Origin of the sequence: Pseudomonas wayambapalatensis (assembly GCF_049942315.1) — a bacterium.
Taxonomy (GTDB): domain Bacteria; phylum Pseudomonadota; class Gammaproteobacteria; order Pseudomonadales; family Pseudomonadaceae; genus Aquipseudomonas; species Aquipseudomonas wayambapalatensis.
In genome coordinates this window covers 1-56,310 of sequence record NZ_JBNFMU010000233.1, presented here as the reverse complement: position 1 = coordinate 56,310, position 56,310 = coordinate 1, and the positions used below count along the sequence as shown (strand labels likewise).

Here is a 56,310-nt window from a genome sequence, read left to right as displayed (position 1 = left end):
CGGTAAACGGCGAGGAAGCGGTCCACGCTGGCCAGCAACTGCTCGGCATCCCTGCGCACATACCAGCGCATGGCCTGAGGCTGGCTCAGGCGCAACTGGGTGTCCAGGCGCAGCTTGGGCATCACCCGCGCCCAGCGTTGGGCGATGGGGCGCTCCACCACGGTCAGGTGATAGATGCCGGCCTGGACCATCTCCAGTACATCCTCGACGGCCAGGGTGGGGTCGACCCACTCGATCTTCACCAGCGGGCGCTTGCGCAGGGCCAGCTGCTGGTTGATCTGCTCGATCACCGCACCGGCAGCGCTGGCGGTAGTCAGCGCGATGGTGCGCCCGGACAGTTGCTCGACCCGGCTGAAGGCCCGTTCGCCCTTGCGCCCGACCAGCAGCAACGGCACCTGGTCAAGCACCGGTGCACTGACACCGACACCCTGCACCAGCCCCGCATCAAGCAATTCGCCGGGCGCGGCAAGGTCGCCTTCACCGCGCTGCAGGGCACCTATCAGTTGTTCCTTGGCGCGCGGGATGATCTGCAGCGTGATTTCCTGACCATCCGCGACCCGCGCATTGAGAAAATGCTCCAGCGCGCGCAGGCGATAGTATTCGATACCTACCGGTTCGCCCTTGACCTCGCCTGAGCTGTTGCGACTCTGGTTGACCAGCACCCGCAACACCTTGCTCGCACGAATCTGCGCAAGGTCACGACTCTGGCTGGTCGGCACATGCTGCAATGGGCCGGCTTCGCGGGCGATGGCTGGCTCAGCGGCGATCAGCCCGAGCAACAGCAAGGTCGTCAGCAGGGTTCGCAGCATGAAAAGGGTCCAGGAGCGGTTGGCGGAAACCATGCGCCGAGCGCTGCGCATGACAAATGACGGCAAGAGACCATGGCAAACGTTTGAAGTTCTTGGATTTTTTGCGAACTTGCAGATTTTGCTATGCTGGCCGCCCCGCGGCACGAGGTAGCACCATGCAACTGATCGATATCGGCGTCAACCTGACCAACAGCAGCTTTCACGACCAGCAGGCGGCGATCGTCGAACGCGCCCTGGCCGCCGGCGTGGCGCAGATGGTGGTGACCGGCACCAGCCTAGCCGTCAGCGAAGAGGCCCTGGCGCTGTGCCAGCGCCTGGATGAGGCCGGCAAACACCTGTTCAGCACAGCCGGTGTCCACCCTCACGATGCCAGCCATTGGGAAAGTGCCAGCGAACGCACACTGCGCGATCTGCTGGCCCAGCCGCGGGTGCTCGCCGTAGGTGAATGCGGGCTGGACTTCAACCGAGACTTCTCCCCGCGCCCACAGCAGGAACAAGCCCTGGAGGCGCAACTGGCCCTGGCTGTCGAACTGCAGTTGCCGGTCTTCCTGCATGAGCGCGATGCCAGCGAGCGGTTATTGGCAATCCTCAAGCACTACCGCGACCAGTTGCCAGCGGCCGTGGTGCACTGCTTCACCGGCGAGCGCCAGGCGCTGTTCGCCTACCTCGACCTGGACCTGCACATCGGCATCACCGGCTGGATCTGCGACGAGCGACGTGGGACGCACCTGCATCCGCTGGTAGGCAATATTCCCGAAGGCCGGCTGATGCTCGAAAGCGATGCGCCCTACCTGCTGCCGCGCAGCCTGCGGCCAAAACCGAAGAGCGGACGCAACGAACCGGCGTTCCTGCCTGAAGTACTGCGTGAAGTCGCCTTGCATCGGGGCGAAAGCCTCGAACACTGTGCCCGGCACACCACGGCGACAGCCAAGGATTTCTTCAAGCTCCCTTGACGCATGTCATGAAGGCTTCGCGCGCGAGCGGACACAATGATGGCACCTTGCCAATAATGTTTCCGCTCAACTCAGAGAAGACCTACCATGGGTGCCTGGCTTAGCAATATTTCCCTGAAGTACAAGTTCTGGGCTGTCAATGCAGTGGCCTTCGTAACCACCTTGCTGCTGGTGCTCTACGCGGTGTACCTGGAGCAGCAGGCTCGCGCCGAGTCGGCCCAGGCGCAAGCCGTCGCCCAGGCCGAACTGCTGGCCGCCTGGCCAGCTGCACAACCCCTTCCCCAACTGCCACAAATGATCCGTTGGCAGGATGGCCAGACCCCGAGCTTTGCCGGCGAGCCCCTCGAGGCCCTGCGTGACGGCCAAGGCTGGGTCGCGTTGCCCGCCGCGTGGCTGCTTGGCGACAATCCGTTGCGCGGTGCCCAGGTGCTGCGCCAGAGCAGTCAGCACATTGCCGTGCTGGCAGCATCGCCAAGCCTGCGTCAGGTATTCATCGACCGCTTCAGCAACTACGCGGTGTGCGTGCTGATTCTCATGCTGGCGATGCTTTGCGCTTCGCAGTTGCTGATCCGTTTCCTGCTCAGCCAGCTCAACACCCTCAAGGATGTGATGTTGCACGTGGAAAGAACCGGCGACCTGTCGGCTCGCGTGCCGCTGGCCTGCGGCGACGAAGTGGGCCAGATGGCCGGGGCCTTCAACGCCATGCAGACGACCTACCACCGCGTGGTCAGCACCGTGGCCGACACTGCTGCCCAACTGGACTCGGGCGCGGCGCGCCTGGCGGCGAGCATGGATGATGTGCGCCACGGCATGATCGGCCAGCAGAGCGAAACCGACCAGGCGGCGACGGCGATCAACGAAATGTCCGCCACCGTGCACCATATCGCCCAGCATGCCGGCGCTACCCGCGACCTGTCGCAAAGCGCCGACAGCCTCGCCGGCAGCGGCCAGGAGGTGGTCAGCCGGGTACAGGACTCGATCGCCGGGCTGTCCAGCGGCGTGCAGCAGACGGCCGAAATGATTCGCCAACTGGCGGACGACAGCCAGAAGATCAACAGCGTGGTCAGCGTGATCCACAGCATCGCCGAACAGACCAACCTGCTGGCCCTCAATGCCGCCATCGAGGCGGCACGCGCCGGCGACCTGGGCCGCGGCTTCGCGGTGGTGGCCGACGAAGTACGCAACCTGGCCAAGCGCGTGCAGAACTCCACCAACGAAATCACCACCATGGTGTCCGCACTTCAGGCAGGCACCCGTGATGCCGTAGAGTACATGCAGGAGAGCTCCTATAAAGCCGACGATTGCGTCAAACAGGCCCGCGAAGCCGGGGACGCACTGGCCGAGATCACCCGCGCGGTGGCGCAGATGCGCGAGAGCAATACACAGATCGCCGTGGCCGCCGAGCAGCAGAGCCAGGTCGCCGAGGAGATGAATCGGGCAGTGGTGAGCATCCGCGACGTCACCGAAGAAACCGTACAGCAGACCGTCGGATCGGCCACTACCAGCAACGCGCTGGCGACCCTCGCCGGCGAGCTGAACAAAGCCATTGGCCAGCTCAAGCTATAGTCCCAATAAACAGCCTCGATTGGCCCCCTGCGGGGGGCCGCACTAAGCTTTGGACATGACCAAGGGGAATCGTCCATGAGCAAACGTCTGCCGAATCTGCCCGCCTGGCAATGGCGCGGCTACCACCATAATCACCGGCACCCGACCAACCTGGTGCTGCACCTGATTGCCGTACCGCTGTTCATCCTTGGTGCCTTGCTGGTGCTTTCAGGCCTGTTCTCGCTCGACATCACCCAGCTTGCCGTAGGCGTGATCGCCCTGATCGCAGGGCTTGGCATGCAGCGCCAGGGCCATCGCCTGGAGGCCGAGCAACCCGAGCCGTTCAGCGATCGGCAGGACGCCTTGAAACGTCTGCTAACCGAACAGTTCATCACCTTCCCACGTTTCGTCCTGAGCGGTGGCTGGTGGCGTGCCTGGCGCGAGCGCCACAAGCATCGGCCCTGAACACGCGACAGGGCTCAGGCGAACACCGTCACCGTCTGCCGGCTCAAGGCCAACAAGCGGCCGTCCGCCGACCACAAGCGGGCTGCGGCATGCCCATAACCATCACGGGCGTGCTCGGTCTCTACACAGTACTGGTACCAGTCCTGTGTGGTCAGCTCAGGCAATGGCTGGACGAACTCGATGGTCCAGGTCAGGGTGCTGCCTGCGGCAGGCTGCTTTAGATAAGGCATCAGGCTCGGCGGCCAGGCATCGACCAGCGCCAGCAGGTGCGACACTTCGAGCGGCGCCTTCGGCAGGTCGCGCAGGCGCACCCAGCCACCCATCTGGCGCGATGCGTTGCCGGAGAACGGTAGCCCCCCGATCGCCCAGCGCAGTGCTACCTTGCGCATGAACTCAGGCATGACGCCCTTGATGTAGGGCAGCTCCGGCGCCGAGTCCTCCAGAGCCTTGAACGCTGGCGCTGGCTCAGCCGGCACCTCAACCACCGACGAGCGCCCAGCACCGAAGTTGCCCTGCACCAGCGTCACCACCTGCCCATCCTGAATCGCGCGCCCCAGCAGCGTGCTCACTGCCTTGCCCTCACGCAGCACCTCGGCTTCGAAACGAATCGGCACGTCCGGTGCCGCCGGGCCTACGAAACTGATGGCCAACGAACGCACCGGACGTCCGTCGCTGATCTTCTGGCACATCGCCTCATAGACCAGCGCCGCCATCAACCCGCCAAACGAAGCGCGGCCCTGGGCCCAGTCTGCAGGGATACTGACCGCCGCAGGATTGCGGCGCACAGCCTTTAGCAGTTCATCGAAATTCATGGAAGTCCTTGGCCTCTATCGACAACGGGGGTCAAGGCGCATGGTAACCAGCGGGCTGGCGCAGGGCAGCCCGCATATCGGTCATTTACTGGGGTTATCGACGCGACAGAGCCTTGCGCAACGACTCCAAGGTGGCATCGCAGGTGCGCTCGACCTCCTGCAACTCGGTTTCCCAGGCCGCCTTGCACGGCGCCAGGTCGGGATGCTCGCGCAACTGCAGCAACCATTGAACACGATCATGCCAATCGCCCAGGTCCCCTTGCGCCTGCTTGAGCAGCTTCTGAAGCTTCTTCGCCGCGTGGCGCAACTGCGGGTAGGCTTCATCGCCGTAGCGCACCCGCTTGATCAACAGACGCAAGCGATGCCGGTCGTGGGCCGGATCGTCGATGGCCGCTTCCAGCTTGCGCCATTGCTTGCGCAGGCGTTTGTCGATGCGCGTGCCCAAGTCATTCGCAAGGCCTTCGCGTTGCGAAGCACGCAGGAACAGCGGGAACGAATCCAGTATCGCCAGCAGCCGGGTCAACTGCGGGCTGGCAGCCACACTGGCGAACGTCGCCGCCCTGCCCTGCAGGCGCCGCTGCCCGGCCTGCACATACCCCGCAGAGATCAACTGCGCGGCCAGCACCTCGCGGTCGCGCAAGGGCGTGGTGAGCGTGCCCAGCGATTTCGCGGCATCCTCCAACTGCTCGACACCCGGCAGCTCGCGCAAGGGTCGCAGCAGGCTGCGCAGGCGCCTGACGGTAGTGCGCAGGTCGTGCAAGGCTTCGCTGTCGGTATCGGCGGCCAGGCGTTCCCGGCAGGCCAACAGACGCACCTGCAGGGCCAAGATCTGAACGACTACATGGTCGAGCATGGCGGGCATGTCAGCCTCCTCCGTCAACGGCCTGCACGGGACTCACGGATATAGAACCGCGCTCGCTCGGCTTTGCTGCTGCACCCCTCGAACGCCTCGAACTGCTGCTGGGTCTTGGCGCCGGTCAGCAGCGACAACGCCTTGGAGTAGCTCACGGTACCCGCAAACCCTTCGGCCTTGGCGAGGTCGAGCTCCTTCCAGGCGGCATCCAACTGGGTCGCGCAACTGTCGCGATAGGCCGTCTTGCCCGCACAGCCAGCAAGGGCCAGGGCAATCAGGGGAAGGCAGATCCAGGCTTTCATCAAGTATTACCTCAGGAAGGACAAAACAGTCGCTGTTCGACGGCCGGCAACGTGAAAAGTGCCATGCTCAGCGTAGCCCAGCGCGCAACGACATTGAAGCACGGGCAGCAATGGGTGCATTGTGGGAACACGCGCGAAATGCCTTGGGGGAAAAAGTATGAGCAAGCGTGTCGCACTGGTGCTCGGTTCGGGCGGTGCCCGGGGATATGCGCACATCGGCGTGATCGAGGAGATCGAGCGTCGCGGCTACGAAATCGCCTGCATCGCTGGCTGCTCGATGGGTGCTGTGATTGGTGGCATCTATGCCGCCGGCAAGCTCGACGAGTATCGCCGCTGGATCGAAAGCCTGGATTATCTCGACGTGCTGCGCCTGGTGGATGTGAGCTTTCGCCTGGGCGCCATCCGCGGCGACAAGGTATTTGGGCAAATCCGCAAGATCGTCGGCGAGATCAACATCGAACAATTGCGAATCCCCTATACCGCCGTTGCCACCGACCTGACCAACCAGCAGGAGATCTGGTTCCAGGAAGGCTGCCTGCACCAGGCCATGCGCGCCTCGGCGGCGATCCCCAGCCTGTTCACGCCCGTCATGCAGGGCAACCGCATGCTGGTCGATGGCGGCATTCTCAATCCACTGCCGATCGTCCCAGTGGTGTCCAGCCACTGCGACCTGATCATCGCGGTCAACCTCAACGCCACCAATCAGAAACAGTACCAGTTGCCGGTGATCGAACGCCCGGCGGCGTTCAGGATGCGTTTCGAATCGGTGATCAGTTCGCTGGGGGCACGCATGCCGTTTCGCCGCAAGCCGGCCGAGCAACTGATGCGTATCGAACAGGAAATCGTCGCCGAACGCATGAGCCAGACAAACCCGTGGCTGAGTGAATCCGCCGACCCGGAAAGCCAGCAACCGGCAGCGGCACCGGAGCGCGAAGGCGCCCCGAAGTCGGCGACCGGTTCGTTCATCATCGATAACGTCGGGCCTGCCTCGCTACTCGACCTGATCAACCAAAGCTTCGAGGTGATGCAGACTTCGCTGGCACAGTACAAGATCGCAGGGTATCCACCGGATGTACTGATCAATGTACCGAAACGGGTATGCCGGTTCTTCGAGTTCTACAAGGCGCCGGAGCTGATTGCCCTGGGACGGGAGATTGCCCGGGATACGCTGGACAGTCATGAGGGGGAGCGGCGATAGCGCTCCTGTAGGCGGTAATCTTTTCGCGGGCAAGTCGGGGCGCCGAACTGCCGCTGCGACTTGCCCGCGAAAAAGACACCGCGCTGCCTGGCACGGGCTACGCCCGTGTTCGCGGGCAAGCCCGCTCCCACAGGGGGTGGGCTGGCCTCTAGATTTTGAACAAGACAGTTGCTCCTGCAGAGTAGATGCCGGAAACGAAACAGGCCGCATAAGCGGCCTGTTTCGTTACGACGACAGCACTCAGTAACGGGTGATGTCGGCGCTGGCTTCCAGTTGCTTGCGGAAGGCTGCAAAGTCCTGCTGGCCGGCGCGCGAAGCGAGGTAGCGACGAATCTGCACCTTCTCCTCGTCAGAGGCGGCAGCACCTTCGTTGACACCCTTGAGCTGCAGTACGACCAGGCTGCCGTCACCCAGGACAACACTGCCGTAGACCGGCTTGTCCTTGGACTCAGGCTTGGCCATGCGGAACGCGGCCTGCAGTTCGGCCGGGTCGATGCCTTCCTGGCTGCGGGTCACCGCCTCCTGCACCTTCCACTTCTGCCCTTCGTAGTCGGCGCCCTTGGCGATCGACCCATCACGCAGGCCGGCAATCAGCTTGTCCGCCTTGGCCTTGAGCTCGGCGGTCGCCTTCTCCTTGGCCAAGTGTTCGCTGATGTTCTTCGACACGGCTTCCAGCGCCAGTTGCTCCGGCTTGCGGTGCTCTTTCACACGCAGTACCACCACGGTTTCAGGGTCCAGCTCCAGGGCAGTGCTGTTGGCGCCTTCGTCCATCACCTCTTCACTGAACGCCGCCTGGATCACCGAACGGTTGGCGGTGATGCCCTCGCCGCCTTCACGGCCGAACGGTGCCGAAGTCTGTACCTTCAAGCCCAGCTCCTGCGCAGGTTGCGCCAGGTCGGAGGCTTCGAAGGCCGAGTCTTCCAGTTGCTTGGTGACTTCGACGAACTTCTGCTCGACCTGCTGGGTTTTCAGCTCGTGGGTCAGCTTGTCCTTCAGGCTGGCGAAGGTCGGCACTTCAGGTGCCTCGACACCCAGCAGCTTGATCAGGTGGTAGCCGTACTCGGTGCGAACCGGTGCCGACACCTGGTCCTTGTTCAACTTGTACAGGGCATCCTCGAAGGCCGGGTCATAGACACCCGGACCTGCAAAGCCGAGGTCACCGCCATTGGCCGCCGAGCCCGGGTCCTGGGAGAACTCCTTGGCCAACTTGGCGAAGTCCTCGCCCTTGGACAGGCGCTGCTGAATTTCTTCGATGCGGGCCTTGGCCTGGGCGTCGTCGGTCTTGCCGTTGACTTCGATCAGGATGTGCGCAGCGCGGCGCTGCTCCGCGAGGTTGGCGATTTCCTTTTCGTACAGCGCCTTGAGCTCGTCTTCGTTGACCGAAACCTGGTCGAAGAACGCAGACTTCTTCAGCTCGATGTAATCGATGACCACCTGATCAGGGGTCATGAATTCCTTGGCGTGCTGGTCGTAATGGGCCTTGACCTCTTCATCGCTCACCTTGACCGCAGCCGGGTTGGCCTTGAAGGTCAGCGAAGCGAAATCGCGGGTCTGGTTCTCCAGACGGGCGAAGGCGTCGACTTGATTGTCGGTAACGAAGCTGCTGCCTGCCAGGCCGGTACGCAGCTGGCCGATGAGCATTTCCTGGGCGAGCATTTCACGGAACTGCATGCGACCGTAGCCCATCTGGCGGATGACGGCGTCAAAGCGCTCGGCGCTGAACTTGCCATCGACCTGGAACTCAGGCGTCTGCAGGATCAACTGATCCAGTGCAGCTTCGGAGAAAGCGAACTTGGCGTCTTCGGCGCCCTGCAACAGCAGCTTGCGATCGATCAGCCCCTTGAGCGCGGCTTCACGCAGCATCTTCTCGTCCAGCATCGCCGGATCGAAATCCTTGCCCAGCTGTTGCATCAGCTGGCGGCGCTGCATGTCGACGGCCTGGCTCAGCTCGTTCTGGCTGATGGTCTGGCCATTGACCTTGGCGGCATCCTGGCTGTGGCTGGCGGCCTGGAAGATGGCCTCGAAACCGGTCAGTGCCATCAGCACGACGATGAGGCCAATGATGGTCTTGGCAATCCAACCCTGTGAATTGTCCCTGATATTCTGCAGCATGCGTCCCCCAGAAACGGTCGTACCACTGCATCGACAACCGCGGAGAGTGGGTAGAATCCTGATAAAAGAAAGGCGCATCCGAGGATGCGCCTTTTCTTAGCAAACGTGGCAGGCGGGAACGTTTGCGGCCCCCGCCGCTACGTGCTCGGACCTGGCCAGGCCGGGTCCGGCTGAAAGAGACGACTTAGTTGACGGCGTCTTTCAGGCCTTTGCCAGCTTTGAAGCCTGGAACCTTGGCAGCAGCGATCTTGATCGCCTTGCCGGTTTGTGGGTTACGGCCGGTGCGCTCAGCGCGCTCCTTGACGGAGAAGGTACCAAAGCCAACCAGAACGACGTCGTCGCCTGCTTTCAGGGCACCGGTTACGGAGTCAATTACTGCGTCCAGCGCGCGGCCGGCTACAGCTTTCGGGATGTCAGCAGAAGCGGCGATAGCGTCAATCAGTTCCGACTTGTTCACTCTAAGTCCCCTTATTTCTCTATTGAGTTTGTTTCTAAGTATGTAATGAAAAGCTTATGAAACGATCATTGGGTGGCCTGTTGACACTGGCGTGCCGCTTTATAGCAAGGCCCCGAAAAAGCTGTCAACCAAAGGCCCCAATGAGATACGAACTAGTGCGTGCTAATTCTTTCCTTAGCATCGCTGTCGCGCTTCTCTTCTTTCGCGACAATCTCCGGAGCCACATCTGGCAAGGGCTCCGGGGCGTATTGCAGCGCAATTTGCAGGACCTCGTCAATCCATTTAACCGGTTTGATTTGCAGATCCTGTTTTATATTTTCAGGAATCTCCTTCAGGTCACGCACATTTTCCTCGGGAATGATGACTGTCTTGATCCCGCCGCGGTGCGCCGCAAGCAGTTTTTCCTTCAGCCCACCGATGGCAAGCACCTGGCCGCGCAGGGTGATTTCACCGGTCATCGCCACGTCGGCACGCACCGGAATCTGGGTCAGCGCCGAGACCAGTGCAGTGCACATGCCGATACCGGCACTCGGGCCATCCTTGGGCGTAGCGCCCTCAGGCATGTGGATGTGCACGTCGTGCTTCTCGTGGAAATCGGCAGCGATGCCCAGGCTGCGGGCGCGGCTGCGTACCACGGTCTGCGCGGCGGTGATCGATTCGACCATGACATCGCCGAGCGAGCCGGTCTTGATCAACTGCCCCTTGCCCGGAATCACCACCGCCTCGATGGTCAGCAGTTCACCGCCGACCTGGGTCCAGGCAAGGCCTGTGACCTGGCCGATCTGGTCCTGGGTTTCGGCCAGACCATAACGGAACTTGCGCACACCCAGCAGGTGTTCGAGCTGCTCGCCGGTGACCTTGACCTTCACCTGCTTGTTGCCGGCATGCTCCTTGACCACCTTGCGGCAGACCTTGGCAATCTGGCGCTCCAGGCCACGCACACCGGCCTCTCGAGTGTAATAGCGGATGATGTCGCGGATCGCGGCGACATCGACTTCCAGCTCTTCCTTCTTGAGGCCGTTGGCCTTGACCTGCTTGGGCACCAGGTACTTGACCGCAATGTTGACCTTCTCGTCCTCGGTGTAGCCTGGCAGACGAATGATCTCCATCCGGTCCAGCAACGCTGGCGGGATGTTCATCGAGTTGGAGGTGCACAGGAACATCACGTCCGAGAGGTCGTAGTCGACTTCCAGGTAGTGATCGTTGAAGTTGTGGTTCTGCTCGGGGTCGAGCACTTCCAGCAGTGCCGAGGCGGGATCGCCGCGCATGTCACTGCCCATCTTGTCGATTTCGTCGAGCAGGAACAGCGGGTTGCGCACCCCGACCTTGGTCATCTTCTGGATCAGACGCCCCGGCATCGAACCGATGTAGGTACGGCGGTGGCCACGGATCTCGGCCTCGTCACGCACACCGCCCAATGCCATGCGCACGAACTTGCGGTTGGTGGCGGAGGCGATCGACTCGGCCAGCGACGTCTTGCCCACGCCGGGCGGACCGACCAGGCACAGCACGGGGCCGCGGATCTTCTTCACGCGCTTCTGGACTGCGAGGTACTCGAGGATACGCTCCTTCACCTCTTCCAGGCCGTAGTGGTCGGAATCGAGGATCTCCTCGGCCTTGGCCAGGTCCAGACGCACCTTGCTCTGGGCTTTCCAGGGCACCTGCACCAGCCAGTCGAGGTAAGAGCGTACCACCGTGGCCTCGGCGGACATCGGCGACATCTGCTTGAGCTTGTTCAGCTCGGCCTGGGCCTTGGTCAGGGCATCCTTGGGCAGGCCAGCGGCATCGATTCGCTTTTTCAGCTCTTCGACTTCGTTGTGCCCTTCATCACCATCACCGAGCTCCTTCTGAATGGCCTTCATCTGCTCATTCAGGTAGTACTCGCGCTGGCTGCGCTCCATCTGCTTCTTGACCCGGCCACGGATGCGTTTCTCGACCTGCAGCAGGTCGATTTCGGCGTCCAGCAGCGCCAGCACGTGCTCGACACGGGCCGACAGGTCGATGATCTCGAGGATTTCCTGCTTCTGTTCGATCTTCAGCGCCATGTGCGCGGCCATGGTATCGACCAGGCGCCCCGGCTCTTCGATGCTGTTGAGCGAGGACAGCACTTCGGCAGGCACTTTCTTGCCCAGCTGAACGTACTGTTCGAACTGCGACAGCAGGCTGCGCACGAACACTTCGGACTCGCGCTCAGCCGCCTCGACCTCGTCGATCAGGCTGACTTCGGCGCGAACGTGGCCTTCGACCTCGGTGAAGCGCTCGACCGCACCGCGCTGCTCGCCTTCGACCAGCACCTTGACGGTGCCATCAGGCAGCTTGAGCAGTTGCAGGACGGTAGCAATGGTGCCGACGCGATACAGGGCATCTTCGCCCGGATCGTCGTCGGCCGGGTTCTTCTGGGCCAGCAGGAGGATCTGCTTTTCGCCCGTCATCGCGGCCTCTAGGGCTTCGATGGACTTCTCGCGTCCCACGAACAGCGGGATAACCATGTGCGGATAAACGACGACATCGCGCAATGGCAAAAGAGGCAAGTCGAGGGTGGTCTTCATGATTTCGCCTCTACAGCGGCCTTGGGGCCGGAAACCGGTGGAAATAGTGCTTGGAGCTAATGTGGGGGCAGGTCCGCAAAAATACAAGCCGCTGGCGCCAGAAAAGCAGAAAGGGGCCCATGGGCCCCTTTCTGTTTCAACGTGTCAGGCGTGCGACTCAGGCGTCAGGCACGGCCTTGGCTTGCGGCTCGCTGTTCTCGTAGATCAGCAGCGGCTGCGAAGTACCGTCGATAACGCTCTCGTCGATCACCACCTTGCTGACATCCTTCTGCGAAGGAATCTCGTACATGGTGTCGAGCAGCACGCCTTCGAGGATCGAACGCAGGCCACGGGCGCCGGTCTTGCGCTCCAGAGCCTTGCGAGCAACGGCCTTGAGGGCGTCGCTGCGGAACTCGAGGTCCACGCTTTCCATCTCGAACAGCTTGGCGTATTGCTTGGTCAGGGCGTTCTTCGGCTCGGTGAGAATCTGCATCAAGGCAGCTTCGTCCAGCTCGTCGAGCGTGGCCAGAACCGGCAAGCGACCGACGAATTCCGGAATCAGGCCAAACTTGACCAGATCGTCCGGCTCGACTTCGCGCAGCGACTCACCCACCTTCTTGCCTTCCTGCTTGCTGCGCACTTGCGCGCCGAATCCGATACCACCTTTGGTGGAGCGGTTCTGGATGACCTTCTCGAGACCCGAGAATGCGCCACCGCAGATGAACAGGATGTTACGCGTGTCGACCTGCAGGAACTCCTGCTGCGGGTGCTTGCGGCCACCCTGGGGCGGCACGGAGGCCACGGTGCCCTCGATCAGCTTCAGCAGTGCCTGCTGCACGCCTTCGCCCGAAACGTCACGGGTGATGGACGGGTTGTCCGACTTGCGCGAGATCTTGTCGATCTCGTCGATGTAGACGATGCCCATCTGGGCCTTTTCCACATCGTAGTCGCACTTCTGCAACAGCTTCTGAATGATGTTCTCGACGTCCTCACCCACATAACCGGCTTCGGTCAGGGTGGTGGCGTCGGCAATGGTGAACGGCACGTTCAACAGGCGCGCAAGGGTTTCGGCGAGCAGGGTCTTGCCCGAGCCGGTAGGCCCGATCAGGAGGATGTTGCTCTTGCCGAGTTCGACCTCGTCGCCCTTCTTGTCACGCTGGTTCAGGCGCTTGTAGTGGTTGTACACCGCTACGGCAAGCACCTTCTTGGCGCGCTCCTGACCAATGACGTACTGGTCCAGGATGCCGCTGATTTCTTTCGGCGAAGGTAGTTTGTGCGCGTTGCTCTCGGCCTGGGCTTCCTGCACCTCCTCTCGGATGATGTCGTTGCACAGGTCGACGCACTCGTCGCAGATAAATACCGAGGGCCCGGCAATCAATTTGCGCACTTCGTGCTGGCTTTTGCCGCAGAAGGAGCAATAGAGCAATTTGCCGTTGTCCTCGCCGTTACGGGTGTCAGTCATTCGATCGATCCAATCCGGTAGGCTTGCAACACAAGATGAAGGCAATTGCGGGCTTTTTCAAGTCCGCAGGCGGGCCCTTTCGGCGCCCGCCCGCTCTGGCGCCTGGGCTCAGGATACCAGTTGCCGCTTGTCGTAGACCGAGTCGACCAGGCCGTACTCGGCCGCGCGCGAGGCGCTCATGAAGTTGTCACGCTCGGTGTCGCGCTTGATGGTCTCGAGGTCCTGGCCGGTGTGGAAGGCCAGCAGCTCGTTCAGGCGCGCCTTGATGCTGAGGATTTCCTGGGCGTGGATCTCGATGTCGGTCGCCTGGCCCTGGAAGCCGCCCAGCGGCTGGTGAATCATCACGCGCGAGTTCGGCAGGCAGTGACGCTTGCCTGCCGCACCAGCGGCCAGCAGGAAGGCGCCCATGCTGCAGGCCTGGCCGATGCAGATCGTGGAGACGTCCGGCTTGATGAACTGCATGGTGTCGTAGATCGACATGCCTGCGGTGACCGAGCCACCCGGCGAGTTGATGTACAGATGGATATCCTTGTCCGGGTTTTCCGCTTCAAGGAACAGCAGCTGCGCCACAACCAGGTTGGCCATGTAGTCCTCTACAGGACCCACCAGGAAGATCACACGCTCCTTCAACAGGCGCGAGTAGATGTCGTAGGCACGTTCGCCACGGGCGGACTGCTCGATAACCATCGGGACCAGACCGCCTGCGGCCTGGATGTCAGAGCTCTGCTGAATATAAGAATTGCGGGACATGTCCTGCACTCACTCCCAAATAGTCATGGCTTTAATAACGCACAAGCCAGCCCGAAGGCTGGCTTGTGGGGTTTCCTACGAGAGTAGCAAATCACTCAGCTTCGGCAGGAGCCTGTGCTGGCTTGACAGCCTCTTCGTACGAGACCGACTTGTCGGTCACAGTCGCTTTCTGCAGGACAGTATCTACAACTTGCTCTTCCAGCACAACCGAACGGACTTCGTTCAGTTGCTGGTCGTTCTTGTAGTACCAGTTGATGACCTGCTCAGGCTCCTGGTAAGCGGAAGCCATTTCCTCGATCATCTCGCGAACCTTGGCGTCGTCCGGCTTCAGTTCGAACTGCTTGACCACCTCGGCGACGATCAGACCCAGAACCACGCGGCGCTTGGCTTGCTCTTCGAACAGCTCGGCCGGCAGTTGCTCAGGCTTGATGTTGCCACCGAACTGCTGGACAGCCTGCACGCGCAGACGGTTGACCTCGTTTTCCAGCAGGGCTTTCGGCACGTCGACCGGGTTGGCGGCCAGCAGACCGTCCATGACCTGGTTCTTGACCTTGGCCTTGATGGCCTGGCGCAGTTCACGCTCCATGTTCTTGCGAACTTCGGTGCGGAAGCCTTCCAGGGTGGTTTCCTTGATGCCGAACTGGGCGAAGAAGGCTTCGTTCAGTTCTGGCAGCACAGGTGCGGAAACGCTGTTGACGGTGATGGTGAACTCGGCGGCCTTGTTGGCCAGGTCCAGGTTCTGGTAGTCCTCGGGGAAGGTCACGTTGACAACGCGCTCTTCGCCGGCCTTGGCGCCAACCAGGCCATCTTCGAAGCCTGGGATCATGCGGCCGGAACCCAGCACCAGCTGGGTGCCCTTGGCCGAACCACCGGCGAAGGCCTCACCGTCGATCTTGCCGACGAAGTCGATGTTGACCTGGTCGTCTTTCTCGGCGGCACGCTCGACGGCTTCGAAACGGACGTTCTGCTTGCGCAGCACTTCCAGCATGTTGTCCAGGTCGGCGTCAGCGACGTCGGCGCTCAGGCGCTCGACGTTGATCGACTCGAAGCCGGCAACGGTGAATTCAGGGAAGACTTCGAAGATGGCGACGAACTCGAGGTCCTTGCCTTTCTCGAACGACTTGGGCTCCACAGCCGGGGCGCCAGCCGGGTTCAGCTTCTGCTCGACCACAGCTTCATAGAAGGAGGCCTGGACCAGGTCACCGAAGGCTTCCTGGCGGGCAGCGTCTTCGTAACGCTGACGAATAACGCTCATTGGCACCTTGCCTGGACGGAAGCCCGGGACCTTGGCGCGACGGGCAGTCTGTTGCAGACGCTTGTTGACTTCGTTCTCGACGCGCTCGGCCGGAACGGCGATGGTCATGCGGCGCTCGAGAGCGGAAGTGTTTTCAACAGAAACTTGCATGGATATTCCTCGTTGCACAGACGTTAGCCGGCGATAGCCCGACTCCAGAATCAAGGGCGAATATTCTAGTGACTCACGCACCAGAAGTCACCCCACTCGGGACGACGGACAACCACGCCGGTCGATTTCGTTTACAGGCCGGCGCAAAAATGCGTCAGGCCTCGTTACTCAAGGGCTGCGCACCACTTTGGAGGGCGCACGCCGAAAAAACTTGTCAAACAGTTACAGCTGCAGAGCCGGCCCGTTACTGCGGGTCGATTTCATTGAACTGGCAATACTCTTCCCACGACATGCCCAGCGCCTCGGCCACCTCGCGGTGAGTCTCCAGGCGCATGGCCTGCAATTGCTCCTGGCTTTCGGCGATCAACTGCAGGGCCAGTTCCCAGGGCTCGACACCCTGCTCTTGCGCCGCATCCTCGAACGCCCACTCGACTTGCTGAGCCTGCTCGCGCGCGTCAAGCTCGTGGATCTCCTCGAGCAATTGCGGGTTGGCCTCGCGAAATCGCTGCAGCGCCAACGCCTGGCGCGCTTCTTTGGCAATCATCGGTATTTCCCCTGCCGGTCACCGACCGGTGTTTCAACCGGCTGAAATCTATCAGCTTTTATAGCGTTGCCACCAGAGGGCAAGCCCCTCAATCCTTCAGGCCGACAGGCGCACACGCCAGCGGCCGCTGCCGCCAGCTCGACCAGGCCTGCTGCCAGCCCTGCTCATGGGTCACGCCTGGCAGGGAAACCAGCTCAAGACAACGTGCCACTCCCAATTGCCGCGCATAAAACGCTGCAACGCCAGCAGGCACCTGACGATCCTCTGCACCCAGCAGATGGCGCTGGGGAATACGCGCCAGACGCTCCCGATACTGCAAAGGTTCGAGCGACCCTTCCAGCGGCGTCAGCTCACGCATTCGCACCCATTCAGCCGGACTCAGATTGCCGGCCAGAGTCTGGACCTGCCACACATCCTCACGCCGCCCCGCCAGCAACAAGGCAAGCGCGCCACCACCGGAATAGCCCACCAACTCGAAGCCTTGATTGCCATAACGTGCCCTCAGTTGGTCGAGCGCCTGACCAAGACTGTCCAGCACTTCGGGGGAAAACCGCCGCCCCGCCCACAGCGTCGGCGTGCAACCGGACGCCTGAACGAACTGGCAAGGCCGCGCTATATATAAGGAAGGTGTCGGATCCTGCATGGCCAGGTCGACCACCAGAGTCTGCCGCGGCGTAGGGTCCAGACTCGGCTGCGAGGGCGTGACCCAGGCATGGCCGTCACCCTCCAGATAAAGCCGTAGCACGTTGGCTGCGGGCATCCGCGCGGGCGCCACGACCAGCAGTGGAAAGCTTTCCAGCGCCAGCACCTGTACCTCACGACCGTACTCGGCAGCCCTGTGCTCCAGCGCTTCGCGCGGCGACTGGCATGCTGCGAGCACAAGAGCACCCACAACAGCCAGTACACCCCTTCCCCACATCGAAATCAGACGAAGCTGAGGTTGTGACGCTGGGCACCATATACCACGCGCGCGGCGGTAATCAGCTGGTGAGGGATCTCGACGTAAGGGACGTCGGAGTTGCTCAGCGCCATGTCGAACAATTGCACCAGCACGGAATTGCGGCGCACCAGGATCACATCAGACCAATCGGTGTTGGTCATGGCCACCGGAATGAAGTCCGAACGCTTCATGAAGCTGCCCAGCGCCTCCAGCACGCCCAGGTTCTGCTTGGTGCCATTGGCACTGAAGCAGCAGTCGTTGAGCATCATGATGCCGTCCGGGCCGAGCAGCTCCTGGTAGTACATCATGTCGCGCAGGACGTACTCGTACTGGTGGTTGGCATCCACGTAGACGAAATCGAACTGCTCGATGCCGGTCTGCTCGCGGATCTTGTCGATCGCACCGATGGTTTCGGAGCGAATCACCGTGACCTCGGGCATGTCGACGAACTTTGATACACACTCCTGGTACAAGCGGTCCCAGGTCGCATCGTCGTGCAGCGAGCCACCATAGTAGTACTCGTAGTCGTCCACCGGAGAGACCCAAGGCGGCAACTGATCGAATGGACTGTAAGCCTTGTTCGCCTCCTTGCTCCAACTGTCGGCCAGCACCATGCGCTCTGGCGTCAGTGCTGCGCGCAGCTTGAGGGCGTTCTCGCCACGCAGCACACCGAGCTCGGCAACCACCGGGCGTTTTTCCAGCGCATTGAAAACCGCGCCAACCACGTAATACAGACTATCCCTATGCGTGCTGCAGACTTTCATGTTCGTTCCTTTATTCGCGGAATCGCATCAACGCCAAACGCCAAGCAAGAATCCGACCAGCCGCCAACACCGAGGCCCAACCCGCATTAACACTGGACTGGGAGGTGATGCCGAATGATGAACACAAAAAATCCCGCCAGCGAAATGACACGGATGCGCCAGAATTCCGCTGCCCTGGGAATTTGCTGCAGACATGAAAAATGCCGCACAAGGCGGCATTTTCAGGAGATTTTCATGCGTTTGACCGACTGACGCGCAGCCTCGGCGTGACCATGAAAGGTCGTCGCATCGCCATTCGAGTGCGGCCATGACCAACTACCAGAAAGCCATCACCCTCGACCTCAGCCAGATCGGCGAGTCGGCTCAGGCCAAGATCAAGCACAAGCTGGCCTTCAAGGCGCCGACCAAGCGCGGCGACCGCAGCGAGAACACCAGCCTTGACACGCCGATGCACGTCAACGCCGATGGCAAGCTCTCCCTGTTCCCCGAAAAGCACGCCAACTCTTTACTTGCGATGAAGCGCCGGTGCACCCGCGCTCCTGATCCCCTATCCCACCCCGCAACCCCAGCGATCGACAAGGAAATAACGCATGACCATCAGCAAAGAAGCCCTGCAGTACATCGGTGACCTGGCCCTGGCTGGCGCTGGCAAGAGCCTCGCAACCAATACCCCGGTCGCCCTGGCACCGGACAGTTCCACCCTCATCGACCTGGAGAAGTACCAAGCCGGTCGCAGCCGCTTCCGTGGCACCTACGCCACCCGCTCCCTGGCCGACTTCGGCGCCTATGTTGTCGAGCGCGCAGCGCCGGACGCCCGCGGCTTCATCGAGCAAGACGCCATGCGCTGCGTTGTGCTGTTCAACATCGGCACACCGGCAACCCCTGGCCATGCCGACGACCGCGCGGTACTCGCTCTGAAGGCGACCGCAGCCTACAGAGCGCTCCAGATGGTGACCGACACCAACCTCAGCCAGGAGCAGCTCAGCAACTGGATCGAGGACTGGAGCCAACACCTGGCCGCAGTGAGCGATGAAGGCGAAAACATGTCGCTGGCCAAGGCCATCGCAGCGGTGCGCACCATCACCGTCAAGGCGCGCTCGGAAAGCGATCACTCGGCCTCCGAGACCAGCGCCAGCCGCAGCGCCTTCGACGCGATCGAGGCCAGCAGCAAGGAAACCCTGCCGGCCTGGCTGCTGGTTCAGCTCACCCCGTATGAAGGCCTGAGCACCCACGAAATCAAGCTGCGCGTCTCGGTGATCACCGGCGGGTCGGCACCGGTGCTGAAACTGCGCTGGGTCGGCGAGGAAACACAGCGAGAGGCGATCGCCCAGGAGTTCAAGGACTACCTGGCAAAGAGCATCCAGGCCTCGGCCAAGCTGGCTCTGGGCACCTTCGACGCGAAATAATGCAATCAGAGGCCCTGCTCAGCGGGGCCTCGATCCATCCCGCCCCCCCCTAATTCTCAGAATCACGCCGCCCAGGCGGGGACCGCCCATGTCTGCGTTTCAGAAAAAGAACCCGCTCCACTTCAAAACCCAGTACGGCCTTGGCTTCGATCCGCAAGACGACGAAATCGTGGTCGACTTCTTCTGCGGTGGCGGCGGCGCCGGCCCCCGCAGTGCAACTATCCGTCGCGCCTGTAGCCATGCGCCGCCAGGCCATGAAGTGCGACACCGATCAACCCAATCTGCTCGACCAACTGGATGAGGCCGTCACCGCATGAACGTCACAGCCCTGCACAGCAACCCCGAAACTGACTATCGCGCGGCGATGCAGCAAGCGGCGGTGGCCTTCCTGTTGCGCCACCGCGGCGAACATCTGACCGGTGATGACCAGGTGCTCAACAACTGCACCCGTTACCTGCCCCAGTCGCTGGAGGTACCGCTCAGCTCGTGCCGCGCATTGCTGAACTGGCGGTCGCTGAATTCGAAGGGCTGACCACCAAGCGGCTGGCCATTCTCGGCGTCCATCCCGGCAGTGGCCTGTTCCGGCCAGTGCTCTGGATGCTCGACACGCACCAACGAAAAAAGGCAGCCTGAATGGCTGCCTTTTTTGTGCCGCTGTTCCCAGTTTGTTCCCACCGCGCTCCCGAAAAGAGGGTGCGACATGGTGAAACCCTTTAAAACAGTAGCTTAGATGGTGCGGACGAAGAGACTCGAACTCTTACAGCTTGCGCCGCTGGAACCTAAATCCAGTGTGTCTACCAATTTCACCACGTCCGCGTGATGCACTTAAAACAAAGGCGCCTGATTATACAATCAAGGCGCCTTTGAAGAATATGGGGTGGACGATGGGAATCGAACCCACGACAACTGGAATCACAATCCAGCGCTCTACCAACTGAGCTACGCCCACCATATTGCGGTGTTACGTTACCTACTTGCTTGCCTAAGCTGCCTTATGGCGCACCCGGCAGGACTCGAACCTGCGACCATCCGCTTAGAAGGCGGATGCTCTATCCAGCTGAGCTACGGGCGCATATTCAATCTGCTTTCCGTTACGATTGCAAATCAATTTTCAGCCTTACCGAACGAGCTAGCAAATCCACTCATTCTGCCTGACTTTGCTAACCAGTGCTAGGTTGTGCCCGACAAGTGCGACGAATGTTATAGACGAGCCGAAAGGTCGTCAACACTTTTTTCAAAAAAATTTAAATTATTTAAGGGGTTAGGGGATTTGCCCGACCACGCGCCTTTGCCCTCGGCCCGGCTCGTGCGAGAATGCGCCCTCTTTATTGTTCCCTTCTCGATGGTTAATCACGCGTCTATGACTGCACACCTTATAGATGGCAAGGCGATCGCCGCCAACCTGCGCAAGCAGATCGCCCAACGTGTCGCCGAGCGCCGCCAGCAAGGCCTGCGCACGCCAGGCCTGGCGGTGATCCTGGTCGGCACCGACCCGGCCTCCCAAGTCTACGTTTCGCACAAGCGCAAGGACTGTGAGGAAGTCGGCTTCATCTCCCAGGCGTTCGACCTGCCCAGCGACACCACGCAGCAAGCCCTGACCGATCTGATCGACCGTCTCAACGACGACCCGGCCGTCGATGGCATCCTGCTGCAATTGCCGCTGCCAGCGCATCTGGACGCTTCGCTGCTGCTCGAGCGCATTCGTCCGGACAAGGACGTCGATGGTTTCCACCCCTACAACATCGGTCGCCTGGCCCAGCGTATCCCGCTGCTGCGCCCATGCACCCCGAAGGGCATCGTCACCCTGCTGGAAAGCACCGGGCAAGACCTGTACGGCATGAACGCCGTTATCGTCGGCGCCTCCAACATCGTCGGTCGCCCGATGGCCATGGAACTGCTGCTGGCCGGCTGTACCGTCACCGTCTGCCATCGCTTCACCAAGGACCTGGCCGGCCACGTCGGTCGCGCCGACCTGCTGGTGGTAGCGGCCGGCAAGCCGGGGCTGGTCAAGGGCGAGTGGGTCAAGGAAGGCGCCATCGTCATCGACGTGGGCATCAACCGCCAGGACGACGGCAAGCTGGTGGGCGATGTGGTCTACGAGACCGCCCTGCCCCGCGCCGGCTGGATCACGCCGGTTCCAGGTGGCGTCGGGCCCATGACCCGAGCGTGCCTGCTGGAGAACACCTTGTATGCGGCTGAAGAGCTGCACAAGTAAGCATTCTCGGCGCGCAGCAATGAAAAACGGCACCCCAAGGGTGCCGTTTTTCATTAAGCGGTTCGGCAACTGATCACTTGCGCGCCTCCTCCCACGACTTGAGCAGCTCGTTGTAGCTGACCGTCTCGCCCTTCGGCTTCTCGTTGGCCAGCTTGGGTTTCGGCGCGCCCGGCTGGTCGAACCAGTACTGCGCATCACGCTCTGGGTTGAGCTTGGGTGCACAGGTGGCCTGGGCGTTGGAACGCTGCAACCGCTCCATCATGCGGTCCTGGTCACGGGCCAGGCCGTCGAGGGCTTCCTGCGGGGTCTTCTCGCCACTTGCCACCTCGGCGATATGACTCCACCACAGCTGCGCCAGGCGCGGGTAGTCAGGCACGTTGGTGCCGGTCGGGGTCCACTGCACCCGGGCCGGGCTGCGATAGAACTCCACCAGCCCACCCAGCTTGGGCGCCATCTCGGTCATGGCCTGGGAGTTGATGTCCGACTCGCGGATCGGCGTAAGACCGACAATGGTCTTCTTCAACGACACGGTTTTCGAGGTCACGAACTGTGCGTACAGCCATGCCGCGAGGCGTTGCTTTTCGGGGGTGGACTTGAAGAAGGTCCAGGAACCGGTGTCCTGGTAACCCAGTTTCATGCCCTCTTCCCAATACGGCCCTTTCGGCGACGGCGCCATGCGCCACTTCGGCGTGCCATCGGCGTTGACCACTGGCAGCCCGGGCTTGACCATATCGGCGGTGAAGGCGGTGTACCAGAAGATCTGCTGGGCGATATTGCCCTGGGCCGGCACCGGGCCGGACTCGGAGAAGGTCATGCCCTGCGCTTCCTTCGGCGCATAGGCGCGCAGCCAGTCCACGTACTTCTGAGTCGCGAACACCGCTGCCGGGCCGTTGGTGTCGCCACCACGGGTGACGCTGGAGCCAACCGGGTGGCAGTCCTCAACGCGAATGCCCCACTCGTCCACCGGCAAGCCATTGGGCAGGCCTTTGTCGCCGCCACCTGCCATGGAGAACCAGGCATCGGTGAAACGCCAGCCGAGCGAAGGGTCTTTCTTGCCATAGTCCATATGGCCGTAGACACGCTTGCCATCGATCTCCTTGACGTCTTCGGTGAAGAACTTGGCAATGTCTTCATAGGCCGACCAGTTCACTGGCACACCCAGCTCGTAGCCGTACTTTTCCTTGAACTTGGCCTTCAGATCAGGGCGCTCGAACCAGTCGGCGCGGAACCAGTAAAGGTTGGCGAACTGCTGGTCAGGCAACTGGTAGACCTTGCCGTCTGGCGCGGTGGTGAAGGAAATACCGATAAAGTCTTTCAGGTCGAGCGTAGGCGAGGTGTAGTCCTTGCCTTCGTTGGCCATCAGGTCAGTGATCGACTGCACCTTGCCATAGCGAAAGTGCGTGCCGATCAGGTCGGAATCGTTGACCCAGCCGTCGTAGATGTTCTTGTCCGACTGCATCTGCGTCTGCAGCTTCTCCACCACATCGCCTTCCTGCAACAGGTCGTGGGTGAGCTGGATGCCTGTGATCTCGCTGAATGCCTTGGCCAGTACCTTGGACTCATACTCATGAGTGGTGAGGGTTTCCGACACCACGTTGATCTTCATCCCACGAAACGGCTCGGCGGCCTTGATGAACCACTTGAGTTCCGCCATCTGCTGCTCGGCACTCAGGGTGGAAGGCTTGAACTCGCTGCCGATCCATTTTTTCGCCGCGTCCTCGTACTGATCGGCCCACGCCGTGCCCTGCAGGCCGCCAAGCAGCAGCGCCGCGGCCAGAGTCAAATGTCGCCGCTTGTTGTCGTTATCGAACATTGTGATCTCCCGATTGAAATGATCCGCCGCCCCGGGCTAACCCCAGCGCAGCACCACCACGAGCCAGGCCAGCGACAGCAGCGAGGCCACCCACAGCGGCCAGTCGCTGGCGCCGATCACCGCAAGGTGCAGGTAGGCACTGGCCAGCAGGCCGATGAACAACCGGTCGCCACGACTGGTGACGAGCGGCAGAAAACCGCGCCGCTCCACACAGGGGCGACGCAGCTCGAACACAGTCATGCACGACAGCAGCACGCCGACGGCGACAAAGAACAGCGCCGTGGGCAAGGTCCAGGCCATCCACTCCATCGTTGCGCCCTCCTATACCCGGCCCAGGGCAAAGCCCTTGGCCACATGGTTGCGGACAAACCAGATCACCAGCATGCCAGGCAGGATGGTCAGCACCCCGGCGGCCGCCAGCACTCCCCAGTCGATACCCGAGGCCGACACGGTACGGGTCATCACCGCCGCGATCGGCTTGGCGCTCACCGAGGTCAAGGTTCGCGCCAGCAGCAGCTCGACCCACGAGAACATGAAGCAGAAGAAGGCTGTCACGCCGATCCCGGATCCGATCAGCGGCACGAAGATCTTCACGAAGAAACGCGGGAAGCTGTAACCATCGATGTAGGCGGTTTCGTCGATCTCTTTTGGCACCCCCGACATGAACCCCTCCAGGATCCACACCGCCAGCGGCACGTTGAACAAGCAGTGGGCCAGGGCCACGGCAATGTGCGTGTCGAACAGGCCGATGGACGAATACAGCTGGAAGAACGGCAGCAGGAACACCGCCGGTGGCGCCATGCGGTTGGTCAGCAGCCAGAAGAACAGGTGGCGATCACCGAGAAAACGATAACGCGAGAACGCATACGCCGCTGGCAAGGCCACCGCCAGCGAGATCACCGTGTTCAGGCACACGTAGTACAACGAGTTGAGGTAGCCGCTGTACCAGCTCGGGTCGGTGAAAATGACCCGATAGTTGTCGAAGGTGAACGCCTGCGGCCACAGGGTCAGCCCGCCAAGGATCTCGGTATTGCTCTTGAACGACATGTTCAACAGCCAGTAGATCGGCACCAGCAGGAAGAAGAAGTACAGCAGCAAAGGCACCGCTTTGCGCAAGGTCATGGCCTACTCCTTGTCGGCGTGGGTCATGGCGGTATAGAACAGCCACGACACCAGCAGGATGATCAGGAAGTACACCAGCGAGAACGCCGCCGCCGGCCCCAGGTCGAACTGCCCTACCGCCATGCGCGTGAGGGTCTGGCTGAGGAACGTGGTGGCATTGCCCGGCCCGCCGCCCGTGAGCACGAAAGGCTCGGTATAGATCATGAAGCTGTCCATGAAGCGCAGCATCACCGCGATCAGCAGCACGCTCTTGAGCTTCGGCAGCTGGATATGGCGAAACACCGCCCAACCCGAGGCGCGGTCGATGCGCGCAGCCTGGTAGTACACGTCGGGAATGGCGCGCAACCCCGAGTAGCACAGCAGCGCTACCAGCGAGGTCCAGTGCCAGACATCCATCACCAGCACCGTGACCCAGGCATCCAGCGGATCGCCCGCATAGTTGTAGCTGACCCCAAGCTTGGCCAAGGTAGCCCCAAGCAGCCCGATATCGGCGCGACCGAAGATCTGCCAGATGGTGCCGACCACGTTCCACGGGATCAGCAGCGGAATGGCCATGATGATCAGGCACACCGAGGCCATGCGCCCCTTGGTCGGCATGGTCAGGGCGATGGCGATGCCCAGCGGGATCTCGATCAGCAGCACGCAGCCCGAATAGATGAACTGACGCAACAGCGCATCGTGCAGTGCGGGGTCTCGCAACACCTGGCGGTACCAGTCGGCGCCGACGAAGTAGCGGTTGGAGGCGTCGAAGATGTCCTGTACCGAATAGTTGACCACCGTCATCATCGGCACCACGGCGCTGAAGGCCACCAGCAGGAACACCGGCAGCACCAGCCACCATGCCTTGTTGTTCGGCACCTTGTTCATGGCGCGACCTCCAGCAGCAGGTCATCGACGTAGAGCATCAGCCACTGCGCCGGCAGGCTGACCCATGCGCGCCCTTCAGGCAGGGGACGGTCCTCGCCCATGCGAGCCTTGAGGGTGACGCCCGCCAGCTCCAGGGTGAGGATGCGGTAGGTGCCCAGGTCTTCTACATCCAGGACCTGGGCCTCGAAGGCATCATCGATCGGTCGGTCCCAGACCTGCACGAACTCTGGACGAATCCCCACCTGCAAGCGCTCGCCCGCTTGCTCGGCCAGGCGCTCGCGCAGGCCATCCGGCAACGGCAGGTGCAGACCGCCGAAACTCACGCCATCGGCTTCGGCGCGCACCTCGATCAGATTCATCCCGGGGCTGCCGATGAAGTAGCCCACGAAGGTGTGGCGCGGGCGCTCGAACAATTCGCGCGGGGTGCCGAACTGGACAATGCGCCCACCGTGCATCACCGCGATCTTGTCGGCGAAGGTCGAGGCCTCCAGCTGATCGTGGGTGACATAGATCATGGTGATGTTGAACTGCTCGTGAATCTGCTTGAGCTTGCGCCGCAGCTTCCATTTCAAGTGCGGATCGATCACCGTCAGCGGCTCGTCGAAAAGGATCGCCGACACATCGTCGCGCACCAGGCCGCGGCCCATCGAGACCTTCTGCTTTTCGTCGGCGCTCAGGTTGCGCGCCTTTTTCTTCAGCACCGCCCCCAGGTCGAGCACCTCGGCGATCTCTTCGACACGCGCCTTCACCCGCAGCTCGTCCAGGCCCTGGTTACGCAGGGGGAAGGCCAGGTTGTCGAACACGCTCATGGTGTCGTACACCACCGGGAACTGGAACACCTGGGCAATGTTGCGCTGCTGCGGCGACAGCGCATTGACCGGCTGACCGTCGAACTGCACCTCTCCCTGGGACGGACTGAGCAGGCCGGAAATGATGTTGAGCAAGGTCGACTTGCCGCAGCCGGAAGGCCCGAGCAAGGCGTAGGCCCCGCCCTGCTCCCAGACGTGCTCGAGCTCGTGCAAGGCATAGTCGGCAGCGCTGGCGGGCTGGCGGCTGTAGCTATGGGCCAGGCGATGCAAGCGGATCTCGGCCATCAGCGGCGCCTCCCCTGGCGCAGGCCAGGGGCCTGTACCAATTGACCGGTGCTGTCGAAGACGAACAGCTTGTGGGTGGGGATGAACACCGGGACCTGGGTGTCCACCTGATATTCGTGCACACCCGGCAGGTGCAGGATCATCCGCCAGTGCTCGTTGCGCACATGCAGGAAGGTCTCCGAGCCGCTGATCTCAGCCAACTCGACCAGCACGGTCAGCTCGAGGTCGTCGTCATGGGACGGCACCAGGGTGATGTGGCTGGGGCGCACACCGAAGCGGTAGTCGCCATCGGCCAGGGCGCGCAGATCGTCGGTACGGGCGAAGTGCACAGCGCCGGCCAAGCTCACCTCGTTGCCCGCGACCCGCCCGCTGACCAGGTTGATCGGCGGCTCCGAGAACAACTCGGCGGCCAGCACGTTGCAAGGCTTGTGGTAGACCTCGGCGGTGGGGCCGCTTTGCAGCAGCCGCCCTTCATGAAGGATGGTGGTGGTGCCGCCCAGGGCCAAGGCTTCGTTCGGCTCGGTGGTGGCATACACAGCGATGCAGTTGCGCTCGGCGAACAGCGCGCGCAGCTCCTGGCGCAGCCCTTCACGCAGCTTGTAGTCGAGGTTGACCAGCGGCTCGTCGAAGAGGATCAGCGAAGCGTCCTTGACCAACGCGCGGGCCATCGCCGTGCGCTGCTGCTGTCCCCCGGAAAGCTCCAGCGGCAAGCGCTGCAGATAGGCTTCGATGCGCAGCATCTCGGCCGTCTGGTGCACCCGCTGGCGAATCTGCGCTTCCGGCAGGCGCGCCTGGCGCAGCGGTGAGGCGATGTTTTCGAACACGCTGAGGGTGGGGTAATTGATGAACTGCTGATAGACCATCGACACATTGCGTTCACGCACCGGGCGCCCGGTGACGTCCTCGCCATCCATCAGCACCCGCCCGCTGTCCGGGCGATCCAGGCCGGCCATCAGACGCATCAGGCTGGTCTTGCCAGACAGGGTACGGCCAAGCAGCACGTTGAACGAGCCCGGCTCGAAACGCAGACTGGCCTCGGCGATCCAGGCCTGGTTATCGACGTGGCGGCTGACCTGCTCCAGCACCAGGGTCATGGCGTAGCCTTCTTGTGATTGTTGTCCGCCGAACGGAGCCAGAACCGTGCCAGAAACCGCCGAACGCTCTGGCACCGGCTCTACGCAGCAGCACCCTGTTCGCCTGCGAACACAAATGAACAGTTTCGCTGGACAGTTGAACAATCACGGCATTGACAATGAACAGTTGTGAACGACACTCAAGGGCGGTCGCCGACAACAACAATCACACAGGGACAGGCCCATGGCCGCTGACACCCCGACCCACGCCCACCTGATCCAGGCCTCCTGGGCCCGCTGCCGCGAATACGGCCTGCAACCGCACAGCGCGCCGGATTTCGACTGCCTGACCGGCGCACAACTGAACGAACTGCTCGAGCATCGTCAGGCCCTGCTGCAACTGACCCGCGACGCAGTACTGCCGCAGTACACACACCTGCTGGGCAACTCCAGCTACCTGGTGATGCTCGCCGATGCCGGCGGCTGCCTGCTCGATGCCTGGGGGACGCGGCGCTTCGTCGAGCCGCGCCAGCAGCACGGTTTCACCCCAGGCGCGCACTGGCAGGAACGCGGCGTGGGCACCAATGCGCTGGGCACGGCATTGGCCTGCGGTGAGGCCATCCACGTCGGCCAGGACGAACATTTCCTGCGCCAGAACCGCTACATGGCCAGCGCCGCCGCGCCCTTGTTCGATGCCGAGCGTCGGCTGGTGGGCGTACTGGATGTCTCAAGCGATGGCTACCTGCCCGTCGCCCAGACCCTCGGCCTGGTGCGCATGATGGGCCAGAGCCTGGAGAATCGCCTGATTCTCGCCGCCCACAGCGACCGGCACGGGCAACTGCTGTTCAATACCGCACCCGACAACCTCGACAGCCCCTGGGCCGGCTTGCTGCTGTTCGACGAGCATGGGCGAGTGCTGGCCGCCAATCATCGCGCCGACAGCCTGCTGGGCCAGGATCCGCGGCAGTGCACGCTCGAACAGCTGTTCCAGACCTCGCTGAAACAGATTCTCGCCCACCCTCAGGAAAGCGCCTTCGCCCTGCAGGTCGCCGGTCGCCACCGTTTCCACTGCCAGTGGCGCGCACCGCATCAACCTGTGCGCAGCACACCCCCGAGCAGCGACCCTCGCGTGAGCAAGGCGCTGGCCCAGGCCGGCCTGCTGCTGGAAAAGGATATTCCAGTGCTGATCCAGGGCGAGACAGGCGTTGGCAAGGAAGTCTTCGTCAATGCCCTGCACCAGGCCAGCAGCCGCGCCGACCAGCCACTGATCGCGGTGAACTGCGCGGCGATCCCGGCAGAACTGGTGGAGTCGGAATTGTTCGGCTACGAGAAAGGCGCCTTCACCGGTGCCCACCACAAAGGCAACACCGGGCTGATCCGCAAGGCTGACGGCGGCATTCTGTTTCTCGACGAAATTGGCGACATGCCCCTGCCAACCCAAGCCCGCCTGTTGCGCGTACTGCAGTCGCGCTGCATCCAGCCGCTGGGCAGCGGTGAGCCGGTGGCGGTGGACATTCGCGTGGTCTCGGCGAGCAACCTGGACCTGGCTGCCGAAGTCCGGGCCGGGCGTTTTCGCCAAGACCTCTACTAGCGCATCGCCGGGCTGGCACTGGCACTGCCCCCGCTACGCGAGCGCAGCGATCGGCGGGCGCTGATCGAGCAGGTGCATGCGCGTTACCGCGAACCCGGGCAGGTACAACGCTTGTCGCCGCGGATACTGGCGCTGCTCGAACAGCATCCCTGGCCGGGAAACCTGCGCGAGCTGGTGACCGTGATGCAGGTTGCCCTGGCGTTGGCCGGGCCTGATGCCATCGGCGAGGAGCACCTGCCAGCGGCGTTCCTGGCGGAAGCTGCGACGCCCCTGCCCACACCTGAACGGTCCGACACCGGGCAAGACCTCAACGCCCTGCTGCACGAAGCCAACGGTAATCTTTCATCGGTGGCGCGGGCGCTGGGGATCAGCCGCACGACGCTGTACAAGCGGCTGCGCTCGACGGCCGCAGGCTGAGCGGGCCTGAGCTAGGGCTCCACAGCCGATTCCGCTGCCACATCCACCATTTCAGCTGGAGCCGCTGCCGACTACCTGCCGTTCAGCAGGCTTTTCCCACTGCCGCACCGGAAAATGGACACACAGCCCACCTGTGGATGCGTGCCCAATGCAAACAACAAATACCGTCCTCATGATTCGCCCGGCGCGGTTCGCCTTCAACCCCGACACCGCCCTGAACAACCGTTTCCAGAATGCCCCCCTGGACCCTGACGCGGCCAGCAGCAAAGCCCTCGAAGAGTTCGACGGCTACGTGCAGACCTTGCGCCAGCACGGCGTCGAGGTGCTGGTGGTGCAGGACACGCCCGAACCGCACACCCCAGACTCGATCTTCCCCAACAACTGGTGGAGCAGCCATGCCGATGGCAGCCTGGTGCTCTACCCGATGGAAGGTCACAACCGTCGCCTGGAGCGTGAGAAGGGTGTGCTGCAGGTGATCGAAGAGCGTTTCGCCATCGAGCGCACCATCGACCTGAGCCCACTGGAACAGCAGAATCTGTTCCTCGAAGGCACCGGCAGCATGGTGCTGGATCGCGAACACCTTATCAGCTACGCCTGCCATTCCGGTCGCACCCACGAACAGGCGCTGCGCCAGTTCGCCGAACGCCTCGGCTACCGCCTGTGCCTGTTCCACGCCCTCGATCGCCAGCAGGCACCGATCTATCACTGCAACGTGATGATGAACGTCGGTCGCACCCTGGCCGTCGCCTGCCTTGACGCCCTGCCCCACGCCGACGAACGCCGCACCCTCGAACATTCCCTGCGCGACACCGGCAAGGAGGTGCTGGCACTAGGTTTCGACCAGTTGGAGGGCTTCGCCGGCAACATGCTCGAAGTGCACGACCGCAGCGGCCGCTCGCTGCTGGTGATGTCGCGCAACGCCTGGCGCTCGCTGGACGCCGGCCAACGCCGCCAGGTCGAGCGCCACAGTCATCCGCTGGTGGTCGACATCGACCACATCGAACGCATTGGCGGTGGCAGCGCACGCTGCATGCTCGCCGAAGTCCACCTTCCCTCGCGCCACTGAGCCCCAAAGGAGCACTCCATGACCCGCTATATCGACGTGCAAGACCTCGCCCGCCTGGTCAACCGCAAGGGCCTGCCCACCTGCCTGGCCGAAATGGCCGAATACATTCGTGACGACTACCTGCGCTGGCACGATTTCGAGAAGTGCCCGCGCCTGGCCAACCACTCGCCCGATGGCGTGATCGAGCTGATGCCGGTGTCCGACGCCAGCCTGTACGCCTTCAAGTACGTCAACGGTCACCCCAAGAACACCCACAATGGCTTGCTCACCGTGATGGCGTTCGGTGCGCTGGGTGATGTCGACACCGGCGCCCCGGTGCTGCTCAGCGAAATGACCCTCACCACCGCTATTCGCACCGCCGCCACCTCGGCCCTGGCCGCAGGCTACCTGGCACGCAAGGACAGCCGCAGCATGGCGCTGATCGGCAACGGTTCGCAAAGCGAGTTCCAGGCCATCGCCTTCCACACCCTGCTCGGCATCGAAGAGATCCGCCTGTTCGACATCGACCGCGCCGCCTCGCAGAAACTCGCGGCCAACCTGGTCGGCTACCCCAAGCTCAAGCTGATCATCGCAGCGTCCGTGGCCGATGCGGTACGCGGTGCAGACATCGTCACCACGGTCACCGCCGACAAGGCCTATGCCACCATTCTCACCCCCGAAATGATCGAGCCGGGCATGCACCTCAACGCCGTGGGCGGCGACTGCCCAGGCAAGACCGAACTGCACCGCGAGATCGTCGAGCGCGCACGGGTGATCGTCGAGTACGAACCGCAGAGCCGCATCGAGGGTGAAATCCAGCAGATGCCGGCGGATTCGCCGACCACCGAATTCTGGCAAGTGGTCGAAGGGATCGCTGCCGGTCGCGAGAACGCCGCGCAGGTGACCCTGTTCGATTCGGTAGGCTTTGCCCTGGAGGATTACTCGGCGCTGCGCTATGTGCTGGATGTGGCCAAGGCGCTGGATATCGGCCACGACATTGCGCTGGTCCCCGAGCTTGAGAACCCGAAAGACCTGTTCGCCCTGCTGCAACCACAAGCCGCGGCGCGCAAGGCCAGCGCAGCATGAGCACTGCGGGGGCTGTGGTGCACAGCCCCCGCAGGCTTCGATCAGTCGCTTGCCACTGCCGCCTGGACGGCACGGGCGAAGCGGTCGGCCACTTCATCGACCTGTTCGGCGCTGATGATCAGTGGCGGCAGGAAACGCACCACCGCGCCATGCCGGCCGCCCAGCTCGAGAATCAGGCCGCGCTTGAGGCACTCGCGCTGAACCTTCGGTGCCAGGGTGCGTGACGCGGCTGGGTGACCGAGGGCATCCAGCGCACCGTCCGGATCGATCAACTCGACCCCCAGCATCAAGCCTCGGCCGCGAATATCACCCAGGTGCGGATAGTCACGCTGCAGGTGTTGCAGGTGGCCGCGCAGGCGCTGGCCCATGGTGGCGGCGTGTTCGTCCAGGCGATGCTCCACCAGGTAATTGATCACCGCGGACCCGGCGGCCATGGCCATCTGGTTGCCACGGAAGGTCCCGGCGTGAGCGCCAGGCGCCCAGGTGTCGAGCCAGTCGCGGTAGACCACTACCGCCAGCGGCAGGCTGCCACCAATGGCTTTGGACAGGGTCACCACGTCCGGCACGATACCCGCGTGCTCGAAAGCGAACATGCGCCCGGTGCGGGCGAAGCCGCTCTGGATCTCGTCGACGATCAGCGCTACCCCAGCCTGCTCGGTGATACGGCGCACGCCGCGCAGCCACTCGATATCGGCCGGAATCACACCGCCCTCGCCCTGGACCACCTCAAGAATCACTGCCGCTGGCAGCTGCACCCCGGCCTCCGGGTCGAGCAGCAGGTTTTCCAGGTAATGCAGGTTGGCACGTACCCCCGCCTCGCCGCCCAGGCCGAACGGGCAGCGGTAGTCGTAGGGATAGGGCATGAACTGCACGCCGCTGTTGAGCAGCGCGCCCAAGGGCTGTTTCGGCCCCAGGCTGCCCATCAGGCTCAGCGCACCCTGAGTCATGCCGTGGTAGGCCCCCTGGAAGGCCAGCACCGTGCTGCGTCCGGTGGCGGTACGCACCAGCTTCAATGCGGCTTCCACCGCGTCGGTGCCGGTTGGCCCACAGAACTGGATCTTCGCCTCGCGACGCAGTGCCTCGGGCAGCACCGCGAACAGGTCCTGAACGAATCGATCCTTGACCGGCGTGGTCAGGTCGAGGGTGTGCAGCGGCAGCTCATCGGCCAGTACGCGCTGGATCGCTTCGACCACAACCGGGTGGTTGTGCCCCAGCGCCAGGGTGCCGGCACCGGCGAGGCAGTCGATGAACTGGCGGCCTTCGACGTCCTCGACATGGATACCACGGGCACGCTTGAGCGCCAGCGGAATGCGACGCGGGTAGCTGCGGGCATTGGATTCCTGTTGCTGCTGACGCAACAGCAAGGCTGAATCCTCGAAGTGGTACAGAGATTCCGGCGCAACGGCCGGCAGTGCCTGGGCAAGGCTGGAAGCGGTAGACATCGGCGAACCCTCGCAAGCAAGTAGGAATGCCCGCCACGTCCCTGTAACCGGATGTGTGTCGGGAAGTCATCGCTTGGGAGACGCTTGAGTGGGGTGTGGATTTAGCAGATTCGGGGGCCAATGTGGCATTTCACAGGCGCACCCGCGAAATGCCACATTGGCCGATGATCAGGCCCGAGCCTCCCGCGTCGGCACCTGCAGCCAGACCCGCAGCCCGTCACTGCGGCTGTCGAAACGCAAGCTGCCCGCGCAGCGCTGGACGATCGCCTGGACAATCGCCAAGCCCAGCCCGCTGCCGACACTCTTGCTGTTGCGCCAGAAACGCTCGGTCAGGTGCTTGAGGTCCTCGTCGGCGATACCCGGGCCATGATCGCGAACCAGAAAGCCCACCTGCCCATCGGCCATCTGCACCTCCAGCTCCACCGCCTCGTTGCCGCCATGGCGCAGGGCGTTGTCCAGCAGGTTGCGCAGCGCCGCCACCGCCAAGGGTGCGGGCATACCCAGATAGATGCGGGTGGCCTCTTCAGGCAGGCGCAGGACGATTCGCCGGTTGTCACCGCCACCGGCATCCTGCACCGCCTGGCGCGCGACTTGTTCGGCACTGCACAGCACGCCATCTTCGAACGACAGGCTGCCCTCGACCCTCGCCAGCATCAGCAACTGCTCCAAGGTCCGGTGCATGCGGTCGGCGCCCTGCTCGGCGTGCTCCAGGGCCTGCTCGCGCACACTACCGTCGGTCATGCGCGCCACTTGCAGGTGGGTCTTGATGGCCGTCAGCGGACTGCGCAGTTCGTGAGCGGCATCATCGGTCAGGCGTCGCTCGCGCTCGATGGTCTGGGCGATACGCAGGAACAGCTGGTTCTGGGTTTCCAGCAAGGGTTGCAGTTCGCTGGGCATGCCCGCCACCTGCAAGGGTTCGACGCTGTCGGCGCGACGCTTGCGCAGGGCGTCACGCATGCGGTTGAGCGGCTCCAGCCCCTTGCCCAGACCAATCCACAGCAACCCCAGGCTGCCGAGCAAGGCCATCAGCACCGGTGCCGAAGCGGCCAGCAGGATCGACTGGTTGAGCGCCTCGCGTTCCTGATGGCGATCGGCCGTGGTGATCCGCACATCGCCATGGTTGTAGGTGAAGGTGCGCCATGAACTGCCGTCGATCGTCTGGTCACGGAAGCCGCTGCGCTGATCGTCCATGCTGCCATCATGCTTGTGGTTGCTGGCGAGGATCTCGCCGCGCAGGGAGCTGACCTGGCAGGCCATACCGTCCGGCACGCTGAACTGGTCGGCGGCGAAGTGCGCGTCCCGGCCCTTGGCCCCCAGCGGCTGCGGCAACTGGTCGACCAGGCCCGCGACCATCCGCGCCGAGGCCACCAGGCGCTGGTCGAGGGAGAACATCATCTGCTGGCGCAGGTCGCGCAACATCCAGGCCGCCGCCAGGATCCAGATCAGGATGAAGGCACTGCCCAGGATCAGCGACAGACGAACCCGCAGGCTCATGGTGCGGTCTCCTGCGGGGCCTGCGCCGCACCCAGGCGATAACCCAGCCCGCGCACCGTCTCGACGATACTGTTGCCAAGCTTGCGCCGCAGGTGGTGGATATGAACGTTGAGGGCATTGCTCTCGACTTCATCGCTGAAGCCATACACGCAATCCTTGAGCTGTTCGCTGGACAGCACGCGCCCGGGGTTCTGCAGCAAGGCCTGGAGCAAGGCCTGTTCGCGCCGGGACAGATCGACCGGACGACCGGCCAGGGTCGCCTCGCAACTGCTGGGGTTATAGACCAAGGGGCCGTGCTCGATGACATTCACCGCGCGCCCGGCCACCCGGCGCAGGAGTGTGTGCAGGCGCGCCGCCAGCTCACGCAGGTCGAAAGGTTTTAGCAGGTAGTCGTCGGCGCCGGCCTGCAGGCCATCGACCCGGTCGGTGACCGCATCACGGGCCGTGAGCACCAGCACGGGCAGCACCTCGCCCTGCTGGCGCAGGCGACGCAGCAGCTTGAGGCCGTCTTCGTCGGGCAACCCCAGGTCGAGGATCATCACATCGAACTGGGCTGCCTGGAGCAGTGCACGTGCCGCCGAGGCGCTGGCGACCCGATCGACTGTCAGGCCCTGGGCCGTGAGGCCGGCGCAGATGCCGCTGGCGATCAGGTCGTCGTCCTCGCAGAGCAGTACGTGCATGGGAAATCTCCGGGTAAGTGGATGCGCAGTGCAACAAAACGGGATTAAGCGCCGATTATGAACCTCACCCCGCGTTTCGTCGCCTGCGCCAGCCGTCGGTTACTCGAGTACCTCGACCGGCATGCCGACTTCAAGTCGCCCGCTGCCATCGACCGCCAGGTTCTGCCCGAACAGCACATCCCCTTCCCGCTCGCGGAAGGTCTTGAGGGTGGTCAACGGCTCCCGGTCGCCACTGCGCTCACCCGTCTGCGGATCGAGGGTGGTGAGGATGCAGCGTACGCTGGGCTTGAGCACCCGCAGGGTCATGTCGCCGATACGGATGCGCTTCCAGCCATCTTCGGCAAACGCCTCGGCACCCTCGACCACCAGGTTGGGGCGAAAACGCAGCATCTGCATTGGCCGGCCGATGCGCCGATTGAGCTCATCGAGCGAGCCCTGGCCGATCAGCAATAAAGGAAAGCCGTCGGGGAAGGCCGCGCGGTCACTGTTGAGCCCATAGCCGCTGGGCAGATAGCGTGCCCGCTGCTGCGGGCAGTGCACCAGGCGTACCGCCTTGCCGAGCATCTGGCTGAGCCACGCCGCGGCCTCGTCGCCGGCGTCGGGCACGCGCAAGGTGTCGCGCCAGATGGTCACGCCGCGCAGGTCGTCATCGGCACCCGGCACCTTGACCCTCAGCGGCGCCTGCCCGGGGGTTTCCAGCAGCAGGCTCTCCCCATCGCCACAGGTGGCCGTGAGCCGCCCCAATTGCGGCCAGGCGCGCTGGGTAAGGAAGCGCCCGGTGTCCTGCTCGACCACCATCCAGCGCCGGTCGCCCGACAGCCCCATGGCATCCACCTTCGACTCGCCCAGGCTCTGCGCCTGACAAGACTTCACCGGATACCGGTACAACGCACTCAGAAACATCCCCGCCCGCCTCGTGCCAGTCGAAAAGCCAAGCTTATACCCACCACGCGGCGTGTGCAGGTATCAGACTGCCACGTGATCGAGCGACAGGCGCTCGCGCACCACATCCACCAGGCGGTCCGGCTGGAACTTGGAGAGGAAGTTGTCGCAGCCGACCTTCTTCACCATCGACTCGTTGAAGCTGCCCGACAGCGACGTGTGCAGCACTACGTACAGCCCGCGCAGACGTGGGTCGTTGCGGATCTCGGTGGTCAGGCGGTAACCGTCCATCTCTGGCATTTCGGCATCGGTGAAGATCATCAGCAGCTTTTCGCAGACATCCTCGCCGGCATCGGCCCAGCCCTTGAGCATGCGCAGCGCCTTCAGACCATCACTGGCGATGTGCAGCTTCACACCCAGCTGCGACAAGGTGTCACGCAGCTGGGCCAGGGCCACGCTGGAGTCGTCCACCAGCAGCACTTCACGACCGCGGGCACGGGCCAGTACCGGGTCTTCGAGCTTGTCGCGGGAGACCTTGGCGCTGTAGGGCACGATCTCGGCCAGCACCTTCTCCACGTCGATGATCTCCACCAGTTTCTCGTCGACCTTGGTGATCGCGGTCAGGTAATGCTGTCGGCCGGCGCTGGTGGGCGGCGGCATGATAGCTTCCCAGTTCATGTTGACGATGCGATCGACCCCGCCGACCAGGAAAGCCTGTACCGAGCGATTGTACTCGGTGACGATGATGGTGCTGTCCGGCCCTGGCTGCAGCGGCCGCATGCCGATCGCCTGGGACAGGTCAATCACCGGCAGGGTCTGGCCGCGCAGGTTGACCACGCCACAGACGAAGGTGTGGCGCTGCGGCATCAGGGTCAGCTTGGGCAGTTGCAGCACCTCCTGCACCTTGAACACGTTGATCGCGAACAGCTGTCGCCCCGCCAGGCGGAACATGAGGATTTCCAGGCGGTTCTCGCCTACCAATTGCGTGCGTTGATCTACCGTGTCGAGAATGCCAGCCATTGCGCAACCCCCTGGCTCTGAGCCGGAAAAAGTGGATACATCCGCCCTGTATCGGCACAATCTGCCGGAGCTTGACCCCTGCAGAAAAATGCCCGGGCGGCGATTGATATCACTTTACCATCATGCTTTACTGCTGCCACATCCCTCCCCATCCGCCGCGCTGCGGACGTATCACCGCCACTGAGACCTCATCAGGGAAACCCCTAGGAGCAATCGGGAGCAACCTGATATTCGCAATATCCATTAGCCATTAATGTGACGCCATTCTCACTGCATGAACGGAGTCAGGCTCTTGTCAGCGAACATCTCGGTGTGGCCAACCCCTGCTCCAACCCAGCGTGTTGGAGTTTCATGATGGAACGGGCGCTCTTGAATACCGCGATCCTTCAGGATTTCCTGCTGGATGCGCAGGTCCTGCTGAACGAGTCTCAGGAGTGCCTGCAACACCTGGAGCTGATCAGCAACGACGCTGACGCCTGCCATTGCCTGAGCGAAGCCCTCGACACCCTCGCCCGTCGAGCCGACGCCTCGGGCGTGCTCGAGATCGCTCATTACGCCTCAACCCTGCACCGCTTGCTGGCGCCTGGCTGCACCAGTCGCAACCTGCCGCTGGGCGCGCTACCGACACTGGCCGACTGCCTGACACTGCTGGCCTGGCAACTGGAACTGGTCGATGCCCGCACCGGACACCTGAACCTGGACAGCAGCGAGCAGCACCTGCTGCTGGTCACCCTGGCCGACGTGCTGGATCAACCACTCCCCCACGCCTGTGCCCTGTGCGAGGAGAACGAGCGCCACTGCGTGCATGCCCAACTGCTCAACATTCACATCGAGCCCAAGCACACCTACGCCACATCAACTCGTAAAGATTAGCGATGTGGCCCTGCGTAACTCGTCTAACTGGCCAGCTCCAAACACACAACTAGCTGGCAAGTTGTACAAGTTCTGTCTAGTTCCTGCAGCTCCCCCCGTTAGTTGAATTTGGAAGTTCCTGCCTTTTCAAACGATAATGGCTTATTGCCACTTACCGAGCGCTGCCCCCCACTGTCATGCCTCGGAATTACCTTGATTCCAGGCAACTAACCAGCCGGGACCAAACCAACTCGAAGTGATACCATGCGCGCAAATGAACGAACGCCCAACGGCTCTTCAACGATTACAACAGGGCTCGTTTTTGGTTGAAAGGCAGGACACTCACGATTCTCCAGAGAGATTGGCGACCTGCGCCGGCAATAATTCAGTGGCTTTCCTATCTATGCTCCCACGCTTGAAGATTTCCCTGCGTTGTCGCTCTTGCACCGCCTTGCTGCGTGGGGCGACCGCCGTGTTGTGCGTGGCATCGCTGGTCACCAACCTGGTGCTCTACAGCAACGGGCAACCTTTGTCGGCCGGTGCCCTGGCGCTGCAGCTGGCTGCCCTGCTCGGGGCCGGCTGGCACCTGCGCCGTCGTGCCAGGTCGATCAACCTGCTGCCGGCAGAGCTGGCCGACCGCATGCTCAAGGTCCAGGAAAGCGAGCGTCAGCACCTGAGCCGCGAGCTGCACGATGACATCGGCCAATTGCTCACCGCCGCCAAGCTTCAGCTCGACTGGTTGCAACGTCGGGTGCCTGCACCGCTGCAGGCGCAGTGCGATACCCTGCGCAAGACCCTCGACGACACCCTGGGCAACGTGCGTGACGTCTCGGCGTTGCTCAACCCACGGCAGCTCGCCAGCCTGGGCCTGGAAGCCAGCCTGCGCGCGCACCTGCTGCGCGCCCTCGAGAACAGCGAGGTGCACTGGAGCCTGGAGTGCAACCAGCGCCTGGGCGGCATCTCCGACGAAGTGACCATGGCTGCCTTTCGCATCACCCAGGAAGCGGTCACCAACGTGCTGCGCCATGCCCAGGCGCGCAATTTGCTGATCAGCCTGCAACGCACCCCAGCCGGGTTGCTGCTGTCGATCATCGATGACGGCCAAGGCTTCGTGCCGAACAGCAAACCGGGCGAGGCCGGGCAACGCGGCATGGCCGGCATGCAGGAACGGGCCACCGCCCTGCAAGGCACCCTGAGCGTGACCAGCCAGCCCGGTGCCGGCACCCGGATAGAAGCACTGTTCCCCTGGCCTGCACGCAGCCAGGAACGTGCCAGGACACCCGCCACCGATGATTAGACTGCTGCTGATCGACGACCATTCGCTGATTCGTGCCGGCGTCCGCGCGCTGGTGTCGGATATTCCCGGCTATACCGTGGTCGGTGAAGCCGATGACGGCCAGCACCTGCTGGAGATGGTCCAGCGCCTGTCCCCCGACATCGTCCTGCTGGACATCTCGATGCGCTCGACCAACGGCCTCGACGCCCTGACGCAGTTGCGCGCAAACGGTTGCACCTGCAAGGTGCTGATCCTGTCGATGCACACCGACCCCGACCTGATCATGCGAGCCCTCGAGAGCGGCGCCCACGGCTACCTGCTCAAGGACACCACCGCCAACGAGCTGGAGCACGCCCTGGCCGCCTTGCGCAACGGCGAGCGCTACCTCAGCCCGGCCATCGCCCACACGGTGATCAACCAGGCCCTGCTGCGCGCTCAGGCGAACAAACAGGCAAGCAGCGATCGCCACAATCTCACCGCCCGGCAACTGGAAATCCTGCGCCTGATCGTGCGTGGCAAATCCACCCGCGAGATCGCCGCAGGCTTGGGGCTGTCGATCAAGACCGTTGAAACCCATCGCTCGCAGATCATGAAGCGCCTGCAGATCTACGATGTCGCAGGCCTGGTGCTGTTCGCCGTACGCGAGAAGATCATCAGCCTGGACGACTGAGCAGCGGCGAGTCTGCGGGCAGGTGCACGCGCAGGGCACCCGGCGCCGCCTCGAAACGCAGGCTACCGGCCTGCAACGGCTCTCCGTCCAGGTTGATATCCAAGCCCTCGGCCTGGCCGATCTCGACCCACGGCAGGCGCGCCCGCACGAACAGTTCTTCGCCCGTCAGCAAGTCGCGCAATGCGCCCACCATCGCCTCGGGTGCAGGCAGAATCGCGACCTCCAGCAAGCCGTCATCGGCCAGCGCCTCGGGGCACAGCACGTGGCCGCCGCCCGCCTGGCGACCGTTGCCGATGGCCAACGCCAGCAACTGCCCCTGCCAGTGGAAATCCGGCCCGTGCAGGGCCGCCGATGCGGCCTGCAACTCACTGAAGCGCGACAGCCCGGTGAACAGGTAGGCCGCCCCACCCAGTACCTTCTTCAAGTCTTCGGACGTATGGGCCGTCACCTGGCTGCCAAAGCCACCGGTGGCCATGTTGAGGAACATCTGCTCACCTACCCGCCCCAGGTCGATGGGCCGGGCCGGCACATCCAGCAAGGCCAAGGCGGCGGCCGGCTCCAATGGCACCCCGGCGGCGCGGGCAAAATCGTTGGCAGTGCCCAGCGGCAACAGGGCCAGGCTGGCGTTGGCCTGCGCCTGGGCCATGGCCTCGGCGATATCGCGCAGGGTGCCGTCGCCACCGCCGGCCACCACCTGCGTGTAACCGGCCGCCAGGGCTTCTTCGACCAGGCGCCGGGCATCCCCTGCTTCCCAGGTCAGACGCACATCCAGTACCTGCCCACGCTCGCGTCGCACGCCCACGGCGCTGCGCACCTCTTCGTTCATGGCCTGCTTGCCATGCAGGATCAACATCGCCTTGTGCCCGCGCATCCGAGATTCTCCGTATAAGACGCCAACTCCAATCTCGACCACAGGCAACCGGCAATTGCTGCACGGCGGCGCAAAATTCAACCCTGGCCATCATTCGACAAATACTTGGCTACGCTTAAGAGAGCCCCGCCACACAGTCAGATTATTGACCCTTGTGCAGCCCTCACCTGACAGGAGCGGTCATGCGTATTCTCTGGACATTGCCCTATCTGCCCTGGCCCACTACCAGCGGCAGCAAGACCCGCCAGTACCACCTGTTGCGCGAACTGGCACATCACGGCCATCGCATCACCTTGCTGGTGCAATCCAAGGTGCCACTGTCCGATCCTGCGCGACAGGCCCTCGAACCACTGCTCGAACGCCTGATCGTGTTGCCCCGGCGCCCCGTGCAGAGCCCGCTCAACCTGCTCGCCTCGCCCATCATCGACTACCCCATGCGCGCCATCATCAATGGCCTGGCGCCCTGCCTTCGGCACCGCTTCGAGCAATTACTGGACGAGCCGTGGGATGTCATCCAGATCGAACACAGCTATGCCTTTCAGCCCTTCGAGAAGGCCCTGCAACGGCGCGGCTTGCCCTACCTGCTCAGCGAACACACCCTCGAGTCAGTGATGGGCGCAGCCTGCCACGATCGCCTGCCCTTGTGGTTACGCCCGCTCAACGCGTTCGATCGCTGGCGCTACCGGCGCTGGGAGCAGCGCGTGCTGCGCCAGCCCAACGAAGTCGTGGCGGTCAGCCCGCACGACGCCGAGCTGATCGGGCAGATCAGCGGGCGGGCGGTGAACGTGGTGGTCAACGGCGTCGATTGCGATCACTACCAGCATGTGCAACCGGCCCTGCACAGTCAGCGCCTGTTGTTCGTGGGCAATTTCGAATACGGCGCGAACCTGGAAGCCATCGAGTGGGCCCTGGAAGACATCCTGCCCCAGGTCTGGCAGAGCAATCCTGCAGTGCGCCTGGCCATCGCCGGGCATGCCCTGCCCGCGCACTGGAAACTGCACTGGAACGACCCACGCATCGAATGGCTTGGCTACCGCCCCGACCTTCGCGAAGTGCAACGGCGCTCGGCACTGTTCTTCGCGCCGCTGCGCTATGCCGGAGGGTCGAAGGTGAAGATTCTCGAAGCGATGGCCGCCGGGCTGCCGGTGATCACCACCGGCAAGGGCGCTTCGGGCCTGGCGGTGAACAATGGCGAACACTACCTGGGCAGTGACGACGGCAGCCAGCTGGCGCTGCTGCTGACCCAATTGCTCAACCAGCCGTGGCGCATGACCCAACTGGGGGAAGCCGGGCGACAGTTCGCCCGGCAGCGCCATGACTGGAGCGTTGCCGCCCAGCAACTGGAGAACGTGCACATGCGCCTGACTCAACTGGCCCCGGCGCAGACCACGCCGCTCGGCGGGATGCTAGCCAAGTAGCTCGCTGAACGGGATGAATGCCACGCTATCGCCCGGGCTCACCGTACTGCCCTCGCGCACCTCGACCAGCCCGTCTGCCCAGGCTGCGCTGCGCAGTACGCCCGAGCTCTGGTTCGAGTAGATGCGTACCTGCCCATCCTCGATCCGCGCGCGCAGGTATTCGCGGCGATTGCCTGGCTTGGGCCAGTCGAAACCAGCCGGCACATCGAAGCGCAGCGGCGCGACCTGCTGGACACCCAGGCGACGCAGCAAGTAGGGACGTGTCAGCAAGGCGAAGGTGACCAAGGTGGACGCCGGGTTACCCGGCAGGCCGATCACCGGCACGCCGCGGAAGTGGCCGAAGGTCAGCGGCTTGCCCGGCTTGATCGCCAGCTTCCACAGTGCCAGCTCGCCAGCTTCGCGCAGAGCCATCCCCAGATAGTCGGCTTCCCCCACCGACACACCGCCAGTAGACAGGATCAGGTCGACATCGCCCAGGTTGGCCAGGCACTGGCGGGTCAACACCAGGTCATCGGCGAGGATGCCCGCATCGATGACTTCGCAGCCCATACGCTGCAGCCAACTGACCAGCAGTCGGCGGTTGCTGTTGTAGATCTGCCCGGGGCCCAGCGGCAACCCCGGCTCGACCAACTCGTCACCGGTCGACAACACCGCGACCCGCACCCGGCGCCGCACCTGAAGCTGGCCGTGGCCCAAGGTGGCGGCAAGGCCCAGTTCGATCGGGCCCAACAACGTGCCGGCAGCCATCACCTGCTCGCCAGCGCGGGTTTCCTGGCCCTTGGGGCGCACGTTCTGTTGCGGCGCCAGCGCCTCGAGAAAACGTACGCGGCCATCGTCCAGCACTTCGGCGTTTTCCTGCATTTCGACACAGTCGGCGCCTTCGGGCAGGGGGGCGCCGGTAAAGATGCGTGCACAGGTGCCTGGCTGCAACCGCTGCGGCGCATGCCCTGCGAAGATGCGCTGGCTGACCGCCAGGGGCTCGCCCTGCCAGTCAGCCAGGCGCAGGGCGTAGCCGTCCATGGCACTGTTGGGCCAAGGCGGCAGGTCGAGCGTGGCGAACAGATCGTTGGCCAGCACCCGCCCTGCGGCATCGGCCAGCGCGACCACCTCGACTTCGTCGATCGGCGCCGCCTCGGCCAGTGCCAACAGGCGCTCGAGGGCCTCTTCCACCGGCATCAACGGCCGGCTCGGCGCCGCCTCAGCCACGGCTGTCACAGGCCTGCGACTGCTTCAGGTGCGCGACGAAATTGCAGGGGCGATGGCGGGCATCGAGCTGCTCGGCGAGGATGCCGTCCCAGCCAGTGCGCACCGCATTGGTCGAGCCGGGCAGGCAGCACACCAGGGTGCCGTTGGCCAGGCCCGCAAGGGCACGCGACTGCACGGTGGAGGTGCCGATGTCCGGCACCGAGATCTGCCGGAACAGCTCGCCGAAGCCATCGACCTGCTTGTCCAACAGGCAAGCGACGGCCTCGGGGGTGCTGTCGCGGCCAGTGAAGCCAGTGCCGCCGGTGATCAGCACCACCTGTACCAGGTCGTCGGCGATCCAGGTGGCGACCTGGGCGCGGATCTTGTAGAGGTCATCCTTGAGCAGCACCCGTTCGGCCAGGCGGTGGCCTGCGGCGCTGAGGCGATCGACGAACATCTGCCCGGAGGTGTCGGTGTCGAAGGTACGGGTGTCGCTGACCGTCAGCACGGCAATGTTCAACGGCACGAAGGGGGTATCTGCCTTGGCTTTCATGGGGGTCCGTCGCAGGGGGAAAGAATGCGCCAGTTATATCACAAGGCAGCCTTGTTCTTGGTCAATGCCCGCTGATTGCCGCTATGCTCGACTGTGCGAGGAACTTTGCAAGGACGCCTCGCGTCATAACGTCATCAAGCACCATCGCACTGGAGAAACACGATGATCCAACGGACAATTCCCGCCTTCCTGCTCGCCCTGGGCCTGGCCACCCTCGCCGGTTGCGCTTCGCCAACCGTCATCACCTTGAACGACGGCCGCGAGATTCAGGCCGTGGACAAACCTTCCTACGACGAAGACTCCGGCTTCTACGAATTCGAACAACTCGATGGCAAGCGTACACGCATCAACAAGGATCAGATTCGCACCGTCAAGGAGCTCTGATCTGCACCTCGTTTTGAGCTAACGGCCTTTTAACAACAAGGGCTTGCGTTCAAAAATACGATGCAGTAGGATTTTCGAAATCGGAGTGTAGCGCAGCCAGGTAGCGCGTCTCGTTCGGGACGAGAAGGCCGCAGGTTCGAATCCTGTCTCTCCGACCAGATCCTTCGAAAAAGCCCGCCTCAGTGCGGGCTTTTTCGTGCCTGCCTGATCGCGATTCAGGCGCTGCCTGCAGCGAACTGCAGCGCCGCCAACCTGGCATAGAGCGGGTTCTCCTCGACCAGCTGGCGATGACTGCCGACAGCAACCACCTTGCCCTTGTCGATCACCGCAATGCGATCGGCATGCTGCACGGTCGCCAACCTGTGGGCGATCACCAAGGTGGTACGCCCGGCCATCAACTGCGGCAAGGCCTGCTGGATCAGGTGCTCGCTCTGCGCGTCGAGCGCGCTGGTGGCCTCATCGAGCAACAGCACCGGTGCATCCACCAGCAGCGCCCGGGCAATCGCCAGGCGCTGGCGCTGCCCACCCGACAGACCGATGCCACCCTCGCCCAGCAGCGTCTGGTAGCCCTGGGGCAATTGCTGGATGAATTCGTGAGCATGGGCACTGCGCGCCGCGGCCTCGACCTGGGCGGCACTCGCCTGCGGCCTTCCGTAGCGGATATTCGCCTCGACCGTGCCGCGAAACAGCGCAGGATTCTGCGCCACAAGGGCGAACTGGCGACGCAGGTCGTCGGGGTCGAGCGCTGCTATCGGCTGTCCGTCGAGCAGAATACTGCCCGCCTGCGGGTCGTGAAAACGCAGTAGCAGGTCGAACAGCGTCGACTTGCCCGCCCCAGACGGCCCCACCAACGCCACTGTCTGCCCAGGTGCGATGACCAGGCTCAGGCCATCGATGGCCGCCACCGACGGACGTGATGGATAGGCGAAGTGCACATCGCGCAACTCGATCTGCCCGTTGGCCCGCGCGCCCGGCAGTGTCGAAGGCTGCGACGGCGGTACGATCGCGCTGCTTGCCGCGAGCAATTCGGCAATACGCTCGGCGGCCCCCGCAGCCCGCTGCAACTCGCCAATCACTTCGCTCAAGGTGCCCACGGCACTGCCGACGATCAGGCTGTAGAACACGAACGCGGCCAGCTCGCCCCCGGAGATGCGCCCGGCAATCACATCCATGCCGCCCACCCAGAGCATCACTGCCACGGCGCCCAGGACCAGAACGATCACCACGGTGATCAACCAGGCCCGCTGGGCAATGCGCTGGCGCGCCACATCGAAAGCCGCCTCGACGGTGTCGGTGAACAACTGGCGATCGTGAGCCTGATGGTTGTAGGCCTGCACCGTCTTGATCTGCCCCAGTGTTTCGGCGACGTAGCTGCCGACGTCAGCGACCCTGTCCTGGCTCTGGCGTGACAGGCTGCGCACCCGCCGGCCGAACAGCAGGATCGGCGACAGCACCAGCGGCAAGGCCAGCACCACGATACTGGTCAACTTGGGATTGGTGACGAACAGCAACACCACCCCGCCCAGCACCATCAGCGCATTACGCAGGAACATCGACAGCGACGAGCCGATCACCGATTGCAGCAACGTCGTGTCGGCGGTCAGGCGCGACTGGATCTCCGAGCTGCGGTTATCCTCGAAAAACCCCGGATGCAGCCCGATCAAGTGATCGAACACGGCACGGCGAATGTCGGCGACGCAGCGCTCGCCAATCCACGACACCAGGTAGAAGCGGCTGAAGGTTCCAACCGCCAGGGCCAGCACCAGCACCATGAACAGCGCAATCGTCTGGTTGAGCTGGTGCGCAGAACCGGTCATGAACCCCTGGTCCACCAGCAGGCGAATGCCCTGGCCCATGGAAAGGGTGATGGCTGCCGTGACGATCAGTGCAAGCAAGGCAAGCATGGCCTGCCGGCGGTAGGGACGCACGAATTGCCAGGCCAGGCCCAAGGCGCGGCGCTGGCGGGAGGAAAGCGGATCGGACATGGCACGGACCGGTGAGCGGGAAACCTGCAGACTACCATTCATCTGCCTGGGTGGAACGCCTGCAGCTGCCGAGGGGTCGCAGTTCGGTAGGGCCAGTGGCTATAGCTTATCGGTCTAACCTGTCACTGGAGCTTTACCGCACTTTCTGTTGCACTGTGCCTGTCGTGATGCCGAAGGAGCTGTCACAGGTCAGTCACGGCGAGTGGTTACCCTGAGCTTGCAACCTGATGAGGAGACAGGAAATGAGCTTGCAACATAGCAGCGACACCGTAAAAAGCGCCCAGCCCCCGAAGCCCCAGGTGTGTGGCTCGATCATCGATGCCCAGGGCCGTGAGGTCCCGATCACCGAGCAGATGATCCAGAAGGCCTGCAAGGAGCTCGAGGAGAGCCGGGTGGAGAAAGTCCGCAAGGCTTGAAAGCCAATGAATCCCTTACAACCCGGCGCTTGCGCCGGGTTTTTCGTTTCTGCGCCCTGGGCCGCCTCGCAGAACCAGAACAATCATTTATTTTTTTGTACACGAAATATGCACTAAAGATTTTCCCGTGACGCGCCGAAACAGGATAAATAGCAGATAGCCACTACGCATGCGAAATGGCCCTCCTGCTTTTCACTCCCACGAATGGTTCGTCCCGATGAAGATAAAAAACAAGCTGGTGCTTGCGTTCGTATTGGTGGCTTTCATCCCGGTAGCCCTGGTAGGCGTGATTTCTGTGGTTAACATCCGCGCCGAGGCGGTGGATCAGTTCCTCGACGGCAGCACCCGTGAAATTCGCCAGATCGACGGCAACATGCGTCAGTTCTTCGATGGCACGCTACAAAACGTAGAACAAATGGCGACAGATCCTGTATACACATCAGTGAGTACACTCAAGGATTACACCTCCGCCGACGCTGCCAGCCACCCCCTGCCTGCAGCCACCCAGCAGGTCATCGACGCCTTTGCCCGCTATGGCGCTACCCATCCGGCGGCAGCCATCATCTCCATCGGCCTTGAGGACGGCACCTACGCCAAGTGGCCGGATGACCCGAAGCTGGCCAGCTACGATCCACGCGCGCGCCCTTGGTACAAGGCCGCCATGGCTGCTCCGGGCAAGACCGTGCGCACCGCCGCCTACTACTACGACAAGGACGACGTCGCCCTGGTCGGCACCGCGCGCACGCTCAACGATGCCAGCGGCAAGCCCAAGGGCGTGTTCGTGGTCAGCGTGTCGCTGAAGAACCTCACCGAACTGGTCAAGAGCATCAAGCTGGGCAAGAGCGGATATGTGATGCTGATCGAGAACGGCACCGTGCTGGTTGATCCACGCGATGCCAGCCATGGCTTCAAGCAACTGAAGGACCTTGGCGAGCCGTATGCACAACTGGCAGCCACCGAACAAGGATCCACCGAGGTGGTGATCGAGGGGGTGCGCTACATGGCCAATGTCTGGACCTCGCCTGACCTGGGCTGGCGCTTCGTCGGCCTGATCGAGTACAGCGAAGTGATGGGCGCCGCCACCCACATGACCTACCTCACCGCCATCATCGTACTGGTGCTGGCACTGGTCTTCGCCCTGGTTGCAGCCGCGTTCTCGCGGGTCATCGTCAAGCCCATCGGCCAAGTCAGCGCCGGCTTGCAGCAGATCGCCCAGGGCGAAGGCGACCTGCGCCAGGACCTGGTGATCCAGGGCAAGGATGAAACCGCCGAGCTGGCCGGCTGGTTCAACAAGTTCCTCGCGGCGATCCGCCAACTCATCCAGCGCATCGGTGCCGCTTCGGGCAACCTGCACGAAGCATCGCGGGCCAACAGCGAACTGGCCGGCAACATGAACGAAGCCGCAGGGCGCCAGCGTGAAGCCGTGGAACTGGTGTCCACTGCCTTCAACGAGATGGTCGCCACCGCCAACGAAGTCGCACGCTCCTGCAGCAGCGCGGCCGACGCCGCAGAAAACGGCCATCACCGCGTCGCCGAGGGCAAGCAGCAGATCGAGCTGACCACCGACAACGTCAATCGCCTGGGTAGCCGCCTGAGCGAATCGTCGCAGGCGATGGTCGAGCTCGAGGAAGGCAGCCGCAACATCAACCAGATCCTCGGCACCATCCGCGCCATCGCCGAGCAGACCAACCTGCTGGCACTGAACGCAGCGATCGAGGCCGCCCGCGCGGGCGATCAAGGCCGCGGTTTCGCCGTGGTCGCCGACGAAGTACGGGCCCTGGCCAAGCGTACCGCCGACTCCACCGGCGAGATCGACCAACTGCTCAACACCCTGGGCAACAAGACCCAGGAAGTGTCGCAGAAGATGGAAAGCTGCCTGGACTTGTCGCGGGCCAGCGTGTCGTCGATCGCACGCGCGCGGGACAGCTTCGAGGGTATCCAGCTGTCGGTGAACGAGATCCGCGATCAGAACCTGCAGATCTCGGCAGCCGCCGAAGAGCAGCACAGCGTGGCCGAAGAGATCAACCGGCACATCCAGCAGATCTACGACGAGGCAAGGCTGGTGGAAGGCCTGGCCAGCTCGGCGCAGTCGGACTCGGGCAGACTGTCGCAGCTATCGGAAGAGTTGAACGGGCTGGTCGGACGCTTCAAGTCCTGACCCTCCTTGTGGGGCGTCGGTTCGGCGCCCCGACTTGCCCCGCTCCTGCACACTCAGCAACCGACCGCTGGCTCCTCGGCACACAGGGGCGTGGTCTGGGCGTAGAAGACGCTGGTCAAGGCCCCGACCACGCCCATGATCAGGCAGAACCCCACGCACACCCAAGGGCTCCACGGCATCAGGGCAATCAGCGCCAGGGGCGTTGTACTGGCCCACAGCGCATAGGCCAGGTTGTAAGTGAAGGAGATGCCTGACACGCGGATCTGTGCCGGGAACAGCCCGACCATCACCGAAGGCACCACCCCCACCACGCCACAGGACAACCCGGCCAGCGCATAGGCCGCCCAGGTCAAGCCCCACTGCCCCACCAGGCTGGCGTACAACACGCCGATCCCCAGCGGCAGCAACAGGCTGTAGATCATCACCGCACGCCAGGCACCGATGCGATCGACCAGAAGCCCCGCCAGTACACAGCCGATATTGAGAAAGACGATGCCTACGCTGCTGAGCGCAAAGGTATGCCCGGCATCGATCCCGAAACGCTGCTGCATGACCGTCGGGGTGATCACCACCAGCACCACCACCGCAGAGGTCAGCACGCACGTCAACAGCGCAGCCGGGATCAGCGAAGCGCGGTGGCCAGTGAGAACAGTGCGCAGCGGAAATGCCACGGGCGGCGTCTGGCGCTCACGCAGGGCAAGAAACACCGGCGTCTCGCTCAGCCAACGGCGCAGCCAGACACCGAACACGCCGAACACCCCACCCAGCAGGAAGGGATAACGCCAGGCGAAGTCGAGAATTTCCTGCGGGGTGTAGAGCCGCGCCAGCAAGGTGGCGACCAGCGCTCCAAGCAGGTAACCGAAGGTCAGCCCCGCCTGCAGGAAGCCCAGGGCGTAGCCGCGACGCCCCGGAGGCGCGTGCTCGGCAACGAAGGTCCAGGCGCTGGGCACCTCACCGCCGACCGCGGCGCCCTGCAGGATGCGCAGGGCCAGCAGCAGCAGAGGCGCGGCGTAGCCGATGTCGGCGTAGGTCGGCATCACCCCGATCAACAGGCACGGCAGGGCCATCATCAGGATGCTCAAGCTGAATACGCGCTTGCGCCCGAGATGGTCGGCGAAGTGCGCCATGAGGATGCCGCCCAGAGGGCGTGCCAGGTAACCGGTGACGAAGATCCCGAAGCTCTGCAGCAGGCGCAGCCATTCCGGCATCTGTGGCGGGAAGAACAGCTGGCTCAGGGTCAGGGCGAAGAACACGAAGATGATGAAATCGTAGATCTCCAGCGCGCCGCCAAGGGCCGCAAGGCCCAGGGTACGGTGATCGCCGCGGCTGAAACGAGGCGCACGGGCGGTATCGATGACAGTCATTTCTGGGTTCCGCAGATCGGCAAAGGGCAAGAGGATAGCAAATGCCGATGCGTCTCAGCTGGAACGGCTGAAAGCGTTGTGCGAGAAGTTCATCCGCCGCCAGGAATAGCCCGCGCCCCCGGCAAGCCCGGACGGCAGTGCAACCTGCCCCAGCACCTGCGGGGTGTCGATGATCGCCATGAACGATTCCAGTGCCTCGCTATCGGGCACCTTGGGCAGGCTGACACTGACCGCCCGGCGTTCGCTCTGCGCGATGCTCGGCACTTTCAGATGCTGGGAGTGGTACAGCAGCACATGCTGGATCTGCGGGCTGACGCGGCAGAAACGGGCCAGGTCGACGCCTGCATGGCTGCCCAGCTCGATGTTGCCCACCAATAGCTGGAACGGGTGCAATGCACTCTGCACCAGGCGCTGCAGGTCTTCGAAGCTTTCCACCGGGGCGATCCGGTAGTAGCCCAGGCCATTGAGCATGCGCTCCAGTTGCAAGCGCTGGCCGGGATGCTCGTCGGCGATGAGGATGCGCATGGACTTGTTCGGCATGGTCCGGACCCTGGCGGCAAGGTGGTCAGAGACACTGCCAGGCCTTGCTGCGCCTGTGCGGGCAATGACGGGTCTCTCTCTAGATAGTTGTCGGGAACAGACGATAAATCAAGGCGCTGCACAGGGATTTTTCACCCCTGTTCCACGGGCTTTTCACTGCTCCCACTGACGCATGCGCAATCGACAGTGCTTCATGGCATTGACGATGTGCTTTTCCACCACGCTCTGCGAAACCCCGAGGCGCTTGGCGATCTGCGGATGCGACAGGCCCTCGAGCTTGCGCAGCAGGAAACTCTCGCGGCACGGTGCGCTCAACTCGTCCAGTGCACGCTGAACCAGCTCCAGGCGCTCATCGAGGTGCAGCAGATGGGGCGGTGCCGGGCTATGCCAGCGCTCGTCGTTGTCCAGCACTTCCAGCGGCTCGGACTGGCGCACCGACTGACGCCGGTGCCGGTCGATCACCAGGTTCAGCGCCGTGCGGTAGAGAAAGGAACGGGGTCGCTCGATCGGCGGGTGACCGCCGCGCTCGAGCAGGCGCAGGCAGGCGTCATGGGCGACATCCTCTGCCGCGTGCCGGCTGCCCAGACGCGAGGAGAGGAAACTCACCAGTTCGCGATAGTAATGTTCCACCACGGCCCTTGCCTCTCCCGTTGGGCAACGTCAATGCGATTGAAAATACGCATCAGTGATATCAGCGTGTCATCTTACAAATTACAACCATTCTCAGCAACACACCCCTCGCCTGCGGCTAAATCCATTTCCCCAGCGTTCGTCTAACTGTGACCTCCGTGCGTGCCCTGAAAGGCGCGACACGCCCTTCATCCCTGGCTGGAAGTCTGCATGAGACGTACATCCACACTCCGTCGCCGCCTCGTTCTCGGCGGCCTGGGCCTGATCGCGCTGGGCAGCCTGCTGGCCTGGAAAGCCCTGCCCTTCGGCACTCTGCCGGTCAGCACCGTACAGGTCACCCGCGGCGACATCGAAAGCAGCGTCACCGCCCTTGGCACCCTGCAACCCCGTCGCTACGTGGATGTCGGCGCCCAGGCGTCCGGGCAGATCCGCAAACTGCACGTGGAAGTCGGCGATGAAGTGCGCAAGGGCCAACTGCTGGTGGAGATCGACCCCTCTACTCAACAGGCACGCCTGGACGCCGGGCGCTACTCGATCGAGAACCTCAAGGCCCAGCTTGCCGAACAACGCGCCCAGTACCTGCTGGCCCAGCAGCAGTTTCAGCGCCAGCACGAGCTGGCCAGTGCCGGCGCCACGCGTCAGGAGGATGTCCAGCAGGCCCAGGCGCAGCTCAAGGTGACCCAGGCACGCATCGACATGTACCAGGCGCAGATCCGCCAGGCCCAGGCCAGCCTGCGCAGCGACGAGGCTGAACTGGGCTACACACGGATCTACGCACCGATGGACGGCACCGTGGTGGCGGTGGACGCACGCGAGGGCCAGACCCTCAACGCCCAGCAGCAGACCCCGCTGATCCTGCGCATTGCCCGGCTGTCGCCGATGACCGTATGGGCCCAGGTTTCGGAGGCCGACATCGGCCAGGTCAAGCCTGGCATGACGGCCTACTTCACGACACTGGCCGGTGGCAAGCGCCGCTGGACCAGCACCGTGCGCCAGATCCTGCCGATCCCGCCCAAGCCGCTCGACCAGACCAGCCAGGGCGGCGGCAGCCCGGCCAGCGCCAGCAGTGGCACCACCGGCAGCAAGGTGGTGCAGTACACCGTACTGCTGGACGTGGACAACCCTGACGGCGCCCTGATGGCCGAGATGACCACCCAGGTGTTCTTCGTCGCAGGCCAAGCCAGCCAGGTGCTCACCGCACCGCTGGCGGCGCTGGACGACGCACCCACCGAGGGCATGCGCCTGGCACAGGTCCTGACCCGTAACGGCAAGGTCGTACAGCGCCAGGTACGCACCGGCTTGAGCGATCGCCTGCGGGTGCAGATCCTCGACGGCCTCAGTGAAGGCGAGCAACTGGTCATCGGCGCACCACGCGCCAGCGGAGGCTGAATGAACGCACCGCTGATCGAGCTCGATGACATCCACAAGGTCTACGGCGGCATCGACTCGCCCGAGGTCCAGGTGCTGCGTGGCATCAGCCTGAGCATCCAGCCTGGCGAGTTCGTCGCCATCGTCGGCGCCTCCGGCTCCGGCAAATCCACCCTGATGAATATCCTGGGCTGCCTCGACCGCCCCTCCCGTGGCAGCTATCGCTTCGCTGGCCGTGACGTCGCCGAACTCGACAGCGACGAACTGGCCTGGCTGCGCCGCGAGGCCTTCGGCTTCGTGTTCCAGGGCTATCACCTGATACCCTCAGGCTCGGCCCAGGAGAACGTCGAGATGCCGGCGATCTACGCCGGTACACCTGCAACCGAACGCCATGCCCGCGCCGCCGCGCTGCTCGAACGCCTGGGCCTGGCCAGCCGCACCGGCAACCGCCCCCACCAGCTGTCCGGAGGCCAGCAGCAACGGGTGTCGATCGCCCGCGCCCTGATGAATGGCGGCCACATCATTCTCGCCGACGAGCCCACCGGCGCCCTCGACAGCCACAGCGGCGCCGAGGTCATGACCCTGCTGGACGAACTGGCCAGCCAAGGTCATGTGATCATCCTCATCACCCACGACCGTGAGGTGGCGGCGCGGGCGCGGCGGATCATCGAGATCCGCGACGGTGCGATCATCAGCGACTCGGCCGCCGATCGCTCCCCCGCTGCGCCCACCCCCGGCTTGCAGGCCGATGATCTGCGCCAGCGCCTGGACCGCGGCGCCAGCCTGCGCGGCGCCTGGAAAGGCGAGCTGGTCGAATCGCTGCAGGCGGCCTGGCGGGTCATGTGGATCAACCGCTTCCGCACCGCCCTGACCCTGCTCGGCATCGTCATCGGCGTGGCCTCGGTGGTGGTGATGCTCGCCGTCGGCGAAGGCAGCAAGCGCCAAGTGATGGCGCAGATGGCCGCCTTCGGCTCCAACATCCTCTATCTGAGCGGCAAGCACGCCACCTCCCGCGAAGCGGCGGGCCTTGTTTCCCTCGACGACGTCGCCGCCATCGCCGGCCTGCCCCAGGTGCAGCGCATCATGCCGGTGATCGGCGGCGAGCTGATGGTTCGCCACGGCAACAACAACCAGTCGTTCTACGTGGGGGGCAACAACACCGAATTCCCGCACATCCTCAACTGGCCGGTGGTCGAAGGCAGCCTGTTCACCGACGCCGACGAGCGCAGCGGTGCCGCCGTGGCGGTGATTGGCCAGAAGGTCAAGGAAAAGCTCCTGCCTCCCGGCAGCAACCCGCTGGGCCAGTACCTGCTGATCGAGAACGTGCCCTTCCAGATCGTCGGCGTGCTCGCCGCCAAAGGCGCAAGCTCCGGCAACCAGGACAGCGACGAGCGCATCGTGGTGCCCTACTCGGCAGCCTCCATGCGCCTGTTCGGCAAGCACGATCCCGAATACGTGATCATCACCGCCGCCGACTCAAGCCGAGTGTCGGAGACCGAAGCGGCCATCGCCCACCTGATGCGCAAGCGTCACCAGGGCAAGCAGGATTTCGACCTGACCAACGACGCAGCGCTGATCCAGGCCGAGGCGCGCACGCAGAACAGCCTGTCGCTGATGCTCGGCGCGATTGCCGCCATCTCGCTGCTGGTCGGCGGTATCGGGGTGATGAACATCATGCTCATGACCGTGCGTGAACGTACTCGCGAGATCGGTATCCGCATGGCCACGGGTGCTCGCCAGCGCGACATCCTGCGCCAGTTCCTCACCGAGGCGGTGATGCTGTCGATGGTCGGCGGCGTGACCGGTATCGCCCTGGCCCTGACCATGGGAGGCGCCCTGCTGCTGGCCGATATCGCCGTGGCCTTCGCCCTGCCTGCCATCCTCGGCGCCTTTGCCTGCGCCGTGATCACCGGTGTCGTGTTCGGCTTCATGCCGGCGCGCAAAGCCGCCCGACTCGACCCGGTCAAAGCCCTTACCAGCGTGTAGCCCATGACATTGCCAAGCCGCATCAGCCTGCTGACCCTGAGCCTCTGCCTCGCCGCCTGCAACAGCACACCAGCGCCGCAGGCCGACATCACGCCACCGCCCACCTGGCAAGGCGCCACCGACTCCCACCAGGCGCTGCCGGACAGCACCTGGTGGCAGGCGTTCTCCAGCCGCGAACTGGATCGCCTGATCGAACGCGCCCGCAGCAACAGCCACGACCTGGCGGCCGCTGCAGCACGGGTGCGCCAGGCCCAGGCCCGCGCCGTGATCGCCGGGGCGCCATTGCTACCCGAACTGCAACTGGGGGTGGATGGCAGCCGCCAGCGCCTGCTGCGCGGCGACGGTAACGACCAGCTCGACGCCACCAGCAGCGAGCGCACCAGCACCGCCTTCGCCACGCGCCTGAGCGCCAGCTACGAAATCGATTTCTGGGGCGGCCGGCGCGCTGCCCGTGACAGTGCATTGCGCAAACTCGACGCCAGCCGCTTCGACCGCCAGACGGTCGAGCTCACGCTGTTCAGCGCCGTTGCCGACAGCTATCTGCAAGGGCTGACACTGGAGGAACAACTGCGTATCGCCCGGCTCAACCTCGATAACGCGCACGATGTCCTGCGCCTGGTCGAAGCCCGCGAACGCTCGGGCTCGGCGACCCGCCTGGAGCTGGCCCAGCAACGCAGCCTGGTCGCCGCCCAGGAGCGCCAGGTGCCGTTGCTGGAGCAACAGTGGCAGGACAATCGCGTCACCCTTGCCACCTTGCTCGGTGATCCGGTGCAGAGCCTGAATACCGGCCAGGAGTCGATCAGCGCCTTGAACTGGCCAGGCATCGGCAGCGGCGTCCCCAGTGCACTGCTCAGTCGCCGCCCGGACATCGCCGCCGCCGAGGCACGCCTGGCGGCAGCCAGCGCCGACGTGCAGGTAGCCAGGGCCGCCATGCTGCCACGAGTGGTGCTCGGTGCCGACCTGGGCAGTGGCGCCAGGACCTTCGCCAACGTGCTCGACAGCCCCTTCTACACCCTCACCACCGCCCTCACCGCCCCCATCTTCGACCGCGGCCGACGCAGCGCCGAGCGTGACCAGGCCAAGGCGCGCCAGGAAGAGTTGCTGGAGGATTACCGCGCGCAGATCATCGCGGGCTTCGCCGACGTGGAAAAGGCGCTCAATGCGATCAACGGCGTGGACCGGCAACGCCAGTGGCAGGATCAGGAAGTGGAACAGGCGCGCATCGCCTTCAGCCTGGCCGAACAGCGCTATGCATCAGGGGCAGAGACGCTGCTGACGGTACTGGAAACGCAGCGCACCCTGTACCTGGCCGAAGACCAGCAGGCGCAGTTGCGCCTGGCCAGGTTGCAGGGGAGCGTGGCGCTGTACAAGGCGCTGGGCGGGGGATGGAGGCTCTGAGGAAAGTCCGTCAGCGCGGGGGGGGGCTTCTTCGCGGGGAAAGGGGAAGAGGAGGGTGGGAGTTCCGGCTTCTTCCTGAAAAAACACACCCACGCCCCCACCCCCAAAAA

50 protein-coding genes, 4 tRNA genes and 2 pseudogenes (1 of these 56 only partly in view) are annotated in these 56,310 nt (G+C 63.5%); 22 read left to right on the top strand and 34 right to left on the bottom strand.

Going from position 1 to position 56,310, the window contains the following annotated elements:
• Positions 1-809, bottom strand: the 5' portion of a protein-coding gene (locus ACPZMI_RS23295; protein ID WP_186669577.1) for an MltF family protein. 598 nt of this gene lie to the left of the window's left edge; the window shows 809 of its 1,407 coding nt (coding positions 1-809); its start codon is at positions 807-809; the stop codon falls past the left edge of the window.
• Positions 810-964: 155 nt separating this feature from the next.
• Here ACPZMI_RS23295 and ACPZMI_RS23290 point away from each other — a divergent pair, with 155 nt between their 5' ends.
• From ACPZMI_RS23290 to ACPZMI_RS23280, 3 genes are all read left to right on the top strand, one after another.
• Positions 965-1,762, top strand: coding sequence for a TatD family hydrolase (locus ACPZMI_RS23290; protein ID WP_186669578.1), 798 nt, complete (start codon positions 965-967; stop codon positions 1,760-1,762).
• A gap of 87 nt (positions 1,763-1,849) precedes the next feature.
• Positions 1,850-3,328 carry a methyl-accepting chemotaxis protein gene (locus ACPZMI_RS23285; protein WP_426353163.1) on the top strand — a complete coding sequence of 493 codons (1,479 nt, stop codon included), beginning with the start codon at positions 1,850-1,852 and terminating at the stop codon, positions 3,326-3,328.
• A gap of 75 nt (positions 3,329-3,403) precedes the next feature.
• Positions 3,404-3,772 carry an Mpo1-like protein gene (locus ACPZMI_RS23280; RefSeq protein ID WP_186669581.1) on the top strand — a complete coding sequence of 123 codons (369 nt, stop codon included), beginning with the start codon at positions 3,404-3,406 and terminating at the stop codon, positions 3,770-3,772.
• Between the two features lie 14 nt (positions 3,773-3,786).
• On the opposite strand, the gene ACPZMI_RS23275 is transcribed toward ACPZMI_RS23280, so the two are convergent.
• The 3 genes from ACPZMI_RS23275 to ACPZMI_RS23265 all read right to left on the bottom strand — a co-directional run bounded on the left by ACPZMI_RS23275 (position 3,787) and on the right by ACPZMI_RS23265 (position 5,739).
• Entirely contained in the window at positions 3,787-4,584 is a 798-nt protein-coding gene (locus ACPZMI_RS23275) for an acyl-CoA thioesterase (protein WP_426353162.1), read from the bottom strand.
• A gap of 94 nt (positions 4,585-4,678) precedes the next feature.
• A complete protein-coding gene (locus ACPZMI_RS23270) occupies positions 4,679-5,446 on the bottom strand; it encodes a CHAD domain-containing protein (RefSeq protein WP_426353161.1) in 768 nt (255 codons plus the stop codon).
• 14 nt (positions 5,447-5,460) lie between these two features.
• Positions 5,461-5,739: a hypothetical protein gene (locus ACPZMI_RS23265; RefSeq protein WP_054892384.1), complete on the bottom strand. Its 279-nt coding sequence runs from the start codon at positions 5,737-5,739 to the stop codon at positions 5,461-5,463.
• A gap of 157 nt (positions 5,740-5,896) precedes the next feature.
• On the opposite strand from ACPZMI_RS23265, the gene ACPZMI_RS23260 reads away from it, so the two are divergent.
• Positions 5,897-6,937: a patatin-like phospholipase family protein gene (locus ACPZMI_RS23260; RefSeq protein WP_411384151.1), complete on the top strand. Its 1,041-nt coding sequence runs from the start codon at positions 5,897-5,899 to the stop codon at positions 6,935-6,937.
• A gap of 240 nt (positions 6,938-7,177) precedes the next feature.
• On the opposite strand, the gene ACPZMI_RS23255 is transcribed toward ACPZMI_RS23260, so the two are convergent.
• From ACPZMI_RS23255 to ACPZMI_RS23215, 9 genes are all read right to left on the bottom strand, one after another.
• The gene (locus ACPZMI_RS23255) at positions 7,178-9,049 is read right to left on the bottom strand and encodes a SurA N-terminal domain-containing protein (RefSeq protein ID WP_426353160.1); all 1,872 of its coding nucleotides are present in this window, start codon (positions 9,047-9,049) and stop codon (positions 7,178-7,180) included.
• A 184-nt stretch (positions 9,050-9,233) separates the two neighbouring features.
• Positions 9,234-9,506 carry a nucleoid-associated protein HU-beta gene (gene hupB / locus ACPZMI_RS23250; protein ID WP_054892387.1) on the bottom strand — a complete coding sequence of 91 codons (273 nt, stop codon included), beginning with the start codon at positions 9,504-9,506 and terminating at the stop codon, positions 9,234-9,236.
• 152 nt (positions 9,507-9,658) lie between these two features.
• Positions 9,659-12,055, bottom strand: a complete 2,397-nt coding sequence (gene lon, locus ACPZMI_RS23245) for an endopeptidase La (protein WP_426353159.1) — start codon at positions 12,053-12,055, stop codon at positions 9,659-9,661.
• A 157-nt stretch (positions 12,056-12,212) separates the two neighbouring features.
• Entirely contained in the window at positions 12,213-13,496 is a 1,284-nt protein-coding gene (gene clpX, locus ACPZMI_RS23240) for an ATP-dependent Clp protease ATP-binding subunit ClpX (protein WP_186669587.1), read from the bottom strand.
• Positions 13,497-13,604: 108 nt separating this feature from the next.
• Complete coding sequence (gene clpP, locus ACPZMI_RS23235; protein WP_029613529.1) at positions 13,605-14,246, bottom strand: ATP-dependent Clp endopeptidase proteolytic subunit ClpP; 642 nt, start codon at positions 14,244-14,246, stop codon at positions 13,605-13,607.
• Positions 14,247-14,337: 91 nt separating this feature from the next.
• A complete protein-coding gene (gene tig, locus ACPZMI_RS23230; protein ID WP_186669588.1) occupies positions 14,338-15,651 on the bottom strand; it encodes a trigger factor in 1,314 nt (437 codons plus the stop codon).
• Positions 15,652-15,895: 244 nt separating this feature from the next.
• Positions 15,896-16,195, bottom strand: a complete 300-nt coding sequence (locus ACPZMI_RS23225) for a DUF6388 family protein (RefSeq protein WP_426353158.1) — start codon at positions 16,193-16,195, stop codon at positions 15,896-15,898.
• Positions 16,196-16,283: 88 nt separating this feature from the next.
• Positions 16,284-17,075, bottom strand: a complete 792-nt coding sequence (locus tag ACPZMI_RS23220; RefSeq protein ID WP_346655315.1) for an alpha/beta hydrolase — start codon at positions 17,073-17,075, stop codon at positions 16,284-16,286.
• A gap of 44 nt (positions 17,076-17,119) precedes the next feature.
• Positions 17,120-17,899, bottom strand: coding sequence for a class I SAM-dependent methyltransferase (locus ACPZMI_RS23215; protein ID WP_186669594.1), 780 nt, complete (start codon positions 17,897-17,899; stop codon positions 17,120-17,122).
• A gap of 328 nt (positions 17,900-18,227) precedes the next feature.
• Between ACPZMI_RS23215 and ACPZMI_RS23210 the strand changes: the two are divergent.
• From ACPZMI_RS23210 to ACPZMI_RS23200, 3 genes and pseudogenes are all read left to right on the top strand, one after another.
• Positions 18,228-18,442, top strand: a pseudogene (locus tag ACPZMI_RS23210) (hypothetical protein); the annotation flags it as partial.
• Positions 18,443-18,489: 47 nt separating this feature from the next.
• Positions 18,490-19,305 (top strand): DUF2303 family protein, encoded by an 816-nt coding sequence (locus ACPZMI_RS23205; RefSeq protein ID WP_426353157.1) that lies wholly within the window; start codon positions 18,490-18,492, stop codon positions 19,303-19,305.
• A gap of 313 nt (positions 19,306-19,618) precedes the next feature.
• Positions 19,619-19,837: a hypothetical protein gene (locus tag ACPZMI_RS23200; protein ID WP_426353156.1), complete on the top strand. Its 219-nt coding sequence runs from the start codon at positions 19,619-19,621 to the stop codon at positions 19,835-19,837.
• A gap of 199 nt (positions 19,838-20,036) precedes the next feature.
• Here the strand turns inward: ACPZMI_RS23200 and ACPZMI_RS23195 are convergent.
• From ACPZMI_RS23195 to ACPZMI_RS23185, 3 genes are all read right to left on the bottom strand, one after another.
• A tRNA-Leu gene (locus tag ACPZMI_RS23195) sits at positions 20,037-20,121 on the bottom strand.
• A gap of 57 nt (positions 20,122-20,178) precedes the next feature.
• Positions 20,179-20,254, bottom strand: a tRNA-His gene (locus tag ACPZMI_RS23190).
• 46 nt (positions 20,255-20,300) lie between these two features.
• Positions 20,301-20,377: transfer RNA gene (locus ACPZMI_RS23185), tRNA-Arg, on the bottom strand.
• A gap of 288 nt (positions 20,378-20,665) precedes the next feature.
• On the opposite strand from ACPZMI_RS23185, the gene folD reads away from it, so the two are divergent.
• The gene (gene folD, locus ACPZMI_RS23180) at positions 20,666-21,520 is read left to right on the top strand and encodes a bifunctional methylenetetrahydrofolate dehydrogenase/methenyltetrahydrofolate cyclohydrolase FolD (RefSeq protein WP_186669596.1); all 855 of its coding nucleotides are present in this window, start codon (positions 20,666-20,668) and stop codon (positions 21,518-21,520) included.
• A 73-nt stretch (positions 21,521-21,593) separates the two neighbouring features.
• Here folD and ACPZMI_RS23175 read toward each other — a convergent pair whose 3' ends face one another.
• The 6 genes from ACPZMI_RS23175 to ACPZMI_RS23150 are packed head-to-tail and all read right to left on the bottom strand — an operon-like array spanning position 21,594 to position 27,510.
• Complete coding sequence (locus tag ACPZMI_RS23175) at positions 21,594-23,333, bottom strand: ABC transporter substrate-binding protein (RefSeq protein WP_186669598.1); 1,740 nt, start codon at positions 23,331-23,333, stop codon at positions 21,594-21,596.
• A 36-nt stretch (positions 23,334-23,369) separates the two neighbouring features.
• Positions 23,370-23,642 carry a DUF2160 domain-containing protein gene (locus ACPZMI_RS23170; RefSeq protein WP_054892396.1) on the bottom strand — a complete coding sequence of 91 codons (273 nt, stop codon included), beginning with the start codon at positions 23,640-23,642 and terminating at the stop codon, positions 23,370-23,372.
• Positions 23,643-23,654: 12 nt separating this feature from the next.
• A complete protein-coding gene (locus tag ACPZMI_RS23165) occupies positions 23,655-24,455 on the bottom strand; it encodes a carbohydrate ABC transporter permease (RefSeq protein WP_186710442.1) in 801 nt (266 codons plus the stop codon).
• Positions 24,456-24,458: 3 nt separating this feature from the next.
• The gene (locus ACPZMI_RS23160; RefSeq protein ID WP_186669603.1) at positions 24,459-25,322 is read right to left on the bottom strand and encodes a carbohydrate ABC transporter permease; all 864 of its coding nucleotides are present in this window, start codon (positions 25,320-25,322) and stop codon (positions 24,459-24,461) included.
• Complete coding sequence (locus ACPZMI_RS23155) at positions 25,319-26,416, bottom strand: ABC transporter ATP-binding protein (RefSeq protein ID WP_426353155.1); 1,098 nt, start codon at positions 26,414-26,416, stop codon at positions 25,319-25,321. Before ACPZMI_RS23155 ends, ACPZMI_RS23160 begins: the two co-directional genes overlap by 4 nt.
• The gene (locus tag ACPZMI_RS23150) at positions 26,416-27,510 is read right to left on the bottom strand and encodes an ABC transporter ATP-binding protein (RefSeq protein WP_186669607.1); all 1,095 of its coding nucleotides are present in this window, start codon (positions 27,508-27,510) and stop codon (positions 26,416-26,418) included. Before ACPZMI_RS23150 ends, ACPZMI_RS23155 begins: the two co-directional genes overlap by 1 nt.
• A 223-nt stretch (positions 27,511-27,733) precedes the next feature.
• On the opposite strand from ACPZMI_RS23150, the pseudogene ACPZMI_RS23145 reads away from it, so the two are divergent.
• The 3 genes and pseudogenes from ACPZMI_RS23145 (at position 27,734) to ACPZMI_RS23135 (ending at position 31,628) form a co-directional block, all read left to right on the top strand.
• Positions 27,734-29,497, top strand: a pseudogene (locus ACPZMI_RS23145) (sigma-54-dependent Fis family transcriptional regulator).
• A 148-nt stretch (positions 29,498-29,645) separates the two neighbouring features.
• Complete coding sequence (gene ctlX / locus ACPZMI_RS23140) at positions 29,646-30,563, top strand: citrulline utilization hydrolase CtlX (protein WP_426353154.1); 918 nt, start codon at positions 29,646-29,648, stop codon at positions 30,561-30,563.
• 18 nt (positions 30,564-30,581) lie between these two features.
• Positions 30,582-31,628 carry an ornithine cyclodeaminase gene (locus ACPZMI_RS23135; protein ID WP_426353153.1) on the top strand — a complete coding sequence of 349 codons (1,047 nt, stop codon included), beginning with the start codon at positions 30,582-30,584 and terminating at the stop codon, positions 31,626-31,628.
• A gap of 41 nt (positions 31,629-31,669) precedes the next feature.
• Here ACPZMI_RS23135 and ACPZMI_RS23130 read toward each other — a convergent pair whose 3' ends face one another.
• From ACPZMI_RS23130 to ACPZMI_RS23110, 5 genes are all read right to left on the bottom strand, one after another.
• Positions 31,670-33,070: an aspartate aminotransferase family protein gene (locus ACPZMI_RS23130; protein ID WP_411384139.1), complete on the bottom strand. Its 1,401-nt coding sequence runs from the start codon at positions 33,068-33,070 to the stop codon at positions 31,670-31,672.
• Positions 33,071-33,238: 168 nt separating this feature from the next.
• Positions 33,239-34,564, bottom strand: a complete 1,326-nt coding sequence (locus ACPZMI_RS23125; protein WP_426353152.1) for an ATP-binding protein — start codon at positions 34,562-34,564, stop codon at positions 33,239-33,241.
• Positions 34,561-35,244, bottom strand: a complete 684-nt coding sequence (locus ACPZMI_RS23120; RefSeq protein ID WP_186669619.1) for a response regulator — start codon at positions 35,242-35,244, stop codon at positions 34,561-34,563. The genes ACPZMI_RS23125 and ACPZMI_RS23120 overlap by 4 nt, the downstream gene beginning before the upstream one ends.
• Positions 35,245-35,343: 99 nt before the next feature.
• Entirely contained in the window at positions 35,344-36,147 is an 804-nt protein-coding gene (locus ACPZMI_RS23115) for an MOSC domain-containing protein (RefSeq protein ID WP_186669621.1), read from the bottom strand.
• 63 nt (positions 36,148-36,210) lie between these two features.
• Positions 36,211-37,146, bottom strand: a complete 936-nt coding sequence (locus ACPZMI_RS23110; RefSeq protein WP_186669622.1) for a chemotaxis protein CheV — start codon at positions 37,144-37,146, stop codon at positions 36,211-36,213.
• Positions 37,147-37,497: 351 nt separating this feature from the next.
• Between ACPZMI_RS23110 and ACPZMI_RS23105 the strand changes: the two genes are divergently transcribed.
• The 3 genes from ACPZMI_RS23105 to ACPZMI_RS23095 all read left to right on the top strand — a co-directional run bounded on the left by ACPZMI_RS23105 (position 37,498) and on the right by ACPZMI_RS23095 (position 39,944).
• Positions 37,498-38,019 (top strand): histidine kinase, encoded by a 522-nt coding sequence (locus tag ACPZMI_RS23105; RefSeq protein ID WP_426353151.1) that lies wholly within the window; start codon positions 37,498-37,500, stop codon positions 38,017-38,019.
• Positions 38,020-38,401: 382 nt separating this feature from the next.
• The gene (locus tag ACPZMI_RS23100) at positions 38,402-39,295 is read left to right on the top strand and encodes a sensor histidine kinase (RefSeq protein ID WP_426353150.1); all 894 of its coding nucleotides are present in this window, start codon (positions 38,402-38,404) and stop codon (positions 39,293-39,295) included.
• Positions 39,288-39,944, top strand: a complete 657-nt coding sequence (locus ACPZMI_RS23095; protein ID WP_426353149.1) for a response regulator — start codon at positions 39,288-39,290, stop codon at positions 39,942-39,944. The genes ACPZMI_RS23100 and ACPZMI_RS23095 overlap by 8 nt, the downstream gene beginning before the upstream one ends.
• Here the strand turns inward: ACPZMI_RS23095 and yegS are convergent.
• A complete protein-coding gene (yegS, locus tag ACPZMI_RS23090) occupies positions 39,928-40,815 on the bottom strand; it encodes a lipid kinase YegS (RefSeq protein ID WP_288375526.1) in 888 nt (295 codons plus the stop codon). The genes ACPZMI_RS23095 and yegS overlap by 17 nt on opposite strands.
• 182 nt (positions 40,816-40,997) lie before the next feature.
• On the opposite strand from yegS, the gene ACPZMI_RS23085 reads away from it, so the two are divergent.
• The gene (locus ACPZMI_RS23085; RefSeq protein WP_186710469.1) at positions 40,998-42,233 is read left to right on the top strand and encodes a glycosyltransferase family 4 protein; all 1,236 of its coding nucleotides are present in this window, start codon (positions 40,998-41,000) and stop codon (positions 42,231-42,233) included.
• On the opposite strand, the gene ACPZMI_RS23080 is transcribed toward ACPZMI_RS23085, so the two are convergent.
• Both ACPZMI_RS23080 and moaB read right to left on the bottom strand, forming a co-directional pair.
• Complete coding sequence (locus ACPZMI_RS23080) at positions 42,222-43,409, bottom strand: molybdopterin molybdotransferase MoeA (RefSeq protein ID WP_426353187.1); 1,188 nt, start codon at positions 43,407-43,409, stop codon at positions 42,222-42,224. The two genes, ACPZMI_RS23085 and ACPZMI_RS23080, sit on opposite strands and share 12 nt — an antisense overlap.
• 22 nt (positions 43,410-43,431) lie before the next feature.
• Entirely contained in the window at positions 43,432-43,971 is a 540-nt protein-coding gene (gene moaB / locus ACPZMI_RS23075) for a molybdenum cofactor biosynthesis protein B (RefSeq protein ID WP_186669628.1), read from the bottom strand.
• 162 nt (positions 43,972-44,133) lie between these two features.
• Here moaB and ACPZMI_RS23070 point away from each other — a divergent pair, with 162 nt between their 5' ends.
• Both ACPZMI_RS23070 and ACPZMI_RS23065 read left to right on the top strand, forming a co-directional pair.
• On the top strand, positions 44,134-44,355 hold the full coding sequence (locus ACPZMI_RS23070) for a YgdI/YgdR family lipoprotein (protein ID WP_186669630.1): 222 nt from the start codon (positions 44,134-44,136) through the stop codon (positions 44,353-44,355).
• Positions 44,356-44,436: 81 nt separating this feature from the next.
• A tRNA-Pro gene (locus ACPZMI_RS23065) sits at positions 44,437-44,513 on the top strand.
• A gap of 57 nt (positions 44,514-44,570) precedes the next feature.
• Here the strand turns inward: ACPZMI_RS23065 and ACPZMI_RS23060 are convergent.
• The gene (locus tag ACPZMI_RS23060) at positions 44,571-46,340 is read right to left on the bottom strand and encodes an ABC transporter transmembrane domain-containing protein (protein ID WP_186710477.1); all 1,770 of its coding nucleotides are present in this window, start codon (positions 46,338-46,340) and stop codon (positions 44,571-44,573) included.
• A 242-nt stretch (positions 46,341-46,582) separates the two neighbouring features.
• On the opposite strand from ACPZMI_RS23060, the gene ACPZMI_RS23055 reads away from it, so the two are divergent.
• Positions 46,583-46,756 (top strand): PA1571 family protein, encoded by a 174-nt coding sequence (locus tag ACPZMI_RS23055; RefSeq protein WP_186669632.1) that lies wholly within the window; start codon positions 46,583-46,585, stop codon positions 46,754-46,756.
• A 217-nt stretch (positions 46,757-46,973) separates the two neighbouring features.
• Entirely contained in the window at positions 46,974-48,914 is a 1,941-nt protein-coding gene (locus ACPZMI_RS23050; protein ID WP_426353148.1) for a methyl-accepting chemotaxis protein, read from the top strand.
• A gap of 53 nt (positions 48,915-48,967) precedes the next feature.
• Here ACPZMI_RS23050 and ACPZMI_RS23045 read toward each other — a convergent pair whose 3' ends face one another.
• The 3 genes from ACPZMI_RS23045 to ACPZMI_RS23035 form a co-directional block, all read right to left on the bottom strand.
• Complete coding sequence (locus ACPZMI_RS23045) at positions 48,968-50,278, bottom strand: MFS transporter (RefSeq protein WP_426353147.1); 1,311 nt, start codon at positions 50,276-50,278, stop codon at positions 48,968-48,970.
• 54 nt (positions 50,279-50,332) lie between these two features.
• Positions 50,333-50,818: an ANTAR domain-containing protein gene (locus tag ACPZMI_RS23040; RefSeq protein WP_186669635.1), complete on the bottom strand. Its 486-nt coding sequence runs from the start codon at positions 50,816-50,818 to the stop codon at positions 50,333-50,335.
• 153 nt (positions 50,819-50,971) lie between these two features.
• Complete coding sequence (locus tag ACPZMI_RS23035; RefSeq protein ID WP_426353186.1) at positions 50,972-51,448, bottom strand: sigma-70 family RNA polymerase sigma factor; 477 nt, start codon at positions 51,446-51,448, stop codon at positions 50,972-50,974.
• Positions 51,449-51,658: 210 nt separating this feature from the next.
• Between ACPZMI_RS23035 and ACPZMI_RS23030 the strand changes: the two genes are divergently transcribed.
• The 3 genes from ACPZMI_RS23030 to ACPZMI_RS23020 are packed head-to-tail and all read left to right on the top strand — an operon-like array spanning position 51,659 to position 56,200.
• Positions 51,659-52,837 (top strand): efflux RND transporter periplasmic adaptor subunit, encoded by a 1,179-nt coding sequence (locus ACPZMI_RS23030; protein ID WP_426353146.1) that lies wholly within the window; start codon positions 51,659-51,661, stop codon positions 52,835-52,837.
• Positions 52,838-54,802, top strand: coding sequence for a MacB family efflux pump subunit (locus ACPZMI_RS23025; protein ID WP_426353145.1), 1,965 nt, complete (start codon positions 52,838-52,840; stop codon positions 54,800-54,802).
• Between the two features lie 3 nt (positions 54,803-54,805).
• Positions 54,806-56,200, top strand: coding sequence for an efflux transporter outer membrane subunit (locus tag ACPZMI_RS23020; protein ID WP_186710480.1), 1,395 nt, complete (start codon positions 54,806-54,808; stop codon positions 56,198-56,200).
• The last annotated feature ends 110 nt before the right edge of the window (positions 56,201-56,310 follow it).

Coding starts and splice junctions, on each gene's coding strand:
- ACPZMI_RS23155 (WP_426353155.1), bottom strand. CDS start 26,416: ATGGCCGAGATCCGCTTGCATCGCCTGGCCCATAGCTACAGCCGCCAG.
- ACPZMI_RS23200 (WP_426353156.1), top strand. CDS start 19,619: ATGAACGTCACAGCCCTGCACAGCAACCCCGAAACTGACTATCGCGCG.
- ACPZMI_RS23115 (WP_186669621.1), bottom strand. CDS start 36,147: ATGTTTCTGAGTGCGTTGTACCGGTATCCGGTGAAGTCTTGTCAGGCG.
- ACPZMI_RS23085 (WP_186710469.1), top strand. CDS start 40,998: ATGCGTATTCTCTGGACATTGCCCTATCTGCCCTGGCCCACTACCAGC.
- ACPZMI_RS23290 (WP_186669578.1), top strand. CDS start 965: ATGCAACTGATCGATATCGGCGTCAACCTGACCAACAGCAGCTTTCAC.
- ACPZMI_RS23120 (WP_186669619.1), bottom strand. CDS start 35,244: ATGCACGTACTGCTCTGCGAGGACGACGACCTGATCGCCAGCGGCATC.
- ACPZMI_RS23030 (WP_426353146.1), top strand. CDS start 51,659: ATGAGACGTACATCCACACTCCGTCGCCGCCTCGTTCTCGGCGGCCTG.
- ACPZMI_RS23270 (WP_426353161.1), bottom strand. CDS start 5,446: ATGCCCGCCATGCTCGACCATGTAGTCGTTCAGATCTTGGCCCTGCAG.
- ACPZMI_RS23100 (WP_426353150.1), top strand. CDS start 38,402: ATGCTCCCACGCTTGAAGATTTCCCTGCGTTGTCGCTCTTGCACCGCC.
- ACPZMI_RS23160 (WP_186669603.1), bottom strand. CDS start 25,322: ATGAACAAGGTGCCGAACAACAAGGCATGGTGGCTGGTGCTGCCGGTG.
- ACPZMI_RS23280 (WP_186669581.1), top strand. CDS start 3,404: ATGAGCAAACGTCTGCCGAATCTGCCCGCCTGGCAATGGCGCGGCTAC.
- ACPZMI_RS23165 (WP_186710442.1), bottom strand. CDS start 24,455: ATGACCTTGCGCAAAGCGGTGCCTTTGCTGCTGTACTTCTTCTTCCTG.
- ACPZMI_RS23050 (WP_426353148.1), top strand. CDS start 46,974: ATGAAGATAAAAAACAAGCTGGTGCTTGCGTTCGTATTGGTGGCTTTC.
- tig (WP_186669588.1), bottom strand. CDS start 15,651: ATGCAAGTTTCTGTTGAAAACACTTCCGCTCTCGAGCGCCGCATGACC.
- clpP (WP_029613529.1), bottom strand. CDS start 14,246: ATGTCCCGCAATTCTTATATTCAGCAGAGCTCTGACATCCAGGCCGCA.
- ACPZMI_RS23080 (WP_426353187.1), bottom strand. CDS start 43,409: ATGCCGGTGGAAGAGGCCCTCGAGCGCCTGTTGGCACTGGCCGAGGCG.
- ACPZMI_RS23095 (WP_426353149.1), top strand. CDS start 39,288: ATGATTAGACTGCTGCTGATCGACGACCATTCGCTGATTCGTGCCGGC.
- ACPZMI_RS23275 (WP_426353162.1), bottom strand. CDS start 4,584: ATGAATTTCGATGAACTGCTAAAGGCTGTGCGCCGCAATCCTGCGGCG.
- ACPZMI_RS23260 (WP_411384151.1), top strand. CDS start 5,897: ATGAGCAAGCGTGTCGCACTGGTGCTCGGTTCGGGCGGTGCCCGGGGA.
- ACPZMI_RS23170 (WP_054892396.1), bottom strand. CDS start 23,642: ATGGAGTGGATGGCCTGGACCTTGCCCACGGCGCTGTTCTTTGTCGCC.
- ACPZMI_RS23025 (WP_426353145.1), top strand. CDS start 52,838: ATGAACGCACCGCTGATCGAGCTCGATGACATCCACAAGGTCTACGGC.
- ACPZMI_RS23215 (WP_186669594.1), bottom strand. CDS start 17,899: ATGAAAGTCTGCAGCACGCATAGGGATAGTCTGTATTACGTGGTTGGC.
- ACPZMI_RS23135 (WP_426353153.1), top strand. CDS start 30,582: ATGACCCGCTATATCGACGTGCAAGACCTCGCCCGCCTGGTCAACCGC.
- folD (WP_186669596.1), top strand. CDS start 20,666: ATGACTGCACACCTTATAGATGGCAAGGCGATCGCCGCCAACCTGCGC.
- ACPZMI_RS23105 (WP_426353151.1), top strand. CDS start 37,498: ATGATGGAACGGGCGCTCTTGAATACCGCGATCCTTCAGGATTTCCTG.
- ACPZMI_RS23070 (WP_186669630.1), top strand. CDS start 44,134: ATGATCCAACGGACAATTCCCGCCTTCCTGCTCGCCCTGGGCCTGGCC.
- ACPZMI_RS23285 (WP_426353163.1), top strand. CDS start 1,850: ATGGGTGCCTGGCTTAGCAATATTTCCCTGAAGTACAAGTTCTGGGCT.
- clpX (WP_186669587.1), bottom strand. CDS start 13,496: ATGACTGACACCCGTAACGGCGAGGACAACGGCAAATTGCTCTATTGC.
- ACPZMI_RS23045 (WP_426353147.1), bottom strand. CDS start 50,278: ATGACTGTCATCGATACCGCCCGTGCGCCTCGTTTCAGCCGCGGCGAT.
- ACPZMI_RS23130 (WP_411384139.1), bottom strand. CDS start 33,070: ATGTCTACCGCTTCCAGCCTTGCCCAGGCACTGCCGGCCGTTGCGCCG.
- ctlX (WP_426353154.1), top strand. CDS start 29,646: ATGCAAACAACAAATACCGTCCTCATGATTCGCCCGGCGCGGTTCGCC.
- ACPZMI_RS23060 (WP_186710477.1), bottom strand. CDS start 46,340: ATGTCCGATCCGCTTTCCTCCCGCCAGCGCCGCGCCTTGGGCCTGGCC.
- ACPZMI_RS23110 (WP_186669622.1), bottom strand. CDS start 37,146: ATGGCTGGCATTCTCGACACGGTAGATCAACGCACGCAATTGGTAGGC.
- ACPZMI_RS23125 (WP_426353152.1), bottom strand. CDS start 34,564: ATGAGCCTGCGGGTTCGTCTGTCGCTGATCCTGGGCAGTGCCTTCATC.
- ACPZMI_RS23020 (WP_186710480.1), top strand. CDS start 54,806: ATGACATTGCCAAGCCGCATCAGCCTGCTGACCCTGAGCCTCTGCCTC.
- ACPZMI_RS23255 (WP_426353160.1), bottom strand. CDS start 9,049: ATGCTGCAGAATATCAGGGACAATTCACAGGGTTGGATTGCCAAGACC.
- ACPZMI_RS23265 (WP_054892384.1), bottom strand. CDS start 5,739: ATGAAAGCCTGGATCTGCCTTCCCCTGATTGCCCTGGCCCTTGCTGGC.
- ACPZMI_RS23040 (WP_186669635.1), bottom strand. CDS start 50,818: ATGCCGAACAAGTCCATGCGCATCCTCATCGCCGACGAGCATCCCGGC.
- moaB (WP_186669628.1), bottom strand. CDS start 43,971: ATGAAAGCCAAGGCAGATACCCCCTTCGTGCCGTTGAACATTGCCGTG.
- yegS (WP_288375526.1), bottom strand. CDS start 40,815: ATGCGCGGGCACAAGGCGATGTTGATCCTGCATGGCAAGCAGGCCATG.
- ACPZMI_RS23205 (WP_426353157.1), top strand. CDS start 18,490: ATGACCATCAGCAAAGAAGCCCTGCAGTACATCGGTGACCTGGCCCTG.
- lon (WP_426353159.1), bottom strand. CDS start 12,055: ATGAAGACCACCCTCGACTTGCCTCTTTTGCCATTGCGCGATGTCGTC.
- ACPZMI_RS23150 (WP_186669607.1), bottom strand. CDS start 27,510: ATGACCCTGGTGCTGGAGCAGGTCAGCCGCCACGTCGATAACCAGGCC.
- ACPZMI_RS23225 (WP_426353158.1), bottom strand. CDS start 16,195: ATGATTGCCAAAGAAGCGCGCCAGGCGTTGGCGCTGCAGCGATTTCGC.
- ACPZMI_RS23055 (WP_186669632.1), top strand. CDS start 46,583: ATGAGCTTGCAACATAGCAGCGACACCGTAAAAAGCGCCCAGCCCCCG.
- ACPZMI_RS23175 (WP_186669598.1), bottom strand. CDS start 23,333: ATGTTCGATAACGACAACAAGCGGCGACATTTGACTCTGGCCGCGGCG.